Below are 57,671 nucleotides of genomic sequence, written 5' to 3' on the forward strand. Positions count from 1 at the left end.
CCGGGTGCTCGTCGGCCGCCCTGCCGGTGATCTCGTCCTCGGGGTCGAGGCGGAAGGCCAGCTCGGCGCCGTCCCAGGCGACCCTCACGAGCGCTCCTTGAGCCCGTCGATCGCCTGCCAGACCAGCACCTCGTTCTGCAGGACGTGGTCGAGCGCGTCCGCCGTCTCCCTGGACAGCCGCTGCGCGTCACCGGTCCTGGAGGCGAGCTGCCTGACCTCCTCCTGGAGGGTGACGACCTCGCGCCGGAGCGTCTGGACCTCCCAGAGGGCGTCCTTGATGTCCTGGCGATGATCCGCGACCGAGATGTACCGGGAGTCGAACCAGCCACGTACCGCCCTACGCAGCCGTACAGGAACCAGGACGCGCATCATGAACCGTCACCATACCGGCATCAGCCCCCATATTCGGGTGTTCTCCCGGGCTTCTCCCAGATCACCGAATACCGGCGCAGCAGGTGGCGGCGGTACCGCGAGCCGGGCAACAGCCGCCGGGCCTTCCGCCGTACCTGCCCGTATCCCATCTGGACGGCGGCGGCGGGCATGCCCGGCGGCCCGGCGGCCCGCCGCACCTTCTTGATCAGCCATACGACGGCCAGCCCCGGGACCCTGACCAGCCAGTCCGCGAGGGTGACGTCGCGGGCCAGCCCGACCACCACCAGCCTGCCGCCGGGACGCAGCAGCTCCCGCATCCTGACCAGACCCGCCTCGAAGTCCATGTGGTGGATCGTGGACACCGAGCAGATGAAGTCGAACCCCTCCCGCGGCAGGTCGGCGGCGAGGAAGTCGCCCTCCAGGAGAACGACGTCCCGGCTTCCTCCGGTCCGCTCCCGGGCGCGCGCGATCATCTCCGGCGAGGTGTCCACGCCGGTGACCCGCCCGGCCTTCCCGGCCAGCTTCGCCACGAGCAGGCCGTCCCCGCAGCCCACGTCCAGCGCCTCAGCGCACCCTTGCGGCACCTCGCGCAGAATCCCGGGGTGGCGGGCGACATTGGTGTTCCAGTACGTCTCGTCCGGCACGGGGTGGCCGTCTCCTATCGGGGTGCGCGCAGGCCGTTCAAGGTGATGGCGACCAGGCGATGGACCGCGGCCTCCGACGGCATCCCGGTGGCCGCGGTGAGCGCGTGCAGGCAGTACGCGGCCAGCTCGTCCGGTGCGGCGTCGGCGCGGACGACGCCGGACTCGGCGGCATCGGCGATCAGGTCGCGGACCATGGTGTGGACGCGATGGTAGGCGCCGGCCACGTCCTGGTCGCGGTGCAATTGGGCGGCCAGACCGGTGTCCGGGCGATGGTGGGCCAGCTCGGCGCAGGCGGTCAGCACGGCTTCGAGGCGTTCGCCCGGATCGGTGGCCAGCGCACGGACCTGCTCCAGCCGCTGGAGATGGTGCTCGACGTGGCGCTGGTGCCACGCGTGCAGAATCGCCTCGATATCGGAGAAGTACTTGTACAGGGTGGCGCGTCCGATTCCGGCCTCGGCGGCGATGCTCGACATCGTCACCCCGGTGAGTCCTCGTTCGGCGACCAGGGTCGCCGTGGCGTCGAGGATCGTCTCGCGGGCGTCGCGGCGGTGCGCCTCGACGATCTCCTTCCACTGCGCGGCCATCCTCGTAGCGTACAGTCCGTAGACACAGTGTCTTGTCTGCAAACAACATGTCTCTTAGAGTGTCGCGCATGCCGAAACTTCAGGTGCCCGGCGCCGTGCTCTCGTACACGGCGACAGGGGCCGGGCAGACTCTGCTGCTGATACCCGGCGCGGGCGGCACCGGCCTCGCGTTCGCGCGGGTCGCGCGGCGGCTGGCGGCCGAATACACCGTGGTTCGTTACGCGCGTCGCGGGTTCTCCGGCAGCCGCGTCGCGGGGCCACCCGGCGAATCCCTGCCGGCCGTCGACGCGGATGACGCCGCCCGGCTGATCGAACACGTCGGCGACCGGCCCGCCGCCGTGTTCGGCGAGAGCTCGGGAGCGCTGGTGGCCTTGGAACTCCTCACCCGGCATCCCGGCCACGTGGACGCCGTCGTACCGTTCGAACCACCCGCGATGCGCCTGCTGCCCGACGGGCAGCGCTGGATCGACCTGTTCCACGACGCGTACGACACCTACCGCCGGCACGGTATGCGGCCCGCGCTGAAGTTGTTCCGCGAGAACACGTTCGCCGAGCCCGACCGCAAGGCCATGAACGCCGGCAGGGGACTCCACCTGCTCATCCCACCGATACGGGCGAACGTCGCGCACTGGTTCGAGCATGAGCTCCGGCCGTATCCCGCGGGCACGCTCGATCTGACCGCCCTGGCCGCGCTGCGCACCAAGATCATCCCAGCGGTGGGGCGGGCCTCGCGCGGGTATCCCTGCTACCGGGCGACCGTGGAACTCGCCGACCGGCTCGGCCTCCAGGTCGCGGAGTTCCCCGGCGGCCACCTGGCCCACCTCACCGAACCGGCGGCGTTCTGCCGAGAGCTCGGGCGACTGCTCACCAACCGGGTCGATGACCCCGGATAGCCCCTCGACGCGGTTTCACCGGTCTGGTAAGCCTGAGAAAGGACCCTGGACAAGCTGTCGAGGTGATCTTCGATGGGTCATGGGCGATTACGCGTACTGGCCGCAGGGGCGGTCGTTCTCGTTTCCGGGCTGAGTCTGTGCGCGGCTCCCGCCGACGCCGCCGGCCCCGTCGGGGGCAGTTCGCGTGAGGCGAGCGCCTTCGACTGCACGGTGAAGGCCGTGGTCAGCTGGAACAGGAACGCGAACAGGTACACCTACCGGGGCTTTGGATCCTGCGCCAAGACCCGCAAGATGCGCATCTGGTGTTTCCCTGTGCACCGCCACTGGAACGGCATCTCGGCGACCTGGCATTCGCACACCGGATACGAGATTCGTCAGGGGCCGAACGTCACGAGGCGTGTGGACACCGGCGGCTCGACGATCAGCGGCGGGAATGAGAACACCTACAAAATCAACTGCAAGCTCGAACTCGACGGCAGGTTCTGGCTGCGCGTGAAAGTGGAAACCGCGCCCTTCCACCTGTAGTTCAGGGCGAGCGCAGGGCCGCCAGGAGCGTGCGATGCAGGGCCGCGAGGTCGGCCGCCATGTCGATCTCCGGCTCCAGCAGCCACTGGATCTGCAGCCCGTCCAGGGCGGCGATCAGGATCCGCGCGGCCCACTCGCTGTCGACCCGACCGGCGCCGAGGCCGGGGTCGGGAGCGAGGACGGGGTCGGCCAGCGCGGCGGCGCCCTCGCGGCGGAAACGGGCGTAGCGCTCGGCGAAGAAGTCGTGTGCCGGATGTTCCGGCTCGGCGGCGGCCGCCGCCACATCGAGGAAGAGCTTGACCAGGCCCGGCGTGGAGACGTTGTCGGCCAGCATCTTCGCCCCGGCCGGGGGGTCGGTGAGAGCGCTGCCGTACATCTCGGCGCTGATCTCGTCCCTGGCCTCGAGTACGGCGGTCAGCAGACCCTCGCGGCTGCCGAAATGGTGCAGCACCCCGGTGTCGGTCATGCCGACCCGCTTGGCGATGTCGCGCACCGACACCTTGCGGCTGCCGGCCTCGGCGTAGATCTCCAGGGCGGCCCGCAGGATCTGCTCTCGCTTGGCCGAGGTCTTGGCGTACGGGCCCCGTGGTGCGCTCACGCGGAGGATTCTAGCGACACGAAACTATTGAGGTCCAAGGTTTTCGTGGTTACGCTGAGGCGCCACCACCCCCCACCTCCAAGGACCATCCATGCACCGTTCTCTTCCCGACGGCTTCCTCTGGGGAGCCTCCAGCTCCGCCCACCAGACCGAAGGCGGCAACACCAACAGCGACTGGTGGGCCATGGAGCACAGCTCCACCGGCACCGGCCACATCAAGGAACCCAGCGGCGACGCCTGCGACAGCTACCACCGCTGGCGCGAGGACATGGACCTGCTGGCCGGCCTCGGCTTCACCGACTACCGCTTCAGCATCGAATGGGCCCGCATCGAACCGGCACCGGGCGAATTCTCCAGGGCCGCACTCGACCACTACCGCCGCATGGTCGACGGCGCCCGCGAACGCGGGCTGCGGCCCATGCTGACCCTGCACCACTTCAGCACCCCGGCCTGGTTCGCCCAGCACGGCGGCTGGCCGGCGGCCGACTCCGCCGACCTGTTCGCCCGCTACGTCGAAGCCGCCGCCCCCGTGTACGCCGAAGGCGTCGAGCACGTGTGCACCATCAACGAACCCAACATGCTCGCCACCATGGCCGGCTTCATCCAGCTCCTCACCACCGGCGCCGTCATGCCCGAGGCGGGCCTGCCCGAGCCCGACCAGGCCGTCTCCCAGGCACTCGTCCGCGCCCACCGCCGCGCGGCCGAGGCGGTCAAGACCCACGCGCCCCACGTGCGGACCGGCTGGACCGTCGCCAACCAGGTCTACCAGCCGCTGCCCGGCGCGGAACACGTCGCCGCCGCCTACTCCCACCCCCGAGAAGACGTCTTCCTCCAGGCCGGGGCGGACGACGACTGGCTCGGCGTGCAGTCCTACACCCGTACCCGCATCGGCCCCGACGGCCCGCTGCCCGTGCCCCCGGACGCCGAACGCACCCTGACGGGCTGGGAGTACTACCCCGCCGCGCTCGGTCACGCCCTGCGCCACACCGCCGCCGTCGTCCCCGGCGTCCCGCTGATCGTCACCGAGAACGGCATCGCCACCGCCGACGACACCCGCCGCGTCGCCTACGCCGGCGCCGCCCTCACCGGCATGGCACAGGCGATGGCCGACGGCGTCGACGTACGCGGCTACTTCCACTGGAGCGCCCTGGACAACTACGAATGGGGCACCTACGCGCCCACCTTCGGCCTCATCCACGTCGACCGGGAAACCTTCGCCCGCACCCCCAAACCGTCGGCCGCCTGGCTCGGCGCCATCGGCCGCACCCGCGCCCTGCCGTACCAGCCATGAAGGCCGCACGCGTCACGGTCGGCGACCCGTCGCTCCAGCCCGTCGCCGACGTCGTCGCCGACCTCGCGCGCCCCCACCCGCCCCTCACCACCGACCTGCACCTGACCCTCGGCGACCTCACCCTCGCGCCGGTGGCCGCGGGCGCGCCCATCAGCGGCGGCGACGAGTGCCACCGCATCACCACCACCCCCACCGCCACCGTCTGCCGGGCCCGCACCCACCAGGGCCTGTTCCGCGCCGCCCTGCACACCAGCCTGTACGGCCCGCCGCACGCCGAGACCATCGAAGACGGACCCCGCTACGCCTGGCGCGGCCTCATGCTGGACACCGCGCGCCACTTCTGGACCGTTCCCGAGCTGCGCCAGATCATCGACCTGGCCGCCATCCACCGGCTCAACGTCCTGCACCTGCACCTCACCGACAACGAGGGCTGGCGGATCCAGATCCCCGGCCTGCCCCGCCTCACCGCCGGCACCCCGCACTACAGCACCGCCGACTACACCGAGCTGCAACGCTACGCGGCCCGGCGGCACGTCGTCATCGTTCCCGAGATCGACTTTCCCGGTCACAGCGCCGCCGCCCTGCGCGCCTACCCCGACCTGGCCGTCCTGCCCGCGCCGACCGGCTGGAGCGCCCAGTTGCCCGCCCCCGTCGCCCTCGACCCGCGCGAGGCCGCCACCCGCGACTTCGTCTCCCACGTCCTGACCGAGCTGTGCCGCATGACCGAAGGCCCCTACGTCCACTTCGGCGGCGACGAGGCCTTCGGCATGGACGGCACCCTCTACGACCAGGCCGTCGTCCTGGCCCGCGCCGTCATCCGCGCCGGCGGCAAGCAGCCGCTCGGCTGGCAGGAATCCGCACGCGCCGGCCTCGACCCCGGCGACGTCGCGCAGTGGTGGGTCGACCCCGAGATGATCGACCTGCCCACCCCCGGCGACCTCGACCGGCGCCCCGAACTCGCCGCCCTGGGCCTGACCGGCGACCTCATCGCCACCATCACCGAATTCTTCGCACCCTCCGGCGACGACCTGGCGCGCATCGTCGGGGCCGGTGGACGAGTTCTGCTGTCGCCACAGTCGCACCTCTACCTCGACCGGCCTTACGCCCCCGCGATCGTCCCGGAAGCGCAGCGGGAACGCGCCGCCGGCCTCGGATTCATCTACGAGCCCCGCACCGTCCGCGACACCGCCGGCTGGGACCCCGGCGCGTACGGGCTCGGCGACGAGCACGTGGCCGGAGTGGAGGCGGCCCTGTGGAGCGAGACCCTGCGCGGCTTCGACGACCTGACCACCATGCTCCTGCCCCGCCTGGCCACCATCGCCCGTACCGCCTGGACCGGACGGCCCACCCCCTGGAACGAAGAACGACGGCACCTGGCGGCCGACGGACGCCTGTGGGCGCAACGAGGCCTGACGTTCCTGCGCTCCACCGAAATCGACTGGACCTGAACGCCATGACGGACCACGAGACACACACCCCTGCCGTCACCCCGATGCGGCGGCTGTTCCTTTCCATTCCCTTCGCCAGCGCCGCCGCGCCCCTCGCCTACGCGGTCGCCGCCTACTACCTGCCTCTGCAGGTCCAGGCCATCGACACCGCCGCCAAGATCGAGAACCTCAGCCTCGTCCAGACCCTCAGCGCGATCGCCGCCATGCTCGCCCAGCCCGTGGTCGGCATCCTGTCCGACCGGACCCGCACGCGGCACGGCGCCCGTACCCCCTGGATGCTGGCCGGCGCCGCCATCGGCGCCGTCGGCATGGTCGTCGCGGGGTTGTCCACCGCGATCGCCCACCTCGTCGTGGCCATGATGATCCTGCAGTTCGGCTTCAACGCCTTCCAAGGTCCGCTGTCGTCGATCCTGCCCGACCGCGTCCCCACGGACCGGCGCGGCCGATTCTCCACCCTGATCGGGCTCGGCACCGTCCTGGCCGCGCTCCTCGGCCCCGTCCTCGCCTCCGCCTTCGCCGGCCGTATCCCCGTCGGCTACCTGAGCGTCGCGGGGCTCGTCCTGCTGACCATCGTGATCTTCCTCGCGCTCAACCCCGACCGCGACAACCGGCACCTCCCCAGGCCGTCGCTGCCGGCCCGCGCCCTCGCCCGCGCCTTCTGGGTCAACCCCGCACGCCACCCCGACTTCTTCTGGGCCTTCCTCGGCCGCATCCTCATCTTCGGCGGCTTCGCCATGACCAACACCTTCCAGCTGTACATCGCCCAGGACCACATCGGGCTCACCCTCGACGAGGCCGCGCGCCTGGTTCCCCTCATCGGCCTGGCGGGGCTGCCCGGCTTCCTGCTGGCCATCGGGTTGTCCGGGCCACTGTCCGACAGGCTGGGCAGGCGCAAGCCCCTCGTGCTGGCGGGCGGGCTCATCATCGCCGTCTCCGCGCTGTTTCCCGTGTTCTGGCCCACCGTGACCGGGCTGATCGTCTCCGCGGTCGTCCTGACGATCGGGTTCGGCACCTTCATCTCCGTCGACATGGCCCTGGTCTCCGAAGTGCTCCCCCACAAGGACGACTACGCCAAGGACCTCGGCGTCATCAACATCGCCGCCACCCTGCCCAGCACCGTCGCACCCGTGGCCGCCGGGACCATCGTCACCGCCTTCGGCGGCTACGGCGCCCTCTACCTGGCGGTCACCGTCGTCGCCGCGCTCGGCGCCCTCGCCGTGCTTCCGATCAGGTCGGTGCGCTGAGCCCCGCCCGGTTCTCCATCAGGATCGGCAGGTCACGCGCCTGCCGGTCACGTGGGTGGACGGCGTTGACTGGCACAGTGGACACGTGGACGGCCATCGTCCACGATCCCGGCCAGGGCCTCGCCCACACCTGATCGCGCAGACAACCATGAACCGCAGACCCGCCGACGACAGCCGCCTCTCCTTCCTGCTGGAATTCGCCCGCCACCCGATGACCGTCGGCGCCGTGACCCCGAGCAGCACCGCCCTGGCCCACGCCATCACCGCACCGATCCCGCGCACGGGCGCCCCGGTCGTCGTCGAACTCGGCGCGGGAACCGGCGCGTTCACCCAAGTGATCCAGCGACTGCTCGACGGCCGCGGCCACCACATCGCGGTGGAGAGCAACGAACAGTTCGCCCGCCGGCTGGCCGCCCGATTCCCCACCGTGGACGTCGTGGCCGGCAACGCCCGGCAACTGCCCGCCCTGCTGACCCGGCGCGGCCACCTGCCCGCGGACGTGATCGTCAGCGGCCTGCCGTGGGCCGCGTTCCCACCGGCCAAGCAGCGCGACGTCCTGGACGCCGTGGTGGGCTCACTCTCCCGGGAGGGCGCGTTCACCACGTTCGCGTACGCACACCTGCGCTGGGCCACCCCGGCACGCAGACTCCGCCGATCCCTGGAGGCGTCCTTCGAAGAAGTGGTGGTGGGCCGGACCATCTGGGCCAACATCCCCCCAGCCTTCATCTACCACTGCCGCAGACCCGCCAAGGCCCTTTGACCCCCAACCACCAGTCACCTCGACGACAGGCACACACCGACTGGCGGGACCCGGCGGCCAACCCGCGTCCACCCTGCCTGTCGGCGTCGACCGATCGCCTTTGACGCGCGACAAGCAACAGGCAGTGGGCCCCAAAGGGGAGGGCTCCTCGGAGCCGCCCGAACGAAGCGAGGACCAGGCACCTCGCCGGTGGTTAGTTGCCGGTGAACTTGGGTTTGGTCTTTTCGGTGAAGGCGCGCATGCCCACCTTGGCGTCCTCTGTCGCGAACAGGCCGGAGAACTGCAGGCGTTCGATCTCCAGGCCGGTGTCCAGGTCGACCTCCAGGCCCTGGTCGACTGCCTGTTTCGCGGCTCTCAGCGCTATGGTCGGGCCGGCTGCGAAGGTTGACGCCCATTCCAGTGCGGCCGTGTACACCTGGTCGTCGGCCACCACCTTGTCCACCAGGCCGATGGACAACGCCTCCTCGGCCGTCACGTGGCGGCCGCTGAAGATCAGGTCCTTGGCCTTGGACGGGCCCACCAGCCTTGGGAGGCGCTGGGTGCCGCCCGCGCCGGGGATGATGCCCAGGAGGATCTCGGGCTGGCCCAGTTTCGCGCCTTCTCCGGCCACTCTGAAGTCCGCGCACAAGGCCAGCTCGCAGCCGCCGCCCAGCGCGTATCCCGTGATCGCGGCGATCACCGGCTTGCCGATTCTGGCCACGGCGGTGAAGCAGTCCTGGAGGATGCGGGAGTGGGCGGACATGTCGGCGTAGGACATGTCGGCCATTTCTTTGATGTCGGCTCCGGCGGCGAAGACGCGCTCGCCGCCGTAAAGGATCACTGCCTGCACCACGGGGTCGGCGTCGACCAGGCGGGCGGCTTCGGCGATCTCCTGTTGTACCTGCCCGTTGAGGGCGTTCATCTTGGGACGATCGAGTCTGATCGTCGCGATCCGGTCGGCCACCTCGACACGCACGAACTCACCCATGCCAGGCACGCTACCGGAATCACTCTCCGAAGAAGAGGACGGGTCCTTCCACGCGCACACCCACCGTGTCGCCGACGCGGTACGCCACCTCTCCCCTCGCCCTGGCGCGCACCACCACACCGCCGGGCAGCACGACCGTGACCGCGGCGTCGTGGCCGAAGAACTCCACCCGCTCCACACGGGCCACGCCCCCGCGTTCCAGCACAAGCTGCTCGGGCCGCAACGCCACCCAACCGCTTCCCGACGCGCCGTCACCCCGCCACGACCCCCCGCCGTCGCCCTGCGGTGCCGCCTCGCCCCTCGCCGAGGCATCGTCGGCCCTTAGCGAGCCGAGGGCGCAGGTGACCGTCCCGTTCGAGGCGAGGGCCTCCAGGACCACCGCCTCGCCGACGAACGTCGCCACGCCCAGGTCGGCGGGGCGGGCGTAGAGCTCCTCCGGGGCGCCCTGCTGGACGATCACGCCGTCTCGCATCACGGCCACGGTGTCGGCCATCGACAGCGCCTCCTCCTGGTCGTGGGTGACCAGGACCGCGGTCGCGCCCGCCTTCTTGAGCGCCGCGCGCACGTCGTCGCGGACGGTTCCGCGCAGCGACCGGTCCAGCGCGTTGAACGGCTCGTCGAGCAGCACCACCCCCGGCCGCGGGGCAAGCGCGCGGGCGAGCGCGACCCGCTGCTGCTGTCCCCCACTCAGTTGGTACGGCATCCGCGAGCCGTACCCACCGAGCCCGACCAGTTCCAAGCACTCCTCCACCCGCTCCGCGACCCCGGCCCCAGCCCGCCGGAAGAGCCCGCGAACCAACCCGAATCCCACGTTCCCCGCCACCGACAGGTGCGGGAACAACGCGGCGTCCTGCGGCACGATCCCCACCCGCCGCTTCTCCGGCGCCAGCCCGCCCACCTCGGCCCCGCCGATCCGCACGGACCCGGCGTCGGCCCGTTCGAACCCGGCCACGATCCGCAGCAACGTCGTCTTCCCGCACCCGGACGGCCCCAGCACCGCCGCCAGATCCCCGTCGGCCACCTCCAGCGCGGCACCCCGCAACACCGGCGCGCCCCCGAACGCCTTCGTCACCCCGGAAACGGCGAGCCCGCTCATGTCCCCCGCCTTCCCAGCAGGAATCCCGGCACCGCGGCCAGCGCCATCAGCAGTGCCGCGTACGGCGCCGCCGCCGCGTAGGCCCCCGCCCCCGTCTCCGTCCACAGCCGCGTGGCCAGCGTCTCCATGCCGGTGGGCCGCAGCAGGATCGTGGCAGGCAGTTCCTTCATCGCGGTGAGGAACACCAGCGCCGCCCCCGCGAGCACGCCCGGCAGCGCGAGCGGCAGCGTCACCTGCCGCACCGCCCCCAGCGGGCCGCGTCCCAGAGAGCGCGCCACCTCTTCCAGCACCGGCGGCGACTGGAGAACGGAGGTCCGCACCGCCCCCACCGCCGCGGGCAGGAACAGCACCGCGTAGGCGAGCACCAGCAACGGCCACTGCTGATAGATCGGATAGGCGTAGCGCACGGCGAAGAACACCAGCGACAACGCGACCACCACACCGGGCAGCGCGTGCCCCACATAGGCCGACCGCTCGGCGAACCGGGAAAGCCGCCCCCGATGCCGGGCGGCGACGATCCCCACGGGTACGGCCAGCACGACTGTCACCACCGCCCCCGCGGCGGAAACACCCAGCGTGGCCCCGGTGGCCGCGGCCAGCGCCCCCGGGTCGAGCCCGCGCGAGGACCCGGCCACCAGCCAGTAGAGGATGCTGACCAGCGGAAACCCGACCGCCAGCGACGCCACGAGCGCGGCCCAGGCCAGCGCGGGCGCCTTCCAGGTCCGTACGTCGACACGGCGCCGGGCGGGGCTGCCCCGCAGGGCATAGGCGGCCCGCCCCCGCGTACGGCCCTCGGCCAGCACGATCAGCAGAGTGATCACCACCAGCGCCAGGCCGAGCACAGCGGCGGGAGTGCGATCGAACCCAGCCCGGTAGGACGTGTAGATCTGCGTGGTGAAAACGTCGAAGCGCATGATCGACACGGCGCCGAACTCGGCCAGCACGTACATGGCCACCAGCAGCCCGCCCGCCGCCGCGGCCGGCCGGAGCTGACGCACCACGACGGCCATGCGCCCGCGGCCGAGTGACAGCGCGACCTCTTCGAGCGCCGGGTCCATCCGGCCGAGCGCCGCCGCCACGGGAAGGTACACGTAGGGGTAGGTGCACAACGTGAGCACCAGCGCCGACCCCCAGAACCCCGAGACGCCGGGGAAGGCGGCCACCCACGTGTACGCCGCCACGTAGGACGGCACCGCCAGCGGCAGCGCGGCCAGCGCGCCCCACACCTTGCGCCCCGGCAGGTCGGTCCTGACCACCAGCCACGCCAGCGACACCCCCACGACCAGGCAGGCGGCCGTCACCACTGCCGCCAGCCCGAGGCTCCGTACGGCCAGCTCCGCCGTACGGACGCGAAGGAGCGCTCCGGCGAACGCGGCGGGACCGCCCTCGGCCGCCCGCACCACGAGATAGGCGACGGGCGCGAGCGAGAGCGCGGCGGCCAGCAGGGCGGGCAGCAGCAGCGCCGCGGGGACGCGGCCGCGTGGCATCAGACGAGGCCCGTGTCCTGGAGCAGTTTGAGCGTCTGCTCCAGCGAGTCGAGCTTGGCCAGGTCGATCTGCGGGCCCTTGAGGGCGTCGAGCTTGGGCAGGGCGGGGTCCGGTTCGACTCCGGCGACCAGCGGGTACTCCTTCGTGGTCTGCGCGAAGTACCGCTGGGCGTCGGGGCTGAGCAGGTAGTCCACGGCCTTCTGTGCGGCGGGCACGTGCTTGGACGCCTTGAGCGTGCCGGCGCCGGCCACGTTGATGAGCGCGCCGGGGTCGCCGCCCGGCAGGTAGGCCAGCTTGGAGGGGATCTGGCCCTGTTCCGCGGTCTTCTCGTACCAGTAGTAGTGGTTGATCAGGCCGAGCTGGAGTTGCCCGGCGTCGACGGCGTTGAGGATCTTGATGTTGTCGCCGAAGCTCTGGACGTCGTTGGCCTTCATGCCGGTGAGCCACTTCCTGGCGGCGTCCTCGCCTTTGAGCACCCGCAGCGCGGTCACGAACGCCTGGAAGGAGGCGTTCGTCGGCGCCCAGCCGACCTTGCCCTTCCACTTGGGGTCGGTCAGCTCGAAGACGCTCTTGGGCGGCGCGGCCACGGTGCGCGGGTCGTAGACGATCACCCGGGAGCGGCCGGAGACGCCCACCCAGTCGGCGCCGCGGTACTGCCGCGGCACCTTCGCCAGCGTCTCCTGCGGCACCGGCGCGAGGACGCCCTGCCTGGACAGCGCGCCCAGTGCGCCCGCGTCCTGGGAGAAGAAGACGTCGGCGCGGGTGCGCTCGCCCTCTTCCATGATCTGGGCGGCCAGTTCGGCGCTGTCGCCGTATCTGACCTGGACGTTCAGGCCGGTGGCCGACTTCAGGCGGGCCAGCAGCGGGCCGACGAGCTTCTCGTTGCGGCCGGAGTAGATCACCAGGGAGTCGTCGGCGAAGCCCTCGGCCCCGCCGGACCCGCATGCGCTCGCGGCCAGCAGGACCAGAGCCGCGGCGATCAGCCTACGCACGGACATGGGACTTCCTCAGGTTGATCGTGAACAACAGGACGAGCACCGCCGCCCACGCCAGATGCGCGGGCCAGAAGCCGGGCCGCCGGTAGTCGGGCAGGACGTTCGCGACCGCCTGGTAGACGGGCGAGGCCACCTCTTGGAAGCCGGACACCCAGGTGAGCCGCCCGGCCAGGCCGTCGGCGACCAGCCAGGCGTAGGTGAGCACGCCCGACAGGCCGAGCGCCGCCGCCGCGACGCGTTTCCAGGTGCGGTCCAGCCAGCACAGGATGAGGATCAAGGCCAGCGGGAGCACCACGACGAGCTGGCGGCCGGGCCACCAGAAGCCGTGCATGGTCACCGCCGCGAACGTCGCCGTCAGCCAGCCCGCCGCCAGCGGCAGCACGAGGCTCACGCGTCTGATCCCCAGTGCGAGCGCCGGGACCAGCAGCAGCCAGGCGGGCTGCCAGGCGGCCAGGCCGTACCCCTGGTCGACCAGCAGGCCGGTCAGCCGCAGCGCGCGTCCGGCGAGGTCGGGGGCGAAGCCCATCACGCCCCATTCGCCGGAGTTCTGGAAGTGGTCGCCGCTGGCGTAGACGGTCCAGCCGCCCCAGATCAGGCGGTGGACGGCCAGGTACAGCGCGCCCATGACGGCGAAGGCCGCCGGCAGCGCCTTCGATCGGGTACGCCACAGGCCGAGGGCGGCCAGCGCCAGCGCCACGGGCACGTACTTGACCGACAACCACGGCAGCGCCGACACCACCGCCGCGAAGGCCCAGATCCTCGGGGTGCCCAGGAGCGCGACGGCGCCGACCACGGCCAGCGCCGCGGGCGCCTCGGGGTAGACCTGCTGTCCGTAGACGGCCGCCGGCGCGCTCGCCGCCGCGATCGCCACCCCCGCCGTCGCGATCTTCAGGGGTACGGCGAAGCGGCGCACCGCCGTCCACAGGGTGAGGACGGCCAGGGCTCCGGCCGTCAGCGCCATGACCGCCTTGGCCGCCACCCAGCCGCCGAGGCGCATCGGGATCGCGAGCACGAGAGGCAGCAGGGGGTCGTGCGGGCTGATCTGGGCGCCGCCGTCGAGCACCTCGGTCTGGACGGGCAGCTCCGCGCCGCCCCACGGGACCCAGCGGCGTTCGGCCAGTTCGTCGGAGATGTCCAGCGAGCGGTCCTCGGCCAGGGAGAGGGCGGTGAGCAGGTACTGGGGCTCGTCGACGGCCACGTGCGCGCCGAACGTGGACGGCACCCCGATCCCCAGCACCGCCGCCACGACGGCCACCACCCCGGCCAGCGCCATCCCGCGGTAGAGCCCAGGGGAGTCCACCCCGGTGACGGCGACACCCGCCCCCGCGATCACGACGCCGCCCAACCAGTCGCCGCCCAACCCGGAGCCGAGCAACCCGGAGCCGCCAAACCCGGAGCCGCCGAACCGGTCGCGGCCGGAACGCCGGTGGGCGTGGTCAGGACGTGGGCGTACTGGCGGCGGACCACGTCGAGCAGGTCGGTCTCCGGTGTCCAGCCGGTCAGCGCCCGCAACCGGCGGGTGTCGGCCAGCGAGTCGCCCGGCTCCACCGGCGGGGCGGGCTCGATCGCGTAGCGCACGCGCGCCCCGGTCACCTCGGCCACGGCTCCGGCCAGCTCCCGCAACGTGCGTCCCCGGCCCGTGCCGATGTTGACCACGCCGGGCACCCCGGTCAGCGCGATCATGGCCTGGGCGGCCTGCCGTACGTCGGTCACGTCGCGGGTGCGCTCCAGCGAGCCGAGCACCCGCAGCGGGCGGCCGCGCGCGGCGGCCTCCAGCCAGAGCGACAGCGCCATGTCCGGCCGCTGGCCCTCCCCCGCGACGGTGAACGGGCGGACCACGGTCACCGGCCGCCCGGCGCACAGGTGTTCCAGGGCGAGTTTGCCGCGGGCGTAGCCTCCGGCCGGGCGGGGCTGGTCGGCCTCGTGGCTGGGACGGCCGTGGCGGGCGCCGCCGTACACGGAGCTGGAGGAGGCGATCATGAGCGGGACCCGGCGCGGGACCGCGGCCAGCACCCGCGCGCCCGCGAGCACGTTGTCGCGGTGCCTGCGGCGGGCGAGGCCGGGGCCGCCGCCGCGCACGCCGGGGCAGCCGGCCAGGTGGTAGACGGCGTCGGCGTCGGCCAGGGCGGCGCCGACCAGGTCGTCGTCGTCGAGCAGGTCGGCGGTGAGCGCGGTCAGTCCGGCGCGGGCGACTTGCGGCCGCCGGTCGACGCCGATCACCCGCCGGCCCGCGGCGAGCAGCGCCTCCGTCAGGGCCCGGCCGATGAAGCCCGCGGACCCGGTCACGACGACTGTCACCCGCGTCCCTTTCGCTGGAGCGCCAAGAGCTAGGTAAAGGTAGCCTAACCTCACTCCTTCCAGCCACAAAGGTGCCTCATGAGGAACGTCACCAGGGCGGCCCGGCGGATCGCCGGCGTGGCGCTGCTGGCCGTCGCGTGCTGGTACCTGACGCGGGTGGTCTCCGGCCCCGACCTCGCCGCGGCCGCCCGCGCGCTGCTGTCCGACCCGCTCGGCCTCGCGCTCGCCCTCATCCTGTACGGCACCGCCTTCGCCCTGCGCTCGTGGTCCTGGACCCGCGTGCTGCCCGGGTTGCCCGGCGGCCAGGCCTGGGCGGCGGTCCACGTGTCGCTGCTGGGCAACCACGTGCTGCCGTTCCGCCTGGGCGAGGCCCTGCGCGCCACCTCGGTCCTGCGCCGGACCCGCCTGACCGGCGCCAAGGCGGTGGTGGCCTCCGTGGTGGCGGTGCGGTCGGCCGACCTGTTCGCGGTGCTCGCGCTGGCCCTGGTGGCGGCTCCTGCGCTGGTCGACGGGCTGGCGGGCTGGTGGGTGTGGCCGGGCGCGGCCGTCCTGGCGCTGGTGATGGCGGCCGCCTTCCGTTTCCTTCCGCGAACCCGGGTCCACCTGCCGCTGGTGACGGCGTGCGCACTGGTGGCGTGGGTGCTGGAGGCCGCCGTGGTGTACGAGGTGGCCAGGATCAGCGGCGTCGCGCTGAGCCCGGCCGACGCCGTGGCGGTGACGGCCGTGACGATCGCCGCCCAGACGGTCGCGGTGACCCCGGGCGGCATCGGCTCCTACGAGGCGGCGGCGACCGCGGCCCTCACCGCGCTGGGCGTCGCATCGGGCCCGGCGTTCGCGGTGGCCCTGCTCACGCATGCGGTCAAGACCGCGTACTCGCTGGCCGTCGGCGTCCCCGCCCTCTTCGTCCCGGCTCCCGGCTACTTCGGGAGGTTCCGCCTGCCCCGCCGCCTGCCGCCCCGCCCGCCGACGCGGGAGCCCGCGCCCGGCGCCCCGGTCGTGGTGTTCATCCCCGTCTACAACGAGGAGGCCACGATCGGCGAGGTGGTGGCCCGCCTGCCCCGCACGGTCTCCGGCCGCCCCGTCGTCACGCTGGTGATCGACGACGGCTCCGCCGACGCCTCCGCCGACCGCGCGCGGGCCGCGGGCGCCACGGTGCTCCCCCAGCCGCGCAACCTGGGTCTGGGCGCCGCCGTCCGGCGCGGCCTGGGTGAGGCGAGCGCCAGGCGCCCGGCCGTCGCCGTCTATCTGGACGCCGACCTCGAGTACTTCCCCGAGGATCTGGAGTCCCTGGCCGCGCCGGTCCTGAGCGGCGCGGCCGACTACGTCGTCGGGTCCCGCTTCTCCGGCACCATCGAGCGCATGCTCCCCCACCGCCGCTTCGGCAACCGGGTGCTCACGCTCTGGGTCCGCTGGCTGACCCGCCGCCGTGACCTGACCGACGGCCAGAGCGGCTACCGCGCCTTCTCCGCGCGGGCGGCGGGCGCGGCCGAGGTCATCCACGACTACAACTACGCCCAGGTGCTCACCCTCGACCTGCTCGCCAAGGGCTTCGCCTACCAGGAGGTCCCGATCCGCTACTCCTTCCGCCAGAGCGGCGAGTCCTTCGTCAAACTCGGCCGATATCTGCGCAGGGTGATCCCCGCCGTGCACCGCGAGCTCAATACGTGACCTGAGGCCTCTACCCTGCGGCCCCATGAACGCACCGGCGTTACGCCTGGCCCGGCTCGTGGCGGCCGGGGTCAGCGCGGGCTTCGCCTTCGGCGGGGTCATCGGCATCGTGTACTCCAAGGACCCCGCGCCGATGAAGGCGCTGGCCTACACCCTGCTCACCGTCCTGTTCGCGCTGCACCTGCGCAACTGCGTACGGCGCGCCGACGGCCGCAGGCCCCGCGGCTGGCCCTGGACGCTGGCCGTCCAGGTGGTGCTGACCGGCGCCGGCCTGCTGCTGTTCCCCGCCACCTGGTACGGCAACACCGGTTTCCTGGCCGCCGCCATGCTGCTGCTGTTCCGGCGGCCGTGGCCGAAGTGGGGCGGGTTCGCGCTGGTGCTCGCGGCCCAGTTCGCCTCCACCCTGACCGTGCGCCCGGCGGTGACCGAGGGCCTGTACGTGGCGATCGGCCAGACCGCGTTCGTGGGCATCGCCCTGTACGGCGTCGTCCGCCTGACCGACCTGATCGCCGACCTGCGCGGCACCCAGGCGGGGCTGGCCGCGGCCGTGGTGGCCGGGGAACGGCTGGCCTTCGCCGAGGAGCTCAACGAACGGGTCGGCGCCGGGCTGGAGCGGGTGGTCGGGCACGGCGAGGCCGTACTCGCCGCCGAGGACCAGGAACGCGCCCGGCACGAGCTCGACACGGGGCTGAGCACGGCCCGGCTGGCCCTGACCGAGGTCAGGTCGGTCTCGCACACCACCCGCGAGGCGGCGCGCGGCCGTCCGGTGGCCGCCGACCTGACCATCCGGGTGGCGTCGGTGCTGGTGGTGGTGACGATCCTGCTCATGATCGTGCCGCGGGAACTGCGGCAGGTGACGCTGGCCACGCCGCCGCCCGGCCTGCTGGCGTTGTTCGGGGCGTCGCTGGTGCTGATGGTCGGGCTGCACCTGCGGGCGTGCCTGCGTACCGACCGGTACTGGCCGTGGGTGCTGGCGGCGCTGGTGCTGGTCACCTATCTGCCGAGCCTGGCTCTGGGGCCGAAGCTCTGGTACGTGGCGGCGTACCTGCCGGGCGCGGCGCTGGCGCTGGTGCCGGGGCGCCTGCGGTGGGCGATCGCGGCGGCGGCGATGCTCGGCGACCTCTACTACCACGCGGCGATCACCGGCTGGGCCGACAACGCGCTCGACACGGCCTACGGCCTGGTCTACATCGCCGAGCGGGCGCTGATCGTCTACGCGCTGTGGCGCATGGCGCGGCTGGCCGCCCAGATTCACGAGGCGCGGATGGAGCTGGCCAGGGTGGAGGTGGCGCGCGAGCGGCTGCGCTTCGCCCGTGACCTGCACGACCTGCTCGGCTACGGCCTTTCCGTGGTGGTGCTGAAGGCCGAGCTGGCCGTGCGGCTGCTGGGCCGCGATCCCGCGGCGGCCAGGCGGGAGCTGGCCGACGGTCTTGACGCCGCCCGCCAGGTGCTGTCCGACATCGACTCGGTCGCCTCCGGCTACAGCACGATCGCGCTGGCCGACGAGATCGCCTCCGCCCGCGCGGTGCTGGCCGCCGCGGGCGTCGAGCTGATCGCGGACGTCTCCGCCGCGCGCCTGCCGGACACGCACGACGCCGTGCTGGCGACCGTGCTGCGCGAGGCGGTCACGAACGTGCTGCGGCACAGCGACGCCCGCCACGGCACGCTCGTGCTCGCGGTGGACGACGAGACGGTGGGGCTGCGCCTGGCCAACGACGGGGTACGCGCCCCCGCCCACGAGCCTGGATCGGGACTCGGCAACCTGCGCGAACGGGTCGAGATCCTGGGCGGGCAGCTGTCGGTCGAAACCGGGCCGGACACGTTCGCGCTGGCGGCGGCGCTGCCGCTAGATCCAGCCCTCGTCGGCGGCGATCCTGATCGCGTCCACCCGGTTACGCGCGTTGAGCTTCATGACGGCTGACGACAGGTAGTTGCGTACCGTGCCCCGGCTGAGCGACAGCCGTACCGCGATCTCGTCGGGCTCGGCGCCGGTGGCGGCCTGGCGCAGCACGTCGACCTCCCGCGCGGCCAGGGGGTTGTCGACCTTGCGCAGCGCGGCGAGGGCGAGCTGCGGGTCGACCACCTGCTCGCCCGCCCGCACCTTGCGGATCGCGTCGATGAGGTCGCCGGTGGGCGAGTGCTTGAGCAGGAAGCCGCTGACGCCCGAGGCCATCGCCCGGCGCAGGTATCCGGGTTTGGCCAGCCCGGTCAGGACCAGCGCGGCGCAGGACGGCAGATTCTCGCGCAGCTGCGCGGCGGCCGTGAGGCCGTCCAGTTCGGGCAGGTCGATGTCGATGACGGCGACGTCGGGGGCGTAGGCCACGGCCGCGGGGACGATCTGGTCGCCGCGCTCCACGGCGGCCACCACCTCAAGGTCGTCCTCCAGCGCGAGGACGGCGGTGAGCGTCTCCCTGAGGATGCGGACGTCCTCTGCGATCAGCACACGGATCACTGTGAATCCTTCACGCGGGATCGGTGAATGCGGCACTACCTGGGGTTACTTCCGATTGGCGACTATACAGACACAAGAGAGGAGCACGTCATGCAGAAGATCACCCCTTACTTCTGGTTCAACAACCAGGCCGAGGAAGCCGCGAGCCACTACGTCTCGATCTTCAAGAACTCCCAGGTCGTCGACGTCACGCCGATGATCGTGACCTTCGAGCTGGAAGGCCAGCGCTTCCTCGCGCTCAACGGCGGCCCGCAGTTCACGTTCAACGAGGCGATCTCGCTTTACGTCGAGTGCGAGACCCAGGAAGAGGTCGACGAGCTCTGGGGCAAGCTGCTGGAGGGCGGCGGCTCGGAGGGCCGGTGCGGCTGGCTCAAGGACAAGTTCGGGGTGTCGTGGCAGATCATCCCGAAGGCGCTGCCGCGCCTGCTCAGCGACCCCGACCCGGCCAGGGCGGAGCGCGCGATGCAGGCCATGTTCGCGATGGCGAAGATCGACGTGAAGGGCCTGGAGGCGGCGGTGGCGGGCTGATCAGTCCTCCACGACGTGCCGGGTGAAACGGGCGCGCGCCGCCGACCAGGCGGCGCCGTCCCAGCCCCCGGCGGTCAGGGCGGCGACCGCGTCGTAGGCCATGGCCATGGCGTGGTGGGTGTTGTCGTGGGCGAACAGCCCGAGCCGCCCGAACGTGGTGACCCCTTCCACGCCGCCCGCCCAGGCGTCGAGACCGGCCAGGTGCCCGGCGTAGCCGGTGCGGTAGACCGGGTAGACGTGCGGCAGGCGGCGTACCTCGATCCCGGCGAGGTTGACCGGCGGCAGCCCCGAGCGGGACAGGCACTCGGCGACCAGCCCCGAGAAGTCGTCACATGTCCAGATCTCGTCGCCCACCTGGCAGGGGATCTCGAAACACAGCACGCTGCGATCGGCCGGATCGGCGGCGCTGACGCGGTAGTTGGCGGGCTCGGAGACACGGGTGACAGGGGTGCCCGCGTCCGGGAGGTAGTGAGCGTCGTACGGGGTCCACCTGCCGCCCTCGTGCACCGCGTAGACCAGCACCATCGCCCGGAACTCCAGCCGGGCGGCCGCGCTCAGCACCCCCGGTCCGGGGCCGGGTTCGACCAGCCTGGCCAGCAGCGGCATCGGGATCGTCGAGAACACGTGCCCGGCACGGATCTCCCGCCCCGCGTGCACGACGCCGCCGGACACCCGGGTGCAGGCGGTGCCGAGCCGGATCTCGGCTCCGGCGGCGCTCGCCGCGTCGGCCAGCGCTTCCACGATCTGGCCGAAACCGCGCCTGGGGTAGTGGAAGACCCTGCCCTGGCCGTTCGGGGCGCCGCGCAGGACTCCGCGGGCGATCTTCCACGGGCTGTCGGCGGTGACCCGTCTGCGTGCCTGGTCGCCGTCGATCTCCTCGCCGGGCAGGCCCCAGAGCTTGTGGGCGTAAGGCTCGTAGAGCGCGCCGTACAGCGCCGGTCCCAGGCTCGCGCGCAGGACTTCCGCGTAGGTGCCGGCGGCCGGCCGTACACGCAGCGGAGAGGTCAGGGCGTCGCGGGCGACACCCCCCAGCAGCCGGTACGGCAGCCGCCGCGCCAGCTCCCCCGCCCGGAGCGGAAACCCGACGAACCGTCCCGCCACTCGCAGCCGCCCGTTGCGCGGCCGGAGCTGCAGGTCCGCGCCGAGCAGCCCGCGCAGGGCGGCCAGCAGGCGCGGCGGCGTGGCGGGGTGCAGGCGGTGGCTGCCGTGGTCCACGCGCACGCCCGCGACCTCGAACCCGGCCGACAGCCCGCCGACGTGGTCCGCGCGCTCCAGGACCACGACCGACAGGCCGCGCGCGGCGGCCCGCCAAGCGGCCGTCAGCCCCGCCGGACCCGCTCCGAGGATCACCAGATCCGCACTCGTCACAGCCGATCAGCTTATGAGACGTTAACTAGTGAAAAATTCCTTCGCAAAACTCTCGCCCGAGAAGGAAAATGTTGAGACGCTGACTCCACCTGAAGCCCCCCAGTCCAAGGAGCAGTGAATGCGCAGAGCCTTGGCGATCGTCGCCTTGCTCCCGTTACTCAACATTCCGGCGGCCCACGCCGACGAACCCGCCGACCGGCAGCAGGCCTTCGCCGCGGCGGCCAAGGAGTTCCAGGTGCCGGCGAGCGTGCTGCTCGGCGTCTCGTACCTGGAGTCGCGCTGGGACGCCAACACCGGCCGGCCCAGCAGCGACGCCGGATTCGGCCCCATGCACCTGACGGACGCCGCCGCCTACACCGGCTCCAACCACCATGAAGAGGGCGAGGAGGACCCGCGCGGCGACGACAGCAGGCCCCTTCCCCCGCGCGAGGAGGCTCCGCCCGCCCCGGCCGAGATCCCCGAGTCGCTGCGGACCATGGAGAAGGCCGCCGAGCTGACCGGCGAGACCCACGAGAAGCTGCGCACCGATCCGGCCGCCAACATCCGCGGCGGCGCGGCGCTGCTGGCCTCCTACCAGAAGGCGCTCGGAGCCCCGCTCAGCGACGACCCGGCCCAGTGGTACGGCGCGGTCGCCCGCTACTCGGGCGCGGAGGAGAAGGAAGCCGCCCAGTTCTTCGCCGACGAGGTCTACACCACGATCAAGCAGGGCGCCGAGCGCACCACCGACGACGGCCAGCAGGTCAGGCTCACCGGCGTACCCGGGCTCGGGGCCATCAAGGAGTGGCTGGACAAGCTCGGGCTCAAGCCCCCGCGCCGCGACGGCGTCGAGTGCCCGCCCACGATCTCCTGTGAGTGGATCCCGGCCAAGCAGGCCGAACTGCCCAACGGCAACTACGGCAACTTCGACACCTCGAACCGGCCCTTCAACCAGAAGGTCGACTACATCATCATCCACGACATGGAGGGGTACTGGCGGCCCTCCATCGACCTGCTGCTGAACCCGGCCCGCGCGGCCAGCTGGCACTACTCGCTGCGCTCCAACGACGGGCACATCGCCCAGCACATCAAGACCAGGGACGTCGGCTGGCAGGCCGGAAACTGGTACGTCAACGCCAAGTCCGTCGGCCTGGAGCACGAGGGCTTCCTCGCCGAGCGCGGCTCCTGGTACACCGAGGCCATGTACCGCACCTCCGCCAAACTGGTCCGGTACCTCGCCCTCAGGCACGGCGTCCCGCTCGACCGCGCGCACATCCTCGGCCACGACAACGTGCCCGGCACCCTGCCGACGACCGTGCGGGGCATGCACGAGGACCCCGGGCCCTTCTGGGACTGGGACCGCTACTTCAAACTGCTCGGCGCGCCGTTCCACCCCTTCGGCGGCCCGAACGCGGGCACAGTCATGATCAAGCCGGACTTCGCCACCAACAAGCCGTACTTCTACGGCTGCGACCGCAAGCAGCCCGAACTCGACTGCCCGCCCACCAGCGCCGCCACCGTCTGGCTGCGCAAGGAGCCGCGCCCCGACGGGCCGCTCGTGGACGACATCGGCAAGCGCGGCGCGGGAAGGTCCATCTACAGCGTCTACGACCACAGCGCCCGCGCCGTCACCGGCCAGCGCTACGCCGTGGCCGATCGCCAGGGCGAGTGGACCGCCATCTGGTACCTCGGGCAGAAGGCCTGGTTCCACAACCCCGCCTCGGCGCCGACCGCGATCCCGTCCATGGGGCTCGTCGTCACACCCAAGAAGGGCCTCGCGACCGTTCCCGTGTACGGCAGGGCCTACCCGGAGCAGGAGGCCTACCCGGCCGACATCCCGTACCAGCCGATCACACCGCTGATGTACACGTTCTCCGCGGGCGAGAAGTACAGCTTCGGCGGCGCCCAGTTCGGCGAGTACTACCGCGCGGTCACCATCGACCCCTCCACCCACAAGGTGGTGCGCGGCAAGACGCTCTACTACCAGATCCAGTTCGGGCATCGCGTGATGTTCGTCAAGGCCAGTGACGTGACCCTGTCCTGGGCCTGACCACCGGGCGGGGCGGCCGCGCCGCCCCGCCGCTCACCCGATGAGGGCGGGATAGTCGGTGTAGCCGCGGTGGTCGCCGCCGTAGAACGTGGCCGGATCGGCCAGGTTGTACGGCCCGCCCGCCTTGATCCGGGCCGGAAGGTCGGGGTTGGCCAGCCAGTACGACCCGAGCGTGACGGCGTCGGCCAGCCCTTCGCGCAGCGCCGCGGCCGCCTGCTCGGGGGTGCCTGACCGGGCGCCGGGCTCGGCCTTCGGGTTCAGGATCAGCGTCCCCGGCCACGTGGCCCTGATGACCTTGGTCAGCTCCCTGTCCCACTCCATGATGTGCAGGTAGGCCAGGCCGTACCGGGAAAGGGCGCGCGCCAGCGCCGGGTAGAGCTCGTCGGAGTCCCGCTCCCTGATGCCGTTGCTGGGGTTGAGCGGGGAGATGCGGAAGCCGACCCGCTCCGGGCCGATGGCGTCGCCGACCGCCTGGGCGACCTCGACGGCCAGGCGGATGCGGTTGTCCACGCTGCCGCCGTACGCGTCGGTGCGGGCGTTGGCGCTGCCGCACAGGAACTGGTGGATGAGGTAGCCGTTCGCCCCGTGCAGCTCCACCCCGTCGAACCCGGCGGCGAGGGCGTTCCCTGCCGCGGCGACGAAGTCGTCCACGGTGGCGGCGATGTCGGCGAGCGTCATCTCCTTGGGCGCCGGGTGCTCCAGCATGCCCTCGGGGGTGTAGAGCCGCTCACCCGACGGGATGGCCGACGGACCGTGCGGCAGCGCGCCGTCGGGGTAGAGCCACGGGTGCCCGACCCGGCCGGAGTGCATCAGCTGGGCGAACATCCGGCCGCCGCGGGCGTGCACGGCGTCGGTGACCTTGCGCCAGCCCGCGATCTGCTCCTCGGAGTGCAGCCCGGGGGTGTCGATGTAACCCTGGCCGATCACCGAGGGCTGCGTACCCTCCGAGATGATCAATCCGGCTGCGGCGCGCTGGGCGTAGTACTCGACGGCCATGTCGGTGGGCACCGCGCCCTCGGCGGCACGGCTGCGGGTCATCGGGGACATGAAGAGCCGGTTGGGAAGTTCCAGTCTTCCCACGGTCACCGGCTCGAACAACTCGTTCATCACAACCTCTTCCTGCGTCAACGGGGCCGGCCACGACCGTACGAGCGGCGGAATCACCGACGAATCCGTACGGTTTACTGGTCCGTGTACTTAGGAGGACGCGTGCTCTACGGCAGGACCACCGAGCAGGCCGGGCTCGCGGATCTCATCGCGCGGGCACGCGACGGGCGCAGCGGCGCGCTGGTGATCCGCGGCGAGCCCGGCATCGGCAAGACCGCGCTCCTCGCCTGGGCGGAACGGCAGGCGGCCGGGGTCCGCGTGCTGCGCGTGACCGGGATCGAGCAAGAGGCCGACCTGGCGCTGGCCGGGCTGGCCCGCCTGATGTGGCCGGTTCGCGAGCGCCTCGACCACCTGCCGGCCCCGCAGGCCGGCGTGCTGGAGGCCGTGCTGAACGGCGGCGGCGCGCCGTCCCCCGACCGGTTCCTGACCGGGCTGGCGACCCTGAGCCTGCTGGCCGACCTGGCCGAGGACGAGCCGCTGCTGTGCCTGGTGGACGACGCCCAGTGGCTCGACCAGGCCAGCGCGGAGGCGCTGCTGTTCGCGGCCAGGCGCCTGGCCGCCGAGGGCGTGGCCCTGGTGTTCGCCACGCGGGAGGACGGCTTCCCCGCCGCGGGGCTGGCCGAGGTGCGGCCCTCCCGGCTCGACGCGGCCAGCGCGGCCGGGCTGCTCACCGAGCACGGCCTGGCCGCCGCGATGCGCCGGCACGTGATCGACGAGTCGGCGGGCAACCCGCTGGCGCTGATCGAGTTCGCCGCCGCCCAGCGCGGCAGGCCGGCCGCTTCCGTCCACCTGCACGTGGCCGACCGGGTGCTCAGCTCCTTCCGCGCCCAGATCGTGAACCTGCCGGAGCGTACGCGGCGCATGATGCTCATCGCGGCCGCCGAAGGACGCGGCGACCTGCCGATGCTGGTGAACGCCGGGAAGGTCCTGGGCGTCGGCCTCGATGACCTGGAGGCGGCCGAGCGGGCCGGGCTGGTGCAGGTGATCGACGACACGCTCGCCTTCCGGCACCCGCTGATCGCCACCGCCGCCTACCAGGGCGCGCCGATGGCCCGCCGGGTCGAGGTCCACCGCGCGCTGGCCCAGGCGAGCGTCACCGCCGACTGCCGGGTTCACCACCTGTCGGCCGCCACCACCGCGCCCGACGAGGACGTCGCCGCCGAGGTGGCCGACGCCGCCGGAAGGGCGCTCGGGCGCGGCGCGTACTCCGCCGCCGTACGTCTCTACCGCCAGGCCGCCCGCCTGTCCCCCGGCGACGCCGCCCAGATCGCGAACCTGGGCCACGCCGCCGGCGCCGCGCTCAGCGCCGGGCATCCGGCCCAGGCCGCCGAGCTGGCCGAACAGGCGGAGGAACTGGCCAGGACCGGGCCGGCGCACGGGACGGGGCCGGCCGAGCTGGCCCAGGTGCGCGCGGCCGCGTTGTTCGAGCTGGGTGAGCGGGGGCGGGCCGTGCACCTGCTGATGGAGCGGGCCGGGCAGGCCGAGACGGACCGCGCGGCCGAGATGCTGCGCGCGGGCGCGACGTACGCGTGGTTCTCGTGCGAGTCCGCGGCGGTGCGCACCGCCGCCGCGGGCCTGCGCGAGATCGGCCGGCCCGACCCCATGGTGTACGGGCTGGCGCGGCTCATGGACGAGGACTACGCCGGCGCGCTGCCGCAGCTGGCCGGGTTCCTCGCCGAGCCGGAGGCGGACAGGACCGCCGAGGCCATGTACACCGGCGTGATCGTCGGCGACGACGCCGCCACGCTGGCGCTGGCCGCCGCCGAGGTGGCCCGCTGCCGCGAGCGCGGCCTCGTGGGCGCCCTTCCCGAGGCGCTGCGGGTGCTCGCCGAGACGCAGGTACGCGCCGGGCTGCACCGTGAGGCCGAGATGGCCGTGGCCGAGGCGGCGGAGATCATCAGGGACACCGGGCTGCCCCAGGACCTGCCGTGGCTGAAGGCCGTGCCCGCGCGCATCGCCGCCATCGAGGGCGACGCCGACACCTGCCGCGACCTCGCCGCCCAGGCGCCCGACGAGGAACACGCCGGCACCGCCATCACCCTCAGCCTCCTCGACCTGGGCCTGGGCGACTACGAGTCGGCCCTGGCCCGGGTGGAGACCGCCTGGCGCGGGCCGGGCGCGAACGGCCTCGACCTCATCACCGCCGCCGCCGACCAGGTCGAGGCCGCGGTACGGCTCGGCCGCCCCGACCGCGCCCAGGCCCCGTTGCGCCGCTTCACCGCCTGGGCCGAGGCCACCGGCCAGCCCTGGGCCCTGGCAGTGGCCGCCAGAAGCCAAGCCCTGACCACCGACCCCACCCTGCCCACCTCCTCGGGGATGACCGCCTCAGGGGCAACCCCCTCGGGGACAACCCGACCGGGGGTGACCGAATCGGGGATGACCGGCTCCGGAACCGGAGCCGGAAAGGGTCCCGAGGCCGGGAAGGACACGGGGGCCGGGAACCAGGAGGGTGCCGGGACCGGGGTGGGTGCCGGGGCCGGGGCTGGGGAAGGTGCCGGGGCTGGGGTTGAGGAGTTGTTCTTGCGGGCCGTACGGCTGCATCGGGAAGGGCCGGGGCGGCCGTTCGAGCGGGCGCGGACCGAACTGCTCTACGGCGAGTGGCTGCGGCGGGCCAGGCGGCGCAGTGACGCCCGCACACCCCTGCGCTCCGCTCTGGAGATCTTCGAACGGCTCCGCGCCGCCCCCTGGGCCGAGCGGGCCCGCGCCGAACTCCGGGCGACCGGCGACGGCGTCCCGGTGGCCGAGGCGACGGCGGCCCATCCGCGCGACCGCCTGACCGCCCAGGAACTCCAGGTGGTACGGCTGGCCGCCGAGGGCCACAGCAGCCGGGAAATCGCCGCCCAGCTGTTCCTGAGCAAGCGCACGGTGGAGCACCACCTGTACAAGGCCTATCCGAAGCTGGGCGTCGGCAACCGCCGCGAGCTGGCCCGCCTCGACCTCACCAGCGCCGGCTAGCGCTTCTTGACGAACTCCGCGACCGCCTGCCGGGTGCTCTGCAACGCCTCCTGCGAGGAGTCGAACGTGCGCTGGGCCACGCCCACGAACACGCAGTCGACCATGACGAGCTGGCTGATGCGGCTGGCCATGGCGGCAGGGCGGAACTCGGTCTCCCGCCCGGCGGAGATCAGCACGTGCTCGGCCAGCTCCGCGATGGACGAGCGCGGGTTGTTGGTGATCGCGACGGTGGTGGCCCCGGCCTCGCCCGCCCGTCCCAGCGGCTCCAGCACGTCGGGCGTCTCCCCCGAGGTGCTGATGCCGATCGCCACGTCGCCGGGCTTGAGCAGGACGGCACTGGTCAGCGCGAGGTGGGCGTCCTGGAAGGCGTGGCTGGACATGCCGATGCGCAGCAATTTCTGCGCCATGTCCATGGCCACCAGCCCGGAGGCGCCGACCCCGTAGGCGTCCACCCGGCGGGCGCCGACGATCGCGTCGACGACCAGGCCCAGCCGCTCGGAGGTCAGCTGCGCCACGGTGTCGTTGATCGCCTCGGACTCGGCCCTGGCGACCTTGTGGATGACCTCCGACAGCGGATCGTCGGGGGCCAGGTCGCCGGGCACCAGCCGGTCCGGCTGGGCCGCGGCGGCGGCCAGCGCCAGGCGCAGCTGCGGGTAACCGGCGAATCCGAGCAGCCGGGCGGTCCGCACGATCGTGGCCTCGCTGGTGCCGGAAGCGGCCGACAGCTCGGTGATCGTGCTGCGCGCCACGGTCGCGGGATCCTCCAGGATCAGCCGGGCCACGGTCTGGGCGGCGGGCGTCAGCGACGGCAGCACACCTCGGACCGTGGCCACCAGGGTGTCGGCACGCATGCCGTCGCGACTGTCGTCCACAAAAACGATTATGGGGCCAATGTCAGCGCAGTGTGCCGTTCGTCATACCCGCGGGTTCCTCGGGTACGGCGATGAGCCCGAGTTCGGCCCGCGCGACCGCCAGCGGATGTGAGGGCACCACGCGGACCGTGTAGCCGAAGGCGCCGGTGTTGTCGAGCGGGATCGTGCCCGTGTGGTGGGCGCGGCCGTCGTCGCCGGGGTCCCCGTCGAGCGTGAGCTCCAGGTAACCGGGGTGGATCAGCTCGTCGTGCGGGCCGACCCTGCCGTAGGCCGCCTCCACCATGACGTCGGAGGGGTCGAGGTCGCCCAGCGCGATCGTGGCGCGCAGTTCCAGCGCGGCGCCCACCTCGGGCGTGTCGCCGACGCCCGACGCCTCCACGTGCTCGACCCTCACCCCCGGCCAGGCCCGTGTCACCCGCAACCGCCAGGCGGCGAACGACTTGGCGGGGGCGTACCCGTCGGCGGACAGGGCGCGGGCCGAGGCGGCGGCGGGCGCGTAGAGGCCGACCACGTAGTCGCGCAGCATGCGGCCGGCCAGCACCTTCGGGCCCAGCGAGGCGAGCGTGTGCTTGACCATCTCCAGCCAGCGTCTGGGCAGGCCCTCGGGCGAGCGGTCGTAGAAGCGGTCGGCGACCTGGTGCTCGATGAGGTCGTAGAGGCCGGCCGCCTCCAGCTCGTCGCGGCGGTCGGGGTCGGTGACGCCGTCGGCGGTGGGGATGGCCCAGCCGTTCGTGCCGTCGTACCACTCGTCCCACCAGCCGTCGCGGATCGACAGGTTGAGCCCGCCGTTCAGCGCCGACTTCATGCCCGAGGTGCCGCTGGCCTCCAGCGGGCGCAGCGGGTTGTTCAGCCAGACGTCACAGCCCTGGACGAGCAACTGGCCGAGTGCCATGTCGTAGTCGGGCAGGAAGACGATGCGGTGGCGCACGTCCTCGGCGTCGGCGAAGGTCACGATTTGCTGGATGAGCTTCTTGCCGCCCTCGTCGGCCGGGTGGGCCTTGCCCGCGATCAGGATCTGCACGGGCTTGTCCGGGTCGAGCAGCAGGGTCTTCAGCCGTTCGATGTCGGAGAGCATGAGCGTCAGCCGCTTGTAGGACGGCACGCGGCGGGCGAACCCGATGGTCAGCACGTCGGGGTCGAGCGCCTCGTCGATCCAGCCGAGCTCGGCGTCGGAGGAGCCGCGGGCCCGCCAGGAGGCGCGCAGCCGTTCGCGGGCGCCCTCGACCAGGCGGCGGCGCAGGATGCCGCGGATCGACCAGATCTCGGAGTCCGGGATCTTCTGTACTCCCTCCCAGCCCTGGGCCCGCTCGATCAGGGCGGGCAGCTCACGGCCGGCCAGTTCCAAGAGCTCGCGGCCCACCCAGGTCGGCGCGTGCACGCCGTTGGTGATCGAGCCGATCGGGATCTCGTCGAGGTCGAAGCCCGGCCACAGGGTGTGGAACATCTCCCTGCTGACCTCGCCGTGCAGCTCGGAGACGCCGTTGACCCGCTGGGACAGCCGCATGCCCATGATCGCCATGTTGAAGCGGTCGGGCTCCGCCTCCTCGCCGAGCGCCAGGATGCGGTCGACCGGGACCGTCGGCCAGGCGTTGTCGCCGCCGAACTGCCGCTCGATCATCTCGACGGGGAAGCGGTCGATGCCCGCGGGGACCGGGGTGTGGGTGGTGAAGACGGTGCCGGCGCGTACCGCCTCCAGGGCCTCGTCGAAGCTCAGCCTGGCCTCGGTCAGCTCGCGGATGCGCTCCAGGCCGAGGAATCCGGCGTGGCCCTCGTTGGTGTGGAAGACCTCGGGCTCGGGGTGGCCGGTGCTCTCGCAGTAGGCGCGGATGGCCCGTACGCCGCCGATGCCGAGCAGGAGTTCCTGCATGAGGCGGTGGTCGGTGCCGCCGCCGTAGAGGCGGTCGGTGACGTCGCGGGCGGCGGCGTCGTTCTCGGCCACGTCGGAGTCGAGCAGCAGCAGCGGCACCCGGCCCACCTGGGCCGCCCAGACCTGGGCGTGCAGGGTACGCCCGCCGGGCAGCCCGACGCGGACGCGCACGTCCTTGAGCAGGGTCAGCGGCAGGCCGCCGGGGTCGAGAGAGGGGTAGTGCTCCAGCTGCCAGCCCTCGGGGGACAGCGACTGGGTGAAGTAGCCGTGGCGGTAGAGCAGGCCGACGGCCAGGATGGGCACGCCCAGGTCGCTGGCGGCCTTCAGGTGGTCGCCGGCCAGGATGCCGAGGCCGCCGGAGTATTGGGGCAGGGCTGCGGCTATGCCGTACTCGGGAGAAAAGTAGGCGACGGCGCGCGGCGCGTCGGAGAGCGTCTGGTACCACCGGGGCGCGGTCATGTACTCGCGCAGATCGTCGGCGGCGTCGGCGAGACGGCGCAGAAATCGGCGGTCGGCGGCCAGCTCGCGCAGTCTGGCGGGGTCGACGGCGCCCAGCAGGGCGACGGGATCGTGCCCGACCTGACGCCACAGCTGTGGGTCGACCTCGGCGAACAGGTCCGTCGTCTCCGGGTGCCATGACCAGCGGAGATTGTGGACGAGCTCGCCGAGTGCGGCCAGCTCCGCGGGCAGGACGGTGCGGACGGTGAACCTGCGGATAGCTCTCACGTTGGGAACCCTAGGGCGTCGAAGGGGCGAGCACGAGGTGATCGGGACCTCTGAGTCCCTCACCGTGCGCATACCCCTTCAAACCCCCTTCCGACCACAAGCATGAAGCGGGACTATTGGGGCAACTCCCCCATATGGCCGTCCCCGGGACACACTTGGGTGGCTTCCGCCGCCTCCCGCATCGAGATGCAAGGATCGTTCCTGCCACGTATCTGCTCTACGCGGACCCGAGCCATGAGAACGGAAGCGATGATCGGACGAATTCCCATCACGGACATCCAGCCTGTCGTCGGATGCGGGCAATGGCCCGCCAAGTCGGTAGCTGGTGAGACCTTCGAGATCTCCGCCACCGTGTTCCGAGAGGGACACGACGCCGTGGCGGCCGGGGTCGTGCTCACCTCGCCCGACGGCCTGCGCGGGCGGCTGAGACCCATGCTCGAACAGGGCAAGGGGACCGATCGCTGGGCGGTGCCCGTCACCTTGGCCGACGAGGGCGACTGGCAGTTCCGCGTGGAGGCGTGGAGCGACCCGATCGCCACGTGGCTGCACGACGCGGGGATCAAGATCCCGCGCGGGATGGACAGCGACCTGATGTGCGAGGAGGGCGCGCGCCTGTTCGAGCGCGCCGCCCGCGCCGTACGGCCGGCCGACTGTCCCCACCCGACGCGCCCCGCCCGCACCACCTCAGCCTCCTCCGCCTCCTCCGCCTCCGCGGCCGACGACACGCCGGCGGCGGGCGCGCCCGGCGAGAGCCCGTGCGGGCACCGGGTGGCGTTGCTGTCGGTCTCGGCGACCCTGCGCGACGAGGACCTCGACCCCCGGGCGCGGCTGTCGATCGCCCAGTTGCCGGAGACCGCCGCGCTCCTGGCCGCCCACCCGCTGCGCGACCTGGTGACGCGTTCCAAGCAGCAGCGGATCAGGGTGGAGCGGCGCCGGGCCCTGTACGGCTCGTGGTACGAGTTCTTCCCCCGGTCCGAGGGCGCGATCGTGGACGCCGCCGGCATCAGCAAGTCCGGAAATTTCCAGACCGCCGCCAAACGCCTGCCCGCCGTCGCCCGCATGGGCTTCGACGTCGTCTACCTGCCCCCGATCCACCCGATCGGCCACGCCTTCCGCAAGGGGCGCAACAACACGCTCACCCCCGAGTCCGACGACCCGGGCTCCCCCTGGGCCATCGGCTCCGAGGACGGCGGCCACGACGCGATCCACCCCGACCTCGGCACCATCGAGGACTTCGACGAGTTCGTCGGCCGCACCCGCGAGCTGGGGATGGAGGTGGCGCTCGACTTCGCGCTGCAGTGCGCCCCCGACCACCCATGGGTCAAGGAGCACCCGGAGTGGTTCACGATCCGGGCGGACGGCACGATCGCGTACGCGGAGAACCCGCCCAAGAAGTACCAGGACATCTACCCGCTCAACTTCGACAGGGACCCCGAGGGCATCTACACCGAGGTCAAGCGGGTGCTGCGGCACTGGATGGACCACGGGGTGCGGATCTTCCGCGTGGACAACCCGCACACCAAGCCGGTGGCGTTCTGGGAGCGGCTGCTGGCCGACGTCCACACGACCGACCCCGACGTGGTCTTCCTGGCCGAGGCGTTCACCAGGCCGCCCATGCTCCAGACGCTGGCGAAGATCGGGTACCACCAGTCGTACACGTACTTCACCTGGAAGAACTCCAAGCAGGACGTGGAGAGCTACCTTTCGGAGCTGTCCGGCGAGACCTCGCACTACCTGCGGCCGAACCTGTTCGTGAACACTCCGGACATCCTGCACGAGTACCTGCAGCACGGGGGCGTGCCCGCGTTCAAGATCCGCGCCGTCCTCGCCGCGCTGTGCTCGCCCACGTGGGGCGTCTACTCGGGGTACGAGCTCGCGGAGAACGTCCCGGTACGGCCAGGCAGCGAAGAATACCTAGATAGTGAGAAATATCAGTACAGACCACGCGATTGGGTGGCAGCCGAGCGAGAAGGCCGCAGTCTCGCCCCCTTCATCACCCATCTGAATTTGTTCCGAAGAGCTCACCCAGCACTTCAGGAATTGCGTAATCTACAGTTCCACAGGGTTGACCACCCGGACATGGTCTGCTTCTCGAAGCGACTCCCTGGCGCCTATGACGCGGCCACACGACGGCAGAGTTTGGGCGACGTCGTTCTGGCGGTCATCAACCTGGATCCGCACAACACCCATGAGGCGACGGTCGAACTCGACCTGCCCGCCCTCGGACTCGACTGGAACGCCGAGTTCGTCGTGGACGACGAGCTCACAGGTGAGTCGTACCGGTGGCGGCAGCAGAACTACGTGCGCCTCGACCCCCATATCCACCCGGCGCACATCTTCACCGTGCGAGCGGCTCACAGGTAACGAAGCCTTTCGGGGAGTCCAACTTGTCAGACACCGTGAACTCCGCTGCCATCCCCAACACCTTCGACGAGGAAAAGCCCCGCGACCCCCACTGGTACAAGCGCGCGGTCTTCTACGAGGTGCTCATCCGGGGTTTCGCCGACTCCAACGGAGACGGCACCGGCGACATCAAGGGCCTCATCCAGCGTCTTGACTACCTTCAGTGGCTGGGTGTCGACTGTCTGTGGCTGTTGCCCTTGTACGAGTCGCCGCTGCGCGACGGCGGCTACGACATCGCCGACTTCATGAAGATCCTCCCGGAGTTCGGGGACCTCGGGGACTTCGTGAAGCTGGTCGACGAGGCGCACAAGCGCGGCATGCGGGTCGTCGCCGACCTGGTGATGAACCACACCAGCGACGCCCACCCCTGGTTCCAGGCCTCCCGGCACGACCCCGAGGGCCCGTTCGGCGACTTCTACGTCTGGAACGACAACGATGAGAAGTACCAGGGCGCCCGGATCATCTTCATCGACACCGAGACGTCCAACTGGACCTACGACCCCGTGCGCGGCCAGTACTACTGGCACCGCTTCTTCCACCACCAGCCGGACCTCAACTATGAGAACCCGGCGGTGCAGGAGGCGATGCTGGAGGTCCTGAGGTTCTGGCTCGACCTCGGCATCGACGGGTTCCGCATGGACGCCATCCCCTACCTGTTCGAGGAGGATGGCACCAACTGCGAGAACCTGCCGAAGACCCACGCCTACCTCAAGCGGGTGCGGGCCGAGGTCGACCGCCTCTACCCCGACCGCGTCCTGCTGGCCGAGGCCAACCAGTGGCCGTCGGACGTGGTGGAGTACTTCGGCGACCCGGTGGGCGGCGGCGACGAGTGCCACATGGCCTTCCACTTCCCGCTGATGCCGCGCATCTTCATGGCGGTACGACGGGAGTCGCGCTACCCGATCTCCGAGATCCTGGCCCAGACGCCGAAGATCCCGGAGAACTGCCAATGGGGCATCTTCCTCCGCAACCACGACGAGCTGACGCTTGAGATGGTCACGGACGAGGAACGCGACTACATGTACTCCGAGTACGCCAAGGACCCGCGCATGCGCGCCAACGTCGGCATCCGGCGGCGCCTGGCACCGCTGCTGGAGAACGACCGCAACCAGATCGAGCTGTTCACGGCGTTGCTGCTGTCACTGCCCGGCTCGCCCGTGCTGTACTACGGCGACGAGATCGGCATGGGGGACAACATCTGGCTCGGCGACCGCGACGGCGTGCGCACCCCGATGCAGTGGGACCCCGACCGCAACGCGGGCTTCTCCGACTGCGACCCGGGGCGGCTCTACCTGCCGGTCATCATGGACCCGATCTACGGCTACCAGGCCATCAACGTCGAGGCCCAGCAGAAGAACGGCGGCTCGCTGCTCCACTGGACCAAGCGCATGATCGAGATCCGCAAGCGGCACCCGGTCTTCGGCCTGGGCGAGTTCATCGAGCTGAACTCCTCCAACCCGAGCGTGCTGGCGTTCGTGCGCGAGCTGGGCGACGACCGCATGTTGTGCGTCAACAACCTCTCGCGCTTCCCTCAGCCGGTCGAGCTTGACCTGCGCAGATTCACCGGCGTCTCACCGGTCGAGACCATGGGCGGGGTACCTTTCCCACCGATTGGCGAACTTCCGTATCTTTTGACGCTTCCTGGGCATGGGTTCTACTGGTTCACTCTCCCACCGGCCAGAGCCCAGGAGGAGTAAGACGTGCTGGAGCAGCTCCTTGCCGCATGGCTACCACAGCAGCGCTGGTTCGGCGGCAAGGGGCGCCCGATCGACTCGGTGTCGGTCGACGCGGACGTCGAGCTGGAGCCCGGACTCCAGCACGTGATCTTCGCGGTCTGGCAGGACGGCTCCCGCGAGCGCTACCAGCTCCTGCTCGGCATCCGTGACGAACTCCCGGAAAGGCTGTCGCACGCCCTGATCGGCGTCATCGGCGACAAGTACCACTACGACGCGGCGCACGACGCCGACCGCACCGGCTGGCTGCTCGACGGCATGGCCCGCAACGCCTCCACCGGCGGCCTGCGCCTGCGCCACGTCCCCGGCGTCGCCGTCGACACCTCCCCGCGCAGCCTCGTGCTGGGCGCCGAACAGTCCAACACCTCTCTGGTGTACGGCGACGCGTACATCTGCAAGCTCTTCCGGCGGCTCATCCCCGGCGTGAACCCCGAGCTGGAGATCGTCCGGGCCCTGGCGGCCAGGAACGCGCCGCACATCGCGCAGCCGTACGGGTGGATCGAGGGTGAGCTCGACGGGACCGCGACCACGTTCGCGATCATGCAGGAGTTCCTGTCCACCGCCAACGACGGCTGGGACCTGGCCCTCGCCAGCGTCCGCGATCTCTACGCGATGCCCGAGCCCGTGGCCGAGTCCGGCGAGCGCGTGCTCGCCGCCGAGGCCGGCGGCGACTTCGCCGCCGAGGCGGAGCGGCTGGGCGCCGCCACCGCGCGCATCCACGGGGAGCTGGCCGCCGCGTTCCCGACCTCGACCGTGGAGCCGCACGAGATCAAGCGCATGGCCGAGGACCTCCGCCGCCGCCTGGGCCGGGCCATCGCGGAGGTGCCGGTGCTGCGCGAGCACGCCGGGCCGATCGAGGCCGCATTCCAGGACCTGGACGAGGTGGCCGTCGAGGTGCCCATCCAGCGCGTGCACGGCGACTACCACCTCGGCCAGGTCATGCGTACGACCACCGAGTGGATCATCCTGGACTTCGAGGGCGAGCCCGGCCAGCCGCTGGGCGAGCGCAAGGCCCTGTCCTCGCCGTTGCGGGACGTGGCCGGGATGCTGCGCTCCTTCGACTACGCCGCCCGCCACCTGCTGGCCGGCCACCCCGAGGCGGACCGCCTGGAGCCCCGGGCGGCCGACTGGTCCGCGCACAACCGGAAGGCGTTCCTGACCGGGTACAGGAGCGGCGGCGGCAACCTGGACGCGACCCAGGAGCCGCTGCTGCGCGCCTTCGAGCTGGGCAAGGCCGTCTACGAGGTGGTCTACGAAGCGCGCAACCGCCCCTCCTGGATCTCCATCCCCTTGGCCGCCTTCGGCTAACGGCCGGGGCGGAGCTCCTCGACGAGGCTCTGCAGGCCGTGGTCCGGATGCCCGTCGGCGACCCGCTTGTCCACAAGGTGCTTGAACGGGGCCAGCAGGTTGCCCTCGATGCCCTGCTCACGCATGGCCAGCGCGATGCTGTCGAGGGCGACCTTGTTCACGCCCAGGTTGGCCACATCCGTACCCCATCGCCCTGCGTCGACCTCCTCCGCCCAGCGGTGCGCCAGCTCGCCCATCGCGCGCAACCACGGCACCAGCAGCGTCGAGGCGAAGTCGCCCAGCGGCAGACCGGCCGAGCGCACCAGCGCGAACCCTTGCGTGATGCCCGCGATCTGCCCGTACATGCCGGTCAGGAGCGCCATGTCCAGCAGCGGCGCGAGCCCCGGGTCCGCGTCCACGAACCGCGCCTCGGCGAGCTGCCCCAGCGGCTCGGCGAAGCGGTCGAACACCTCCCTGGAGCCGCTGTAAAGGATCAGCGCGCCGGGCGCGCCGATCATCTGGGGAACCGCCATCACGCCGCCGTCGAGGTAGTCGGCCCCGCGCGCTCCGGCCCATTCCGCGGTACGGCGGGCCTCCTCGGGCCGCCCACTGGTCAGGTTGACCAGCGTCACCCCCCGCAGATCCGTCTCCCCGAGCAGCCCGTGGACGGTGTCGTAGTCGAGCACGCACACGATCACCAGTGACCCGGGCCGCACCGCCCCCGCGAGGTTCCCGGCCCGCCTGGCACCCATCGCGACCAGGGGTTCCGTCTTACTGTCGGTGCGATTCCATACGGTGACCTCATGCCCGGCCTTGAGCAGGGTCTCGGCGAGTGCGGTGCCCATGAGGCCCAGGCCGACGATCGAAATCTCAGTCATGGCTCCAGCGTGCTGGCGTGGGGTTATGGTCGGCTTCTGAGCGAGTTATGGGGGGATTATGCGGTTCGGGGTGCTGGGGCCCCTGGAGGTGTGGGCGGCCACCGGGGAGCCGCTCACCGTGCGGGAGGCGAAGGTCCGGCTGCTGCTGGCGGGTCTGCTGGTGCACCGCGGGCGGCCGGTCTCCGCCGACCGGCTGGTCGAGGAGCTGTGGGGCGAGCGGCCGCCGCGTGACGCCCTCGCCGCGCTGCGGGTCAAGGTGTCCCAGCTGCGCGGGGCGCTGGCCGACCGCGACGCGATCAAGTTCCACGCCGCCGGATACGTGCTCGACGTGCCCGCCGAGGCCGTCGACGCCGAACGTTTCCAGGCGCTGCTCGCCGCGCCCGCCCCCGACGCCCGGACACGGGCCGACGCGCTGGTCCAGGCGCTCGCCCTGTGGCGCGGGCCCGCCTTCGCCGGGCAGTCCGACCACGACGTGGTGCGCCCGGCGGCGGCCAAGCTGGAGGAGCAGCGCCTGTCCGCCCTGGAGGAACTGGCCGAGGTGCGGCTGACCCTCGGCGAACCGGTCGAGGTCGCCGACCTGGTGGCCGAGCACCCCTTGCGCGAGCGGCTGCGCGCCGCGCACATGCGCGCCCTCTACCGGCAGGGCCGCCAGAGCGAGTCCCTGGCCGCCTACGCCGACCTGCGCGAACGCCTGGCCGAAGAGCTGGGCCTCGACCCGTCACCCGAGCTCGCCGACCTGCACGCCCGGATCCTGCGCCAGGACCCGGCCCTGCAGGCGCCCACGCGCGCCCAGAGCAACCTGCCAGCCCCGCTCACCGACCTCATCGGCCGCGACGAGGCGGTGGCCGAGGTGAGCGCGCTCCTGGCCGACAACCGCCTGGTCACGCTCACCGGCCCCGGCGGCGTCGGTAAGACCCGGCTGGCCCTGGCCGCTGCCGCCGCCTCGGCCCAGGCCTTCCCCGACGGCACGTGGCTGGTCGAGCTGGCGCCCGTACGCGCGCGGCGCGACGACCGGTGCGTGGCGGCGATCGTGGGCGAGGTGCTCGGGCTCCCCGACCACGGGCAGGGATCCGTCGCCGACCGGGTCGCCGCCGCCCTGTCCGGCAAGCGCGCCCTGCTCGTCCTGGACAACTGCGAGCACGTGGTCGAGCAGGTCGCGCCGCTGACCCGCCACCTGTTGCAGGCCGCGCCCGAGCTGCGCGTGCTGGCCACCAGCCAGGAGACGCTGCGCGTCAGCGGCGAGAGCGCCTGGAGCGTGCCGCCGCTCGCGCCGGAGGCGGCGATCGAGCTGTTCAGCGTCCGCGCGGGCGGCGGGCTGGCCGGTGACGCGGCCGTGGCGGAGATCTGCGCCCGCCTCGACGGGATCCCGCTGGCGGTCGAGCTGGCCGCCGCGCGGGCGCGCGCCCTGTCCCCGCGCCAGCTCGCCGACCGGCTGGACGACCGGTTCCAGCTGCTCAGCAACGGGATGCGGGACGCGCCCGCGCGGCAGCGGACGCTCCGGGCGATGATCGACTGGAGCTGGGATCTGCTGTCGGAGCCGGAGCGGCTGGTGTTGCGGCGGCTGGCCGTACACGCTGACGGGTGCACGCTGGAGGCGGCGGAGCAGGTGTGCGCGGAGCCCGGCCACGACGTGCTCGACCTGCTGGCCAGGCTGGTCGACCGCTCGCTCGTGGTGGGCGGGGCGCGCTTCCGGCTGCTGGAGTCCGTCGCCGCCTACTCGGCCGAACGGCTGGCGGAGGCGGGCGAGTCCGACCTGGTACGCCGGCGCCACCTCGACCACCACGTCGCGCTGGCCGAGCGGGCCGAGCCGTACCTGCGCGGGCACGACCAGCAGCGCTGGCTCGACACGCTCGACACCGAGGCCGCCAACCTGCGCGCGGCGCTCGACACCGCGGCCGCGATGGGGCTGGCCGGACAGGCGCATCGACTGGTGCGGGCGCTGGCCTGGTACTGGGTGCTGCGCGGCAGGCTGGGCGAGGCGCGCCGGTCGCTGGAGACGGCGCTGTCGCTGGCCGAGGAGCCGCAGACGCGGATGTGGTGGGCCGGGGTGGCGATGTCGATGGGCGATCCCGTCGACCTCGATCCCGCCGAGCTGGGCAAGATCGACGATCCTGGGCAGCGGGCCAGGCTGGGGTGGTTCCTGGGGATGGCGCTGTTCGGGTTCGAGAGCCCGGAGTGCAGCGACTCGCTGATCGGCCCGGCGCTGGAGACGTTCGTGGAGATCGGCGACACCTGGGGCGAGGCCGCCGCGCTCAGCGTGCGGGCCAAGCGGGCGATGATGCGCGGTGAGCTGGCCGAGCTGCGGGCCGACGCCGAGCGGAGCCTGGAGCTGTTCAAGCTCGCCGGTGACCGGTGGGGGCAGACGCGGGCCACCGAGGTGCTCAGCTCGCTGGCCGAGATCGTCGGCGACTACGCGCGGGCGGCCGAGCTGCGGCGCGAGGGGCTGCGGGTGGCCGAGGAGCTCGGGTTGTGGAGCGACGTCACCTCGATCCTGTCCAAGCTCGGGCGGATCGCGCTGCTGGAGGGCGACTACGCGCTGGCCGACGACTACCACGAACGGGCCCGCAGGCGCGCGGTCGAGCAGGCCAACCGGCCGGCGGAGGAGGACGCGGAGGTCGGTCTCGCGCTGTCGGCCCGGCGGCAGGGGCGGCTGGACGACGCCGAGCGGCACCTGCGGCGCTGGCTGGGCTGGGTGCGCGAGGTGGCCGGCGAGCCGGGGGCGGCGCTGATCCTGGCCGAGCTCGGCTTCATCGCCGAACTACGCGGCCACGCCGTCCTGACCGGCCAGGACAACGCGCCCTTCGGCACGGGTCAGGGCGGTTTGGGCGTCGCCGCCGGTCAGGGTGGTGCGGGGTTCGGTGCCGGCCACGGTGGTGCGGGGTTCGGTGCTGATCCGCGGGCCGCTGTGCTGGTGCACGCGGACGTGGCGGTCGCCTCGCACCTCGACGGGCTGGCGGCGGCGCGGGCCGTGGGTGATCCCCGGGCGATCGCGCTGTCCCTGGAGGGCGTGGCGGGGGCCAGGACGCTCCAGGGACGGCATGAGCAGGCGGCGGTGCTGCTGGGGCAGGCGACCGCGCTGCGGGAGGGCTCCGGGGCGCCGCTGCCGCCGGGCGAGCGGGGCGACGTCGACCGGATCGCCGCCCATGCGCTGGCGGGGCTGGGCGAGCAGCCGTACATGTCGGCTCGCGCCCGTGGCGCCGCCCTGCCCCTGTCCGACGTTCTCGACCTGGCCTACCGGGCCACCTGATCAGGAACGGGCGTCTCCTCCGGGGCGCGTTCCGGCTCCTCGCCGGGCTGTGCGCTCGTCGGCGGGACCATGCGCAGGGCCACGGCCGACAGCAGGGCGGCGGCCAGGAGGACCACGGCCCCGGCTCCGGCGGCGACGTTGAGGCTGGTGGTGAACGCCTCGCGGGCGGCGCTCGCCAGCGCGGTCCCCGTGGCGGCGGGGAGGTCCCGCGCGGCGGACAGGGCCCCGCCCAGCGTGTCGAGCGCCGCCCGCGGGGACACGCCGTCGGGCAGTTCCAGGCTGCCCCGGTAGACGGCGGCGGCGATGCTGCCGAAGACGGCCAGCCCCAGCGCGCCGCCGAACTCCTGGCCGGTCTCCGACAGCGCGGCGGCCGATCCTGAGCGCTCCGGCGGCGCGGCGCCCACGACCAGGTCGGTGCCGACGACCAGGAGCGGCGAGGCGCCCAGGAAGAACAGCACCTGGCCGCCGACCAGGAGCACGACGCCGCCTCCCGCGTCCACCTGGGTGAGCAGGGCGACGCCCGCCGCGCCGACGACCAGCCCGGCGCCGGCCACGTACCCGGGACGGATCTTCCTGGTCAGCAACGGCGCGACCAGGAAGCCGATGATCACGGCGACGCTCGGGGGCAGCGCCCACAACCCCGCCTGCAGCGGGGACAGGCCCTCGACGAGCTGCAGGTACTGCCCGGCCAGCAGGCCCAGCGGCGGGCCGATCAGGATGACGAGCATGAGCGTCCCGAGCGCGGCGCTGAACCGGCGCTCGGCGAACAGCTTCATGTCCAGGAGCGGGTCGGCGAGTCTGCGCTGCCTGCGGATGAACACGGCGGCCAGGGCCAGGCCGGCGACGAGGGTGGCGGCGGCCGGCCAGGTGGGGCCGTACGTGGCGATCTCCTTGACCCCGTAGATGGCCAGCAGCGCGGCGGCGACGGAGAGCACCACGCTGGCCGCGTCGACGCGGCCGCTGCTCGGCGCGCGGTACTCGGGCAGCAGCAACGGCCCCGCGACCAGCAGGATCGCCATGACCGGCACGCCCAGCAGGAACGCCGAACCCCACCAGAAGTTCTCCAGCAGCGCCCCGCCGACGACGGGCCCGAGCACCATGCCCGCGGTGAAGCCGGTCATCCACAGGCTGATCGCGGTCGTGCGCTGGGCCGGATCGTGGAACATGTTCCTGATCAGCGACAACGTCGAGGGCATCAGCGTGGCGCCGGCGACGCCGAGCAAGGCGCGCGCGGCGATGAGCGACTCGGCGCTGGGCGCGTAGGCGGCCAGCACGGAGGCGGCGGCGAAGGCGGCCCCGCCGATCAGCAGCAGCTTGCGGCGGCCGATCCGGTCGCCGATGTTGCCCATCGTGATCAGAAAACCGGCGATGAGAAAGCCATAGATGTCGTTGATCCACAAGAGCTGGGCGGCGCTGGGCCGCAGATCCTCGGTCAGCGCGGGGACGGCCAGGTGCAAGACGGAGACGTCAATGGAGATCAACAGGGTCGGCAGGATCAGGACGGCCAGACCGGTCCACTCGCGACGACCGGCACGTTTCATGTTCATGCAAATAAACCATAAAAGCTCAACTCGACTTGAGGTCAACCTGATATCGGCGATTGCCGGCCGGGACAACACCACCAACCACTACTCTTCGTAGGCATTGTCTAACGAAGGGTAAGGAGGCGGCATGCGGCGCGTTGTTGTGGTGGCGGCCGCGGCCACCGGAATCTCGCTGTTCGCCGGCGCGGCCGTCCTGCTGGCCGGCGAAGACGCCCCGGAAGCCGCGCGGACCGCGCGGACGACGCCCTCGCCCGGCGACCCGCTGACCCCCGGCGAGATCAGCCGCGCGGGCGCGATCGCGACCGGGCCCTCCCACGAGCACATGAAGGCCGGCCGCGTCGAACTGCTCTACGTCGAGCGCGACGACGACAAGACCGAGGACGACCGGCGGGCGGAGGCCTACCTCTACGACTACGCCGACGACTCGCTGATCGTGCGCACGGTCGACCTCGGCGACAACAAGATCGTCAGGGAGACCCGGGACAAGGGTGTGCAGCCGCCGCCCTCCCCCCGCGAGGAGACGGCCGCCGCCGAACTGCTGCTGGCCCACCCCAAGCTCGGCAGGGGCGTGCGGCGCGCCTACGCCAAGGCCGCGGGCCGCGAGCTGCGCTCGGCCGCCGACCTGGGGCTGCGCGGGCTCATCTACTCCCAGCCCGGAGGGCCGTGCGCCACCCACCGGTGCGTGCGGCTGTTCGTCCGGCTGCCCGACGGCAAGCACCTCGACACCAGCCGCATCGTCATCGACCTGTCCGCCAAGAAGGTTCACACCCTGGAGTGGTGACTTGTTCCTGCAACTCGCTCTGGCGGTCTTCGTGGCCGCCGCCGGTTCCGTCACACCCCTCGCCTCCGGTACGGCTCCCGCGGAGCGTCCGTGCGGCTCGCCGTACCTGATCGATCGGGAGCTTCCCGGCGGCGCGCGCTGGCAGCTGTGCTGGGAGATGCGCACGATCGAGGGGCTGACGCTCAACCGGGTCACGTACACGCCCAAGGGATCGCCGGCCGTGAGCGTGCTGCGGAGCGCGGCGCTGGCGCAGATCCACGTGCCGTACGACTCGGGCGAGCCGCGCTACCACGACATCGGCTCGCTCGGCTCGGCGGCGATCCCGCTCACCGACGCCGACTGTCCGGGCGGCGAGCGGCGCAGGCAGGTGGTGTGCGTGACGACCAGGCCGCGCGGCCACGCCTACCTCAAGGACGGCTTCGGCGACCCGGCACTGCGCAGGTCGAAGCAGGGGCGCGAGCTCGTGGTGCTGTCGGCCTACCAGGTGGGCTGGTACACCTACATCGCCGAGTTCGTCTTCGGCGACGACGGCTCGATCACGCCGCGCGTGGGCGCGACCGGCTCGCTGGCGGGCACCACGACGGCGCCCAAGCACGGCTGGCCGATCGGGGTGGGCGGCAGGCACTTCGAGGAGTCCCACAGCCACAACGTGTTCTGGCGGATGGACTTCGACATCCAGGGCGCCTCCCGCGATGTCGTGGAGCAGTACGACTTCGCGGGCGACAGGACGAAGAAGCGGGCGTTGAAGCGGACCGTCCTACGCCGCGAGACCAAGGCGGTCAACCGGCGGATGCGCTGGTGGCGCGTGGTCGATCCGAAGGTGCGCAACACCGATCTCCACCCGGTCAGCTGGGAGATCAACAACTCCGACAGCGCGCAGTACCGCGGCCCGGCGGACGAGGCGTTCACCCGCGCCGACCTCTACGTGACCCAGTACCGCTCCTGCGAACGCCTGGCCACCTACAACGTGGCTCCCAAATGCGGCAAGTCCGTCGACCAGTACGCCGGCCGCGAGCGCGTCAAGGACCCGGTGATCTGGGTGAACGTCGGCTACCACCACGTCGCCAGGGACGAGGACGCCGACCCGATGCCGGTCCACTGGCAGGGCTTCCGCATCACGCCACGGGATGTGACGGCGAAGAACCCGCACTAGCCGCGGTACGGCCGGCCTCCTGCATCGCGGTGATCCTCAGGATGACCGCGACGGCCAGCGCGGCGGCGATCCAGTACAGCGCGATGCTGAACACGTCGAACCGGGCGGCGCGGGCGAGGGTCTCCGGCTCATCCCCGGCGAACAGCAGCCGCCCGGCCACGTTCCCGCCCAGCCATCCGCAGAGCCACGCCAGCCACCAGGCCCACACCAGGCCGGGACGGCGGGCGTGGCCCAGGCCGACGCCCTGGACCCTGCCGGGCGTGGAGGCGATCCAGATGTCGTCCACGATCTGCTTGGGGAACCAGAGGTTGACGATGGGCACGACCCATCCGAACGTCAGCCACCTGCGCGAGTGCCGGTGGGGCTCGGGGCTGAGCTCCTCGGAGTTGTCGCGCACGCGGAAGAGCCAGAACAGGAATCCGGCGATGGCGGCCAGGCGGGCGGCCATCTCGACCAGACCCGACCCGGCGAAGATCACGTCCGCGCCGTTCAGCTCGGCCTCGGTGACCGAGGAGGGGTCGGCGATGACCTGGTCCATGAGCGAGGCGACCCACAGGTCGACGCCGGCCGCGGCCAGGCCGACCACGGAGTCGACGGCGAGCAGGCCGACGGCGAGCCCGGCCGCTCCGCGGACGGGTTTCACGGGTGACATCGGGCGCTCTTGATGTAAGGGGTGCATGGCGGGTCCTCGTGCGTCTGGATGGGGGTTGCGTCAGTATGTCGAGTACCTGGGCACCAGGTCATCTGTATTGCGATGCCGAGATTTCGCACTTTCGGGGATTCCCATCGTGAAAGCGGGCAGGGGCTGAGGCAGACGGCCGTCGTAGGGCACTGTGGGGAGCATGCCGATGAGGACAGAGCTCGACCGCCTCGCGGGCGGGGCACATCATGATCCGCATTCGATCCTCGGCGCCCACCCCGGCGGCGGCGGGGTCACCTTCCGTACGCTGCGCCCGCTGGCCGAGCGGGTGGAGGTGGTGCTCGACGACGGCGGTTCGCATGTCATGGAGCACGTGGCGCACGGGGTGTTCGAGGTCATGGTGCCCGGCCTGGACAAGGTCCCCGGGTACACGTTGCGGATCCGCTATGGGGGCGGCGAGCCGTACGAGACGAAGGACCCCTACCGCTACTGGCCCACGCTGGGCGAGATCGACCTGCACCTGATCGGCGAGGGCCGCCACGAGCGGCTCTGGGAGGCGCTGGGCGCGAGGGTGATGACCCACGAGGAGGCGGAGGGGACCGCCTTCTCCGTCTGGGCGCCCAACGCGCGCGGCATCAGGGTCGTGGGCGACTTCAACCACTGGGACGGCGCCGGGCATCCGATGCGCTCGCTGGGGCGGTCGGGGGTGTGGGAGCTGTTCGTGCCGGGTGTGGGGGCGGGGCAGCGCTACAAGTTCCAGATCCTCGGGGCTGACGGGGTGTGGCGCGACAAGGCCGACCCGATGGCCAGGCGGACCGAGACGCCGCCGCAGACCGCCTCGGTGGTCGAGCAGTCGGACTACACCTGGGACGACACGCGGTGGATGGACGAGCGCGTCGCCGAACCGGCGCAGCAGCGGCCGATGAGCGTGTACGAGGTGCATCTCGGTTCGTGGAAACCCGGACTTGGCTATCGCGAGTTGGCCGAACAGCTGACGGATTATGTCAGCGAGATGGGCTTCACGCATGTCGAGTTCATGCCGGTGGCCGAACATCCCTTCGGTGGCTCCTGGGGTTACCAGGTCACCTCCTACTACGCGCCCACCGCGCGTTTCGGGACGCCCGACGAGTTCCGGCACCTCGTTGACCGGCTGCACCAGGCCGGGATCGGCGTGCTGCTCGACTGGGTGCCCGCGCACTTCCCCATGGACGAGTGGGCGCTGGCCCGCTTCGACGGCACCCCGCTGTACGAGCACGCCGACCCGGCACGCGGCGAGCACCCCGACTGGGGCACCTACGTCTTCGACTTCGGCCGCACCGAGGTCCGCAACTTCCTGGTGGCCAACGCGGTCTACTGGCTCAAGGAGTTCCACATCGACGGGCTGCGCGTGGACGCGGTGGCCTCGATGCTCTACCTCGACTACTCGCGCCGCGAGGGCGAGTGGACGCCCAACGTGTTCGGCGGGCGGGAGAACCTCGACGCGGTGGAGTTCCTGAAGGAGATGAACGCCGTCGCCTACCGGGAGACGCCGGGCATCTCGACCGTGGCCGAGGAGTCGACCGCCTGGCCGGGGGTCTCCCGGCCGGTTCACCTGGGCGGCCTCGGCTTCGGCTTCAAGTGGAACATGGGCTGGATGCACGACACGCTCGCCTACCTCCGGCACGAGCCGGTCTTCCGCCAGTACCACCACCATCAGATGACGTTCTCGCTCATGTACGCCTACAGCGAGAACTTCGTGCTCCCGCTCTCCCACGACGAGGTCGTGCACGGCAAGGGTTCGCTGCTCGGCAAGATGCCCGGCGACGAGTGGCAGCGCTTCGCGCAGTTGCGGGCGCTGCTGGCGTTCATGTGGGCGCATCCGGGCAAGCAGCTGTTGTTCATGGGCGGCGAGTTCGGCCAGGGCTCGGAGTGGTCGGAGGAACGCGGGCTCGACTGGTGGGTGCTGGAGTTCGACGGGCACAAGGGCGTGCAGAAGCTGGTGCGCGACCTCAACGAGGTCTACCGGCGGACGCCGCCGCTGTGGGAGCAGGACTGCTCGCCCGAGGGGTTCCGGTGGATCGACGCCGACGACGCCTCCGGCAACACCTTCTCCTTCGTCCGCTACGCGGCCGACGGGGCGGCGGTGGCGTGCGTGGTCAACTTCAGCGGGGCGCCGCACGAGGACTACCGGCTCGGCCTGCCGTACGGCGGGCGGTGGGAAGAGGTCGTCAACACCGATGCCTACGAGTACGCGGGCAGCGGGGTGGGCAATCTCGGCGGGGTGGAGGCGGTCGAGGAGTCGCGGCACGGCCTGCCGTACTCGACGGTGCTGCGGGTGCCGCCCCTGGGCGCGGTGTGGCTCCACAGCGAAGGCCAGCCCGCCGAAACCGCCGAAACCGCAGAGTCCGCAGAGTCCGCAGAGTCCGCAGAACTTGAGGAGGGCTCGGAAAAGGCACCTTAACGGAAGCTCAAGTGAGGCTTAAAAGGGATCTTCACCCATTGCCCCGACAAGCCGGTCATCCTTACGCTTCCCCCCAGCAATCTGAGGCCCCCTCAGCCCCCTGCCAGGCGAGGGGGCCTCAGATTGCGCGCACCACCTCAGGGGCGCCTCTGGGCTTGCGGGGCAATTCCCCCTAAACTCCGAGATCATCCCCCATCGGAGGACGAGTGCGACTTCGACGCCTGATCGCGGCAGCGGCCCTGCTCGCCGTACTCCCGGCCACCCCCGCTTTCGCCGACGACCCGCCCCCGGCCTCCGACAAGCTCGAAGAGAGCATCGCCGTCGGCACCGGCCCGGTACGCGCCATCGTCGAGCTGACCGACCCGGCCCAGAACGCCCCGATCGCCGGCGCCGCCGCGCAGAGCGACGTGGAGGTCGTTCTCCAGCCGGCGACGCAGCCGTTCGTGGTCGTGAACGGCACCGCGGAAGAGCTCGCGAAGTTAGCCGAGGACCCGAGAGTCACCGCCGTCCGCCGCGACCGCGCCTACCCGCCCACGCTCTCCTCCAGTCTCAAGCAGATCGGCGCCGACCAGGCCCACGCGCAGGGCTTCACCGGCGCCGGCCAGACGATCGCCGTCCTGGACACCGGCATCGACCGCGACCACCCGTTCTTCCAGAACCGCATCGTCGACGAAGCCTGCTTCTCCGCCGTCGACCAGGGCGTGGAGTCGCTGTGCCCGAACGGCTCGACGACCCAGGTGGGCCCCGGCGCGGCCGACGCCGAGATCGACAAGTGCGTGCTCGGCGGCGCGAACATCTGCGACCACGGCACCCACGTGGCAGGCATCGCCGCGGGCAGCGGCGGCGTGGCGCCCGGGGCCGGGATCATCGCGGTCCAGGTGTTCAGCCGCATCAACGACGCGGAGACCTGCGGCGAGCCGTCGTGCCTGGGGGCTTACGAGTCCTCGCTGCGCCTGGCCATGGACCACGTCGCCACGCTCGCCGCCACCCGCCCGATCGCCGCGGTCAACCTCAGCCTGGGCGGCTGGCCGACGATGACCTCCTGCGACGACAGCGAGGAGGGCGCCGCGTTCAAGCCCAAGGTCGACGACCTGCTGGCGAAGGGCGTGGCCACGGTGGTCGCCGCGGGCAACGAGTCTTTCACCGGCGCCTCCTACCCGGCCTGCGTCTCCTCGACCGTGGCCGTCGGCGCCAACGACGACGGCGACAGGATCGCCGACTTCTCCAACAGCGGGGCTTTGCTGGACCTGTTCGCGCCGGGCGTGGACATCGAGTCGTCGGTCCCCGACGACCAGATGACGTCCTACAGCGGCACCTCGATGGCCGCGCCGCATGTGGCGGGGGCGCTGGCCGTACTGAAGGCGCAGAACCCGCAGGCGCCGATGCCGGAGCTGATCGAGAAGCTGAGGACGACCGGCCGCCCCTACGCCTACGACGGTGTCACCACGCCACGCCTCGACCTGCAGGCCGCCCTGACCGGCGCCACCCCCGGCCCGCCGATCGAGCAGACCCCCACGCCGGGAAACCCGGAGGACCCGGACCCGGAGAACCCGGACCCGGGAAACCCCGACCCGGACCCCAGCGGCCCCTCCCCCGAGCCCCAGCCGGACAACCCCCAGCCCAGCCCCGTCCCGCTGCCCACCGTGACGGTGACCGTGACCGTGAAGGCCACCCCGCCCGCGGCCGTCTGCAAGCGGGGTACGGCCGGCAAGAAGCTGACCGGCAAGCAGTGGGCCGTGGAGATCCACCGCAACACCGGCACGATCCCGGACACCACGCTCACCTGCTACCTGCGCATGGTCGGCAAGGCCAGCAAGGTCTTCCCCGAGGTGACCAAGGCCTCGTCGCTGGGAACGGCGTACCGGGTGCTGAAGGGCACGTCAGGCGCGCGGGCCAAGCTGGACGCGGCGTTGCTGAGGGGATGGCTGAACTGGTCGAACGGCACCGGCTCCCTCCAGACCCTCCAGTCAGCGGAGAAGGTCCGCCTGAGCACCAAGTCCTCGGCAGCTCAGCTTACAAAGTCCACAAAAACCCTAAAGGGCAGCTAATCATCCGGAACTGCCGATATCCGCATAACGGAGCCATCTCAAACTCCCAAACCTCGTAGGCCCCTCAGTAAGCTCAGGCCCCACGACCATCACATGTGGGGATTTTTCCGGCTGTCATCAGTCAAATCGGCGCATGAGCTATTGGGGGGCTTTCCAATATCAGAGCTCTGCTTCGGCGCGCCACGCCGCTGACGGCGTCCCACTGCCTCACGCCTGCCTGCGTGTCCGGGCGGGCGCCTACCCTCGGAGGAACAGTGAGACTACGGTCTCTGCTCGCCGGCGCGGTCGCGCTGGCAGCGACCTCGGCCGCACTCGTGGTGGCCCCGGCCGCCCAGGCGGCCACCGCTGACCCGGTCGTCAGCGCGGAGTTAAGGCAGGAAGCGAAGACGGAGGCCGTCCGCGCGATCATCGAGCTGGCGCCCGGCGCCAGCGTCAAGGACGTCGCGGCCGCCGCCGAGAAGGCGTCCGCCAAGGCCGACGTGATCGAGGATGACGCCTCGGCGAAGTTCTTCGTCGCGGAGGTGGACGCGGCGACGCTCTCGGCGCTGAAGAACGACAAGCGCATCAGGTCCATCCAGAAGGACGAGCTCAGCGCGGCCACGCTCGACGCCAGCACCAAGCTGATCGGCTCGGACAAGGCGAACGAGGCCGGCTGGACCGGCAAGGGCCACACCGTCGCCGTCCTGGACACCGGCGTCGACAGCGACCACCCCTTCCTCGCGGGCCGGCTGGTCGGCGACGCGTGCTTCTCCTCGAACTTCCAGAACGACGAGTACAAGTCCGAGTCGCTCTGCCCGAACAAGAAGGACGAGCAGATCGGGCCGGGCGCGGCCAACGCCGAGACCCAGCGCTGCATCGCCGGCGGCGTCAACCAGTGCTCCCACGGCTCCCACGTGGCCGGCATCGCGGCCGGCAAGAAGACCGCGGGCGCTCCGGCCAACGGCGTGGCCCCCGAGGCCAAGATCATGCCGATCCAGGTCTTCAGCCGCATCGTCACCGCGAGCGTCTGCGAAGGCTTCGGCATCCCGGCGCCCTGCTACCTCAGCTTCAACTCCGACCAGAAGCTGGCGCTGGAGTACCTGGCGACGGTCGCCACGGCGAACAACGTCGTCGCGGTCAACATGAGCCTGGGCGGAAACGTGAAGTTCACCGCGCCCTGTGACACGGGCGACGCCGCCGCCATCAAGCCGAACATCGACGCGCTCGCGGCGCTCGGTGTGGCCACGGTCATCGCCTCGGGCAACTCCGGGTTCCAGGACGGCGTCAGCAGCCCCGCCTGCATCTCCTCCGCCGTCAGCGTGGGCGCCACCGACGATGGCGACGCCGTCGCGCCGTTCAGCAACCGCGGCGCGCTGCTGGACCTGTTCGCGCCGGGCGTCGGCATCAACTCCTCGGTGCCGAACAACGTCTACGGCAACAAGAACGGCACCTCGATGGCCGCCCCGCACGTCGCGGGCGCCTTCGCCGTCGTGAAGCAGGCCTACCCGGCCTACAGCCCGGCGCAGATCCTGGCCAAGCTCCGCACCACCGGCAAGCCGATCACCTACTCGGCCGAAGGCGGCCCCCAGGTCACCACGCCGCGGATCGACCTGGCCAAGGCCACCCCGCCGAAGCCGACCCAGTCGCCGACGCCGACGCCGACGCCCACGGTGACGCCGACCGTGACGCCCACGCCGACCCCCACGGCCACGGTCACGCCGACGCCCACCCCCACGCCGACCAAGACGCCGACCTCGCAGCCGGACCCGGACCCGATCTCGATCGACCCGAACCCGGAGCCGGTCCCCGACACCTGCGAGCGCGGCAAGGGCACCAAGCCGCTCAGCTCCAAGGCGTGGGCCACGGAGATGCTGAAGACCAAGGGCTCGCTGTCGGACAAGACGCTGATCTGCTACCTGTCCATCGCGCAGAACGGCAGCAAGGTCTTCCCCGAGGCGACCAAGGCCGACACCCTGGCCCGCGCGTACAAGGTGCTGAACACGAAGTCGAAGGCGGGCAAGGCGCTGCTCGACCGGGAGCTGCTGGCCGCGTGGCTGAACTACGCGCACGGCGTGTACAACTCCTCGGCCAAGGTGCACGGCACGACCACGCTGAAGAAGGCGATCACGATCGCCGAGAAGCACCGGACCGGCAAGGCGACGACGGCGCAGCTGAAGAAGTCGGCCGTCTTCCTCTACCGGCACGTCAACAAGTAAGGAACGACTGATCGCCGTCCCTCTCCGGGTGCCGCCCCGGAGAGGGACATGTCGCTTAGGGTGTGAAATATGGACCCAGGCAAGGCGATCTTCGAAACCGTCGACAAGCTTCGCCAGCGGCGCACCGCCCCGCTCGTGCTGGAGCTCGATCTCACCGAGGGGCTCACCGAAGGGCCTCCGGCGGATCCGCTCTCCGCGCTGCTGTCCATGCGCAAGCCCCGCCTGGCCGACGTGCTCGGCGGGCTCAAGCGGGCCAGGCACGACTCGCGGGTCAAGGCGCTGATCGTGAAGATCGGCGGGCAGCCGCTGGGCCTGGCCATGGTGCAGGAACTGCGCCAGGCGGTCATCCACTTCCGCGCCTCGGGGAAGCTGACCGTCGCCTTCTCCGAGACGTTCGGCGAGTTCGGGAACGGCACCGTCCCCTACTACCTCGCCTCCGCCTTCGAGCGGGTCTACCTCCAGCCGAGCGGCGACGTGGGACTCACCGGCGTCGCGCTGGAGGCGCGCTTCATCAAGAACGCCCTGGGCAAGCTGGGCATCGCCTACGAAGGCGCGCAGCGGCACGAGTACAAGACCGCGGCCAACATGTTCACCCAGGACCACATGACCGAGCCGCACCGCGAGTCGATGACCCGGATCGCCGAGTCGGTCACCGAGCAGGTCGTGGCCGGGATCGCGGACGGGCGGCGGCTGGATCCCGAGAAGGTCAGGGAACTGGTCGACCGGGGGCCGTTCATCGGGAACGAGGCGGTCGAGGCCGGGCTGGTCGACCGGCTGGCCTACCGGGACGAGGTCTACGACGAGGTCAAGAAGGCCGCGGGCGCCGACTCGATGCTGTTGTTCGTGTCGCGGTACGCGAAGGCGCCGGCCGTACGGAAGCTGCCTCACCCCGGGGCTGACACGGTCGCGCTCGTGCACGGCAGCGGGCCGATCAGGATGGGCCGCAGCGGGCGCAGCCCGCTCGGCGGCGGCGGTGGCGCGATGGGGTCGGACACGATCGCCGCGGCGCTGCGGGCGGCGCGCAGGGACGAGCACGTCAAGGCCGTGGTGTTCCGCGTCGACAGCCCCGGCGGGTCGTATGTCGCCTCTGACACGGTCTGGCGGGAGGTCGTACTGACCCGCAAGACCAAGCCGGTGATCGTGTCGATGGGTGACGTGGCGGCGTCGGGCGGGTACTTCGTCGCGATGGCGGCCGACGTCATCGTCGCGCAACCGGGGACGCTGACCGGGTCGATCGGGGTGTTCGGCGGCAAGCCGGTCCTGTCGGAACTGCTGGAGAAGGTCGGGGTCAGCTCCGAGCTGATCTCCCAGGGGGCCAACGCGGGGATGTTCTCGACGTCCCGGGCGTTCTCCCCGGAGCAGTGGGACCGGGTCAACGCCTGGCTGGACCGTATTTACGATGACTTCGTGGGCAAGGTGGCCACGGGGCGCAAACTCACCCGCGAACGTGCGCACGAGCTCGCCCGCGGCCGCGTCTGGACCGGCGCCGACGCCCTCGAAGGCGGCCTGGTCGACGAGCTCGGCGGGCTGGAGGACGCCCTGGTGCTGGCCCGCAAGCGCGCCGGGCTGGCCGACGACGCGCCCGTGCGCACCTACCCCCGCCTGAACCCGCTGGAGCGCCTGCGCGGGCCGGACTCCAGTGAGGACCGCGCCGCGGCCCTCACGCGGATGCGCCTGGAGGCCTGGGGTCCGCTCGCCCGGCTCTCCGCCGAGCTCGGCCTCCCGCCGCAGGGCCCGCTCGCCCTGCCCGCCTGGTACGAGATCCGCTGATCTTCTGAGTTACGGCAAGCCGCCCCCACACCCCCCGCCGACGCCGGCGGGCGGGTCGGGAGGTGTCGTCAGGCAGTCTGACGTGGTTGCTCGCCGTGACGGCCGGCGGACACCGCCGCGCGGGTCAGAAGCGGCAACCGCAGGACGAACCGGGAACGATCCTCGACCCGGAGCGTCCCGCCGTGCCGGGTGGCGATCTCCCGCGCGATCGGCAGCCCGAGTCCGCTGCCGCCCGGATCCCTGGTCCGTCCTTCGGCGAGCCGCGTGAAGCGCTGGAACACCCGTTCGCGGTCGTCCGGCGCGAGCCCGTCGCCGTCGTCGCTGACCTCCAGCACGGCCTGCTCGGCACAGGTGTCGCCGCGTACCACGAGCCGGACGGTGCTGTCGGCGTGCCGGATCGCGTTGTCCAGCAGGTTGACCAGCACGCGGGTGAGCTGAAGCCGGTCGCCCTCGACGACGACGCCGTTCTCCAGCTCGGTCAGCAGCTTCTTGGCCGGATGCCGCCTGGCCAGCTCGTCGCGGGTCAGCTCGGCCAGGTCCACCGGCTCGGGCCGGGGCTCCATCCCGGCGTCCAGCCTGGCGACGGCGAGCAGGTCCTCGACGAGGAGTTGCAGCCGGTCGGCCGCGCGGTCCACGGCTTCGAGGGCGGCGTGTTCGGGACCGTCGCCGCGGGTCTCCATGAGCGCCAGGTCGACCTCAGCGCGCAGCCCGGTGATGGGGCTGCGCAGTTCGTGGGAGGCGTCGGCGACGAAGCTGCGCTGCTGGCTGAGGGCGCCGTCGAGCCGGTCGAGGGTCTGGTTCACGGTGACGGCGAGGGCGGCGATCTCGTCGTGGCGGCCGGTCTCCGGCACACGCCGGTGGGGGTGGCTGCCGGTGATCTCCTCCAGCTCGGCCGTGATCGCCTCGACGGGCTTGAGCGCGCGCGACACCAGTACCCACGTCAGCACCATCACCCCGGCGGTGCCGACGGCGGCGGCGACGAGCAGGCCGAGCAGGGCGGGCCAGTCGTAGAGGTAGCCGGGTTTGGGGGTGGCGACGTAGACGGACAGGTCGGAGGCGGCGTTCGTGGGGGTGATCGTGAAGCCGACCACGATGAGCTCGCGGCCGTCGTGCCGGACGACGCCGTCCCAGCGGAAGTCGTCCTGGGGCGGGAGCTGTGTGGTCAGCGGCGGCTGCCCGGCCAGGTCGGGCGTGCTGCCGAGCACCTTCCCGCCCTCGGCGACCACCTGGACGCTCTGGCCGCTGACCGACGGGATCGGGTTCGGCAGCGCGTTCTCGCTCGCCAGTATGGCCAGCCGCCGGGCCGCGGTCGCCAGTTGGTCGGTCACGCTGTCGATCTCCGAGCGATATCCCTGGACGGCCAGGCCGGTGCACAACACCAGCGCAAGAACAGTGGACACCAGCCCGGCGATGACGCAGCTGCGCGCGCGAAGGCTCACGCGTTTACCCCCCTTTGTGCGTTTTGGGGGAACGCCTACTGGCGAGTAAAGCTTCCGGATATTTCAGTATTTACCCAGGTCAGGATGGACCTGGCCGTGCCAATCCTTCGCCCTGCCCGCCGGATCCGACATCGGGTAAAAACTCGAAGTCAGGACGCGAAGAAGGAGCGCAGCGCCGGGGCGAGGGCGGCGGCGTCGACGTTGTGCGGCTGCCCGGCCAGCGTCTCGCGCCGCGCGGCGGGAAGGGCGGCGGCGAGGCCTCGGCGGAGTTCGTGGCCCACGGCATCGTGCCGCCGTCGAGGACCAGGGTGGGGATCGCCACCCCGGCCATACGTTCGGCGGACAGGGAGAAGTCGCCAACGACCATGGCGTCGTAGATCAGGGTGTGGGCGGCCTTCTCCATGCCGGGCCACATCGGCATGCCGCGCATCGGGGTGACGAACTCGGCCGGCAGCCCGACCGCCGCGGTCAGGAACAGCTCCACCATGTCGCCCCTGCGGCCCTGCTCGCGCAGCGCGACGAGCCGGTCGAGGTAGTCGACGGGCACCGGCGGGCGGGAGTCGTCGATGATGTACGGGGCCTCCCAGACGGCCAGCTTGGTGATGGGGAGCCCGTTCAGGACCGCCTCCAGCCCGATGATGCCGCCGCCGGAGGAGCCGAAGACGTACGCCTGGCCGCCGGCCTCCCGGATGACGGCGTCGAGGTCCTGGTAGACGCGCTCGACGGTGAACGGCTCGGTGTCGCCGCTCTCGCCGGAGCCGCGCCGGTCGTAGTTGTACACCGTGAACGAGTCGGCCAGCAGGCCGGCCAGCGGCGCGTTGACGGAGCGGTCGGTGGCGCCGCCGCCGCCGATGATGACCAGCGCGGGCCCCTCGCCGATCCGGTCGTAGGCGAGGGTCGTGCCGTCCTGGGAACGAACGGTGCTCATGGTCTTCTCCCTGTCTGGGGGTCGCTTGCCTCCAGTGTTCTAGCGACAAAAGAAATTGTCAAGAACAAAAATCCTTTCGGCGAACGGCATGCGGCCTCCCAGCCGGGGATCGGAGAAGAGGGGTCAGACCGGGCGGTAGCGGCCGCGCAGCCGTACCAGAGGGTCGACAGTGGGGGTCACGTAGTCGACGGCGAGCACCCCGGCCACGAACAACGTGTGGTCGCCCGCCGGAACCACCCGGGCGGTCTCCAGTTCCAGCGCGGCCACCCCGCCCCCGACGATCAGCGCGGAGGTACGCGGCCCGCGGTGGTGCGGCACGCCGGCCACCAGATGCCGCGCCGACGGGCGCCCGGCCGTGGCGAACCGGCTGGCGACGGCCGCCTGCCCCGACGACAGCAGGGAGGCGGCCCAGAGGTCCTGGCGCAGCAGTACCTCGGCCAGGTAACCGCGGCTGGTCAGGGAGACCAGCACCAGCGGCGGGTCGGCGGAGACCGACATGAGGGCGGAGACCGTGACCCCGAGGTCGTCGCGGTCGTCACGAACGGTGACGACCGCGACGCCGGCGGCCAGCTGGGCCATCGCCTCGGTGAACTCGCTCAAACTCAGCCGAGCCCGTTGGCCGACAGCCACTCCTTGGCCACGGTGGCCGGCTCGTCCTTGTTGACGGAGATCTTCGTCATCATCTCGATCAGCGACTGCGTGGAGAGCTTGGCGGAGACCGCGTCGAGCGTGGTCTTGATGGTGTCGTTCGCGCCCGCCTTGTAGACCAGCGGGGTGACGTTCTGGGCGGGGAAGATGTTCTTCGGGTCCGCGAGCGGGACCAGCTTGTTGGCGATGATCTTGGGGTCGGTGGTGAAGACGTTGCCGACCTGGATCGTGCCGTCCTTGATGGCGTCCGCGGTGGTGGGGCCGGTCGGCTTCCACTCCTTGAACTCCAGGCCGTAGACCTCCTTGAAGCGGGCCTCCCAGCGCTTCTTGAACTCCGGCGGGCCGCCGACGACCATGGTCTTCGACACCTTGGCCAGGTCCTCGATGGACTTCAGGGAGTCCTTGGTCGCCGACGCCTCGGAGACCGACAGGCTGTCCTTGTCCTCGGCGGGCGAGGAGGCGAGGATCTCCAGCGTGTCGGGCAGCTTCTCCTTCAGCGCCGCGTCCACGTCGGCGGTGGTGCCGGCCGTGGTCTTGGGGTCGATGAAGGCCAGCAGGTTGCCGTTGTACTCGGGCACGATGGTCAGGCCGCCCGCCTTGACCTGGTCGTAGACGACCTCGCGGCTGCCGATGCGCGGCTTCTCCTCGACCTGGACGCCCTTGGCCTCAAGCGCCTGGGCGTAGATGGAGCCGAGCAGGACGCTCTCGTCGAAGTCGAACGAGCCGATGATGGCCTTGCCGCCACCGGCGGGCGCGCTGCTGGCGGCACCGCTGGGCTGGGCGCTGGTGGTGTCGAGCGGGTTGCCTCCCGAGCCGGAGGATCCGCAAGCGGCCAGCGCGAGTCCGGCCGACAGCAGCACCGCAGCGGTGCTGAAGATGCGTTTCATCAATATTTCCCTTCTTAGCGGGGGGTTGAGTAGGAGACTAGCGAACTCTCTGACTAACCCCCGGAGAGACGCTCACCCGCTGGACGAGGGTGAACGCCAGCTGCACCACCAGAGCGAACAGCACAATCAGTACAGAACCGCCGACCACGCTCGCATACTCCTTGGTGGCGAATCCGTCGATGACGAAACGCCCGAGCCCGCCCAGGCCCACGTACGCGGCGACGGTCGTGGTGGCCACCACCTGGATGGCCGACAGCCGCAGACCCAGCAGGATCAGCGGCAACGCCACCGGGACCAGCACCCGTCCGAGCACCTGCCCGCCGCGCAGGCCCATCCCGTACGCGGCGTCGCGCAGCTCGGGATCCACACCCCGGATGCCCTCGAACGTGTTGACCAGGATCGGCGGGATCGACAGCAGCACCAGCGGGATGATCACCGGCAGGATCGAGGCGGTGCCCAGCAGCAGCACGAACAGCACGAGCATGCCCAGCGTCGGCAGCGCCCTGGCCAGGTTGGCGGAGATCACCACGATCACGCCGCCCTTGCCCGTGTGCCCGATCAGCAGGCCGAGCGGGATCGCGATCAGCACCGCGAGCACGAGGGCCAGCACCGAGTACTCCAGGTGCTCCAGCAGCCGCATGGGGATGCCGCCGGGCCCCGTCCAGTTCTCGGGGTTGCCGAAGAAGTCCGTCAGCCAGTTCACGACGCCCTCCTCGCCCGCACCCACGGCGTCAGCAGCCGCTGCGCCAGCACCAGCAGCCCGTCGGCGACCAGCGCCAGCAGCACGATGCCCACGATGCCGACGATGACCGGCGGCAGGAACGGGTTCTGGTAGGCCCGGGTGAACAGCATCCCGAGCCCGCCCTGGCCGATGAGCGC

Annotated in this window: 46 protein-coding genes (2 of these 46 cut by a window edge); 21 read left to right on the forward strand and 25 right to left on the reverse strand. The window is 71.6% G+C overall.

Annotation, left to right across the window (positions count from 1 at the left end; all coding sequences use genetic code 11):
* The 4 genes in view from ACIBI5_RS09980 to ACIBI5_RS09995 are tightly spaced (at most 20 nt apart) and all read right to left on the reverse strand, a layout consistent with a single transcriptional unit that may run on beyond the window.
* Window positions 1-88: the start of a DUF6395 domain-containing protein gene (locus ACIBI5_RS09980; protein ID WP_397245124.1), read on the reverse strand. The gene continues 1,118 nt to the left of window position 1, outside the view; only the first 88 of its 1,206 coding nucleotides appear in the window; its start codon is at window positions 86-88; the stop codon falls past the left edge of the window.
* Window positions 85-372: a hypothetical protein gene (locus ACIBI5_RS09985; protein WP_397245126.1), complete on the reverse strand. Its 288-nt coding sequence runs from the start codon at window positions 370-372 to the stop codon at window positions 85-87. Before ACIBI5_RS09985 ends, ACIBI5_RS09980 begins: the two co-directional genes overlap by 4 nt.
* Before the next feature lie 20 nt (window positions 373-392).
* Window positions 393-1,016, reverse strand: coding sequence for a class I SAM-dependent methyltransferase (locus ACIBI5_RS09990; RefSeq protein WP_397245128.1), 624 nt, complete (start codon window positions 1,014-1,016; stop codon window positions 393-395).
* A 14-nt stretch (window positions 1,017-1,030) separates the two neighbouring features.
* Window positions 1,031-1,600: a TetR/AcrR family transcriptional regulator gene (locus tag ACIBI5_RS09995; RefSeq protein ID WP_397245130.1), complete on the reverse strand. Its 570-nt coding sequence runs from the start codon at window positions 1,598-1,600 to the stop codon at window positions 1,031-1,033.
* A gap of 68 nt (window positions 1,601-1,668) precedes the next feature.
* Between ACIBI5_RS09995 and ACIBI5_RS10000 the strand changes: the two genes are divergently transcribed.
* A complete protein-coding gene (locus ACIBI5_RS10000) occupies window positions 1,669-2,493 on the forward strand; it encodes an alpha/beta fold hydrolase (protein WP_397245132.1) in 825 nt (274 codons plus the stop codon).
* Between the two features lie 219 nt (window positions 2,494-2,712).
* Complete coding sequence (locus tag ACIBI5_RS10005) at window positions 2,713-3,018, forward strand: hypothetical protein (RefSeq protein WP_397245134.1); 306 nt, start codon at window positions 2,713-2,715, stop codon at window positions 3,016-3,018.
* A gap of 1 nt (window position 3,019) precedes the next feature.
* Here ACIBI5_RS10005 and ACIBI5_RS10010 read toward each other — a convergent pair whose 3' ends face one another.
* Window positions 3,020-3,616, reverse strand: coding sequence for a TetR/AcrR family transcriptional regulator (locus ACIBI5_RS10010; RefSeq protein WP_397245136.1), 597 nt, complete (start codon window positions 3,614-3,616; stop codon window positions 3,020-3,022).
* Between the two features lie 91 nt (window positions 3,617-3,707).
* On the opposite strand from ACIBI5_RS10010, the gene ACIBI5_RS10015 reads away from it, so the two are divergent.
* From ACIBI5_RS10015 to ACIBI5_RS10030, 4 genes are all read left to right on the forward strand, one after another.
* Window positions 3,708-4,907 carry a glycoside hydrolase family 1 protein gene (locus ACIBI5_RS10015; RefSeq protein WP_397245139.1) on the forward strand — a complete coding sequence of 400 codons (1,200 nt, stop codon included), beginning with the start codon at window positions 3,708-3,710 and terminating at the stop codon, window positions 4,905-4,907.
* A complete protein-coding gene (locus tag ACIBI5_RS10020) occupies window positions 4,904-6,355 on the forward strand; it encodes a family 20 glycosylhydrolase (protein ID WP_397245141.1) in 1,452 nt (483 codons plus the stop codon). Before ACIBI5_RS10015 ends, ACIBI5_RS10020 begins: the two co-directional genes overlap by 4 nt.
* 5 nt (window positions 6,356-6,360) lie before the next feature.
* A complete protein-coding gene (locus ACIBI5_RS10025; RefSeq protein ID WP_397245143.1) occupies window positions 6,361-7,599 on the forward strand; it encodes an MFS transporter in 1,239 nt (412 codons plus the stop codon).
* Window positions 7,600-7,747: 148 nt separating this feature from the next.
* Entirely contained in the window at window positions 7,748-8,359 is a 612-nt protein-coding gene (locus ACIBI5_RS10030; protein ID WP_397245145.1) for a class I SAM-dependent methyltransferase, read from the forward strand.
* 193 nt (window positions 8,360-8,552) lie between these two features.
* Here ACIBI5_RS10030 and ACIBI5_RS10035 read toward each other — a convergent pair whose 3' ends face one another.
* The 6 genes from ACIBI5_RS10035 to ACIBI5_RS10060 are packed head-to-tail and all read right to left on the reverse strand — an operon-like array spanning window position 8,553 to window position 15,202.
* Window positions 8,553-9,326 carry an enoyl-CoA hydratase/isomerase family protein gene (locus ACIBI5_RS10035; RefSeq protein WP_397245147.1) on the reverse strand — a complete coding sequence of 258 codons (774 nt, stop codon included), beginning with the start codon at window positions 9,324-9,326 and terminating at the stop codon, window positions 8,553-8,555.
* 19 nt (window positions 9,327-9,345) lie between these two features.
* Entirely contained in the window at window positions 9,346-10,422 is a 1,077-nt protein-coding gene (locus tag ACIBI5_RS10040) for an ABC transporter ATP-binding protein (protein WP_397245149.1), read from the reverse strand.
* Window positions 10,419-11,909 carry an ABC transporter permease gene (locus ACIBI5_RS10045; protein ID WP_397245151.1) on the reverse strand — a complete coding sequence of 497 codons (1,491 nt, stop codon included), beginning with the start codon at window positions 11,907-11,909 and terminating at the stop codon, window positions 10,419-10,421. Before ACIBI5_RS10045 ends, ACIBI5_RS10040 begins: the two co-directional genes overlap by 4 nt.
* Window positions 11,909-12,907, reverse strand: coding sequence for an iron ABC transporter substrate-binding protein (locus ACIBI5_RS10050; RefSeq protein WP_397245153.1), 999 nt, complete (start codon window positions 12,905-12,907; stop codon window positions 11,909-11,911). The genes ACIBI5_RS10045 and ACIBI5_RS10050 overlap by 1 nt, the downstream gene beginning before the upstream one ends.
* Window positions 12,894-14,237 (reverse strand): hypothetical protein, encoded by a 1,344-nt coding sequence (locus ACIBI5_RS10055; RefSeq protein ID WP_397245155.1) that lies wholly within the window; start codon window positions 14,235-14,237, stop codon window positions 12,894-12,896. The genes ACIBI5_RS10050 and ACIBI5_RS10055 overlap by 14 nt, the downstream gene beginning before the upstream one ends.
* Window positions 14,234-15,202 (reverse strand): NAD-dependent epimerase/dehydratase family protein, encoded by a 969-nt coding sequence (locus ACIBI5_RS10060; RefSeq protein WP_397245157.1) that lies wholly within the window; start codon window positions 15,200-15,202, stop codon window positions 14,234-14,236. Before ACIBI5_RS10060 ends, ACIBI5_RS10055 begins: the two co-directional genes overlap by 4 nt.
* Before the next feature lie 78 nt (window positions 15,203-15,280).
* Here ACIBI5_RS10060 and ACIBI5_RS10065 point away from each other — a divergent pair, with 78 nt between their 5' ends.
* Together ACIBI5_RS10065 and ACIBI5_RS10070 are read left to right on the forward strand one after the other, a co-directional pair.
* Window positions 15,281-16,870 carry a lysylphosphatidylglycerol synthase domain-containing protein gene (locus ACIBI5_RS10065; protein ID WP_397245159.1) on the forward strand — a complete coding sequence of 530 codons (1,590 nt, stop codon included), beginning with the start codon at window positions 15,281-15,283 and terminating at the stop codon, window positions 16,868-16,870.
* 25 nt (window positions 16,871-16,895) lie between these two features.
* Entirely contained in the window at window positions 16,896-18,791 is a 1,896-nt protein-coding gene (locus ACIBI5_RS10070) for a sensor histidine kinase (RefSeq protein WP_397245161.1), read from the forward strand.
* On the opposite strand, the gene ACIBI5_RS10075 is transcribed toward ACIBI5_RS10070, so the two are convergent.
* Window positions 18,717-19,322, reverse strand: coding sequence for a DNA-binding response regulator (locus ACIBI5_RS10075; RefSeq protein ID WP_397245163.1), 606 nt, complete (start codon window positions 19,320-19,322; stop codon window positions 18,717-18,719). The genes ACIBI5_RS10070 and ACIBI5_RS10075 overlap by 75 nt on opposite strands.
* A 90-nt stretch (window positions 19,323-19,412) precedes the next feature.
* Here ACIBI5_RS10075 and ACIBI5_RS10080 point away from each other — a divergent pair, with 90 nt between their 5' ends.
* Window positions 19,413-19,850 carry a VOC family protein gene (locus tag ACIBI5_RS10080; RefSeq protein WP_397245165.1) on the forward strand — a complete coding sequence of 146 codons (438 nt, stop codon included), beginning with the start codon at window positions 19,413-19,415 and terminating at the stop codon, window positions 19,848-19,850.
* Here ACIBI5_RS10080 and ACIBI5_RS10085 read toward each other — a convergent pair whose 3' ends face one another.
* Entirely contained in the window at window positions 19,851-21,218 is a 1,368-nt protein-coding gene (locus tag ACIBI5_RS10085; RefSeq protein ID WP_397245167.1) for an FAD-dependent oxidoreductase, read from the reverse strand.
* A gap of 118 nt (window positions 21,219-21,336) precedes the next feature.
* Here ACIBI5_RS10085 and ACIBI5_RS10090 point away from each other — a divergent pair, with 118 nt between their 5' ends.
* Window positions 21,337-23,244, forward strand: a complete 1,908-nt coding sequence (locus tag ACIBI5_RS10090) for an N-acetylmuramoyl-L-alanine amidase (protein ID WP_397245169.1) — start codon at window positions 21,337-21,339, stop codon at window positions 23,242-23,244.
* A gap of 33 nt (window positions 23,245-23,277) precedes the next feature.
* On the opposite strand, the gene ACIBI5_RS10095 is transcribed toward ACIBI5_RS10090, so the two are convergent.
* Window positions 23,278-24,351, reverse strand: a complete 1,074-nt coding sequence (locus tag ACIBI5_RS10095; protein ID WP_397245171.1) for an alkene reductase — start codon at window positions 24,349-24,351, stop codon at window positions 23,278-23,280.
* A gap of 102 nt (window positions 24,352-24,453) precedes the next feature.
* Between ACIBI5_RS10095 and ACIBI5_RS10100 the strand changes: the two genes are divergently transcribed.
* On the forward strand, window positions 24,454-27,306 hold the full coding sequence (locus ACIBI5_RS10100; protein ID WP_397245173.1) for an AAA family ATPase: 2,853 nt from the start codon (window positions 24,454-24,456) through the stop codon (window positions 27,304-27,306).
* On the opposite strand, the gene ACIBI5_RS10105 is transcribed toward ACIBI5_RS10100, so the two are convergent.
* Both ACIBI5_RS10105 and glgP read right to left on the reverse strand, forming a co-directional pair.
* On the reverse strand, window positions 27,303-28,178 hold the full coding sequence (locus tag ACIBI5_RS10105) for a MurR/RpiR family transcriptional regulator (RefSeq protein WP_312896764.1): 876 nt from the start codon (window positions 28,176-28,178) through the stop codon (window positions 27,303-27,305). The genes ACIBI5_RS10100 and ACIBI5_RS10105 overlap by 4 nt on opposite strands.
* 22 nt (window positions 28,179-28,200) lie before the next feature.
* The gene (gene glgP / locus ACIBI5_RS10110) at window positions 28,201-30,771 is read right to left on the reverse strand and encodes an alpha-glucan family phosphorylase (protein ID WP_397245176.1); all 2,571 of its coding nucleotides are present in this window, start codon (window positions 30,769-30,771) and stop codon (window positions 28,201-28,203) included.
* A 249-nt stretch (window positions 30,772-31,020) separates the two neighbouring features.
* Between glgP and ACIBI5_RS10115 the strand changes: the two genes are divergently transcribed.
* From ACIBI5_RS10115 to ACIBI5_RS10125, 3 genes are read left to right on the forward strand one after another with little or no spacing between them, the layout of a single operon-like run.
* Complete coding sequence (locus ACIBI5_RS10115; protein WP_397245178.1) at window positions 31,021-33,135, forward strand: alpha-1,4-glucan--maltose-1-phosphate maltosyltransferase; 2,115 nt, start codon at window positions 31,021-31,023, stop codon at window positions 33,133-33,135.
* Between the two features lie 23 nt (window positions 33,136-33,158).
* Window positions 33,159-34,871: a maltose alpha-D-glucosyltransferase gene (treS, locus tag ACIBI5_RS10120; protein ID WP_397245180.1), complete on the forward strand. Its 1,713-nt coding sequence runs from the start codon at window positions 33,159-33,161 to the stop codon at window positions 34,869-34,871.
* Between the two features lie 3 nt (window positions 34,872-34,874).
* The gene (locus ACIBI5_RS10125; protein WP_397245182.1) at window positions 34,875-36,215 is read left to right on the forward strand and encodes a phosphotransferase; all 1,341 of its coding nucleotides are present in this window, start codon (window positions 34,875-34,877) and stop codon (window positions 36,213-36,215) included.
* Here ACIBI5_RS10125 and ACIBI5_RS10130 read toward each other — a convergent pair.
* Window positions 36,212-37,072 (reverse strand): NAD(P)-dependent oxidoreductase, encoded by an 861-nt coding sequence (locus ACIBI5_RS10130; RefSeq protein WP_397245184.1) that lies wholly within the window; start codon window positions 37,070-37,072, stop codon window positions 36,212-36,214. The genes ACIBI5_RS10125 and ACIBI5_RS10130 overlap by 4 nt on opposite strands.
* A 58-nt stretch (window positions 37,073-37,130) precedes the next feature.
* Here ACIBI5_RS10130 and ACIBI5_RS10135 point away from each other — a divergent pair, with 58 nt between their 5' ends.
* Window positions 37,131-40,319 carry a BTAD domain-containing putative transcriptional regulator gene (locus ACIBI5_RS10135; RefSeq protein WP_397245186.1) on the forward strand — a complete coding sequence of 1,063 codons (3,189 nt, stop codon included), beginning with the start codon at window positions 37,131-37,133 and terminating at the stop codon, window positions 40,317-40,319.
* Here the strand turns inward: ACIBI5_RS10135 and ACIBI5_RS10140 are convergent.
* Window positions 40,304-41,866 (reverse strand): MFS transporter, encoded by a 1,563-nt coding sequence (locus tag ACIBI5_RS10140; protein WP_397245188.1) that lies wholly within the window; start codon window positions 41,864-41,866, stop codon window positions 40,304-40,306. The two genes, ACIBI5_RS10135 and ACIBI5_RS10140, sit on opposite strands and share 16 nt — an antisense overlap.
* A 124-nt stretch (window positions 41,867-41,990) precedes the next feature.
* On the opposite strand from ACIBI5_RS10140, the gene ACIBI5_RS10145 reads away from it, so the two are divergent.
* Together ACIBI5_RS10145 and ACIBI5_RS10150 are read left to right on the forward strand one after the other, a co-directional pair.
* Window positions 41,991-42,644, forward strand: coding sequence for a hypothetical protein (locus ACIBI5_RS10145; RefSeq protein WP_397245190.1), 654 nt, complete (start codon window positions 41,991-41,993; stop codon window positions 42,642-42,644).
* A 1-nt stretch (window position 42,645) separates the two neighbouring features.
* Complete coding sequence (locus ACIBI5_RS10150; RefSeq protein ID WP_397245192.1) at window positions 42,646-43,797, forward strand: copper amine oxidase; 1,152 nt, start codon at window positions 42,646-42,648, stop codon at window positions 43,795-43,797.
* Here the strand turns inward: ACIBI5_RS10150 and ACIBI5_RS10155 are convergent.
* Complete coding sequence (locus ACIBI5_RS10155) at window positions 43,760-44,440, reverse strand: DUF4328 domain-containing protein (RefSeq protein WP_397245194.1); 681 nt, start codon at window positions 44,438-44,440, stop codon at window positions 43,760-43,762. The two genes, ACIBI5_RS10150 and ACIBI5_RS10155, sit on opposite strands and share 38 nt — an antisense overlap.
* Window positions 44,441-44,645: 205 nt before the next feature.
* Between ACIBI5_RS10155 and glgB the strand changes: the two genes are divergently transcribed.
* The 4 genes from glgB to sppA all read left to right on the forward strand — a co-directional run bounded on the left by glgB (window position 44,646) and on the right by sppA (window position 52,890).
* On the forward strand, window positions 44,646-46,877 hold the full coding sequence (gene glgB, locus ACIBI5_RS10160; RefSeq protein ID WP_397245196.1) for a 1,4-alpha-glucan branching protein GlgB: 2,232 nt from the start codon (window positions 44,646-44,648) through the stop codon (window positions 46,875-46,877).
* 206 nt (window positions 46,878-47,083) lie between these two features.
* Entirely contained in the window at window positions 47,084-48,925 is a 1,842-nt protein-coding gene (locus tag ACIBI5_RS10165; RefSeq protein WP_397245198.1) for a S8 family peptidase, read from the forward strand.
* 254 nt (window positions 48,926-49,179) lie between these two features.
* Window positions 49,180-51,120: a S8 family peptidase gene (locus tag ACIBI5_RS10170; protein ID WP_397245200.1), complete on the forward strand. Its 1,941-nt coding sequence runs from the start codon at window positions 49,180-49,182 to the stop codon at window positions 51,118-51,120.
* A 69-nt stretch (window positions 51,121-51,189) separates the two neighbouring features.
* Window positions 51,190-52,890 carry a signal peptide peptidase SppA gene (gene sppA, locus ACIBI5_RS10175; protein WP_397245202.1) on the forward strand — a complete coding sequence of 567 codons (1,701 nt, stop codon included), beginning with the start codon at window positions 51,190-51,192 and terminating at the stop codon, window positions 52,888-52,890.
* A 68-nt stretch (window positions 52,891-52,958) separates the two neighbouring features.
* On the opposite strand, the gene ACIBI5_RS10180 is transcribed toward sppA, so the two are convergent.
* The 6 genes from ACIBI5_RS10180 to ACIBI5_RS10205 all read right to left on the reverse strand — a co-directional run.
* Window positions 52,959-54,329, reverse strand: a complete 1,371-nt coding sequence (locus ACIBI5_RS10180; protein ID WP_397245204.1) for a sensor histidine kinase — start codon at window positions 54,327-54,329, stop codon at window positions 52,959-52,961.
* A 79-nt stretch (window positions 54,330-54,408) separates the two neighbouring features.
* A complete protein-coding gene (locus ACIBI5_RS10185; protein ID WP_397245207.1) occupies window positions 54,409-55,257 on the reverse strand; it encodes an alpha/beta fold hydrolase in 849 nt (282 codons plus the stop codon).
* Window positions 55,258-55,380: 123 nt separating this feature from the next.
* Complete coding sequence (locus ACIBI5_RS10190) at window positions 55,381-55,857, reverse strand: flavin reductase family protein (RefSeq protein WP_397245209.1); 477 nt, start codon at window positions 55,855-55,857, stop codon at window positions 55,381-55,383.
* Window positions 55,858-55,859: 2 nt separating this feature from the next.
* Complete coding sequence (locus ACIBI5_RS10195) at window positions 55,860-56,792, reverse strand: ABC transporter substrate-binding protein (protein WP_397245211.1); 933 nt, start codon at window positions 56,790-56,792, stop codon at window positions 55,860-55,862.
* Between the two features lie 37 nt (window positions 56,793-56,829).
* Window positions 56,830-57,495, reverse strand: a complete 666-nt coding sequence (locus tag ACIBI5_RS10200) for an ABC transporter permease (protein WP_379612103.1) — start codon at window positions 57,493-57,495, stop codon at window positions 56,830-56,832.
* Window positions 57,492-57,671: the 3' end of an ABC transporter permease gene (locus tag ACIBI5_RS10205; RefSeq protein WP_184972667.1), read on the reverse strand. Its footprint extends 495 nt past the window's final position; only the last 180 of its 675 coding nucleotides appear in the window; its start codon lies beyond the right edge, outside the window; its stop codon occupies window positions 57,492-57,494. Before ACIBI5_RS10205 ends, ACIBI5_RS10200 begins: the two co-directional genes overlap by 4 nt.

It is taken from the genome of Nonomuraea sp. NPDC050540 (assembly GCF_044457485.1).
In the GTDB taxonomy this organism is placed as follows: Bacteria; Actinomycetota; Actinomycetes; order Streptosporangiales; family Streptosporangiaceae; genus Nonomuraea.

Coding starts and splice junctions, on each gene's coding strand:
- ACIBI5_RS09985 (WP_397245126.1), bottom strand. CDS start 372: ATGATGCGCGTCCTGGTTCCTGTACGGCTGCGTAGGGCGGTACGTGGC.
- ACIBI5_RS09995 (WP_397245130.1), bottom strand. CDS start 1,600: ATGGCCGCGCAGTGGAAGGAGATCGTCGAGGCGCACCGCCGCGACGCC.
- ACIBI5_RS10000 (WP_397245132.1), top strand. CDS start 1,669: ATGCCGAAACTTCAGGTGCCCGGCGCCGTGCTCTCGTACACGGCGACA.
- ACIBI5_RS10015 (WP_397245139.1), top strand. CDS start 3,708: ATGCACCGTTCTCTTCCCGACGGCTTCCTCTGGGGAGCCTCCAGCTCC.
- ACIBI5_RS10020 (WP_397245141.1), top strand. CDS start 4,904: ATGAAGGCCGCACGCGTCACGGTCGGCGACCCGTCGCTCCAGCCCGTC.
- ACIBI5_RS10025 (WP_397245143.1), top strand. CDS start 6,361: ATGACGGACCACGAGACACACACCCCTGCCGTCACCCCGATGCGGCGG.
- ACIBI5_RS10030 (WP_397245145.1), top strand. CDS start 7,748: ATGAACCGCAGACCCGCCGACGACAGCCGCCTCTCCTTCCTGCTGGAA.
- ACIBI5_RS10035 (WP_397245147.1), bottom strand. CDS start 9,326: ATGGGTGAGTTCGTGCGTGTCGAGGTGGCCGACCGGATCGCGACGATC.
- ACIBI5_RS10040 (WP_397245149.1), bottom strand. CDS start 10,422: ATGAGCGGGCTCGCCGTTTCCGGGGTGACGAAGGCGTTCGGGGGCGCG.
- ACIBI5_RS10045 (WP_397245151.1), bottom strand. CDS start 11,909: ATGCCACGCGGCCGCGTCCCCGCGGCGCTGCTGCTGCCCGCCCTGCTG.
- ACIBI5_RS10050 (WP_397245153.1), bottom strand. CDS start 12,907: ATGTCCGTGCGTAGGCTGATCGCCGCGGCTCTGGTCCTGCTGGCCGCG.
- ACIBI5_RS10065 (WP_397245159.1), top strand. CDS start 15,281: ATGAGGAACGTCACCAGGGCGGCCCGGCGGATCGCCGGCGTGGCGCTG.
- ACIBI5_RS10070 (WP_397245161.1), top strand. CDS start 16,896: ATGAACGCACCGGCGTTACGCCTGGCCCGGCTCGTGGCGGCCGGGGTC.
- ACIBI5_RS10080 (WP_397245165.1), top strand. CDS start 19,413: ATGCAGAAGATCACCCCTTACTTCTGGTTCAACAACCAGGCCGAGGAA.
- ACIBI5_RS10090 (WP_397245169.1), top strand. CDS start 21,337: ATGCGCAGAGCCTTGGCGATCGTCGCCTTGCTCCCGTTACTCAACATT.
- ACIBI5_RS10095 (WP_397245171.1), bottom strand. CDS start 24,351: ATGAACGAGTTGTTCGAGCCGGTGACCGTGGGAAGACTGGAACTTCCC.
- ACIBI5_RS10115 (WP_397245178.1), top strand. CDS start 31,021: ATGATCGGACGAATTCCCATCACGGACATCCAGCCTGTCGTCGGATGC.
- ACIBI5_RS10130 (WP_397245184.1), bottom strand. CDS start 37,072: ATGACTGAGATTTCGATCGTCGGCCTGGGCCTCATGGGCACCGCACTC.
- ACIBI5_RS10135 (WP_397245186.1), top strand. CDS start 37,131: ATGCGGTTCGGGGTGCTGGGGCCCCTGGAGGTGTGGGCGGCCACCGGG.
- ACIBI5_RS10140 (WP_397245188.1), bottom strand. CDS start 41,866: ATGAACATGAAACGTGCCGGTCGTCGCGAGTGGACCGGTCTGGCCGTC.
- ACIBI5_RS10145 (WP_397245190.1), top strand. CDS start 41,991: ATGCGGCGCGTTGTTGTGGTGGCGGCCGCGGCCACCGGAATCTCGCTG.
- glgB (WP_397245196.1), top strand. CDS start 44,646: ATGAGGACAGAGCTCGACCGCCTCGCGGGCGGGGCACATCATGATCCG.
- sppA (WP_397245202.1), top strand. CDS start 51,190: ATGGACCCAGGCAAGGCGATCTTCGAAACCGTCGACAAGCTTCGCCAG.
- ACIBI5_RS10185 (WP_397245207.1), bottom strand. CDS start 55,257: ATGAGCACCGTTCGTTCCCAGGACGGCACGACCCTCGCCTACGACCGG.
- ACIBI5_RS10195 (WP_397245211.1), bottom strand. CDS start 56,792: ATGAAACGCATCTTCAGCACCGCTGCGGTGCTGCTGTCGGCCGGACTC.